This is a genomic window from Niallia sp. FSL W8-1348, from assembly GCF_038006745.1.
GTDB lineage: Bacteria > Bacillota > Bacilli > Bacillales > Cytobacillaceae > Niallia > Niallia alba.
Genome location: NZ_JBBOVV010000001.1, coordinates 1,817,501 through 1,875,171 on the forward strand (window position 1 = coordinate 1,817,501; position 57,671 = coordinate 1,875,171).

44 protein-coding genes, 4 rRNA genes and 2 riboswitches (2 of these 50 running past the window's edge) are annotated in these 57,671 nt (G+C 37.5%); of the genes, 16 read left to right on the plus strand and 32 right to left on the minus strand.

Annotated elements, in window-relative coordinates; translation table 11 throughout:
* Together NST60_RS08620 and NST60_RS08625 are read right to left on the minus strand one after the other, a co-directional pair.
* A 16S ribosomal RNA gene (locus NST60_RS08620) occupies positions 1–792 on the minus strand; it reaches 757 nt to the left of the window's first position.
* Between the two features lie 283 nt (positions 793–1,075).
* On the minus strand, positions 1,076–1,618 hold the full coding sequence (locus tag NST60_RS08625) for a 2'-5' RNA ligase family protein (protein ID WP_101728792.1): 543 nt from the start codon (positions 1,616–1,618) through the stop codon (positions 1,076–1,078).
* A gap of 211 nt (positions 1,619–1,829) precedes the next feature.
* On the opposite strand from NST60_RS08625, the gene sigY reads away from it, so the two are divergent.
* The 6 genes from sigY (at position 1,830) to NST60_RS08655 (ending at position 5,378) form a co-directional block, all read left to right on the plus strand.
* Positions 1,830–2,366, plus strand: coding sequence for an RNA polymerase sigma factor SigY (gene sigY / locus NST60_RS08630; RefSeq protein ID WP_341098662.1), 537 nt, complete (start codon positions 1,830–1,832; stop codon positions 2,364–2,366).
* Positions 2,356–2,691, plus strand: coding sequence for a YxlC family protein (locus tag NST60_RS08635; RefSeq protein WP_016205440.1), 336 nt, complete (start codon positions 2,356–2,358; stop codon positions 2,689–2,691). Before sigY ends, NST60_RS08635 begins: the two co-directional genes overlap by 11 nt.
* 201 nt (positions 2,692–2,892) lie before the next feature.
* Positions 2,893–3,093, plus strand: a complete 201-nt coding sequence (locus NST60_RS26760; protein WP_016205438.1) for a PLD nuclease N-terminal domain-containing protein — start codon at positions 2,893–2,895, stop codon at positions 3,091–3,093.
* 11 nt (positions 3,094–3,104) lie between these two features.
* Positions 3,105–3,995, plus strand: coding sequence for an ABC transporter ATP-binding protein (locus NST60_RS08645; RefSeq protein ID WP_341098665.1), 891 nt, complete (start codon positions 3,105–3,107; stop codon positions 3,993–3,995).
* A complete protein-coding gene (locus NST60_RS08650; RefSeq protein WP_016205436.1) occupies positions 3,992–4,768 on the plus strand; it encodes an ABC transporter permease in 777 nt (258 codons plus the stop codon). Before NST60_RS08645 ends, NST60_RS08650 begins: the two co-directional genes overlap by 4 nt.
* Positions 4,769–4,787: 19 nt before the next feature.
* Positions 4,788–5,378, plus strand: a complete 591-nt coding sequence (locus NST60_RS08655; protein ID WP_341098666.1) for a serine hydrolase domain-containing protein — start codon at positions 4,788–4,790, stop codon at positions 5,376–5,378.
* A 55-nt stretch (positions 5,379–5,433) separates the two neighbouring features.
* Here NST60_RS08655 and rrf read toward each other — a convergent pair.
* The 7 genes from rrf to ppdK form a co-directional block, all read right to left on the minus strand.
* Positions 5,434–5,550 (minus strand): 5S ribosomal RNA (gene rrf, locus NST60_RS08660).
* 90 nt (positions 5,551–5,640) lie between these two features.
* Positions 5,641–8,579 (minus strand): 23S ribosomal RNA (locus NST60_RS08665).
* A 478-nt stretch (positions 8,580–9,057) separates the two neighbouring features.
* A 16S ribosomal RNA gene (locus NST60_RS08670) occupies positions 9,058–10,606 on the minus strand.
* Together the 16S, 23S and 5S rRNA genes form the textbook arrangement of a ribosomal RNA operon.
* 493 nt (positions 10,607–11,099) lie before the next feature.
* Positions 11,100–13,163, minus strand: a complete 2,064-nt coding sequence (gene ptsG / locus NST60_RS08675; protein WP_016203979.1) for a glucose-specific PTS transporter subunit IIBC — start codon at positions 13,161–13,163, stop codon at positions 11,100–11,102.
* Between the two features lie 189 nt (positions 13,164–13,352).
* Positions 13,353–14,195, minus strand: coding sequence for a glucose PTS transporter transcription antiterminator GlcT (gene glcT, locus NST60_RS08680; protein ID WP_016203980.1), 843 nt, complete (start codon positions 14,193–14,195; stop codon positions 13,353–13,355).
* Between the two features lie 148 nt (positions 14,196–14,343).
* Complete coding sequence (locus NST60_RS08685; protein WP_101728860.1) at positions 14,344–15,672, minus strand: NCS2 family permease; 1,329 nt, start codon at positions 15,670–15,672, stop codon at positions 14,344–14,346.
* Positions 15,673–15,815: 143 nt separating this feature from the next.
* Positions 15,816–15,918, minus strand: a riboswitch (purine riboswitch).
* Between the two features lie 95 nt (positions 15,919–16,013).
* Positions 16,014–18,623 (minus strand): pyruvate, phosphate dikinase, encoded by a 2,610-nt coding sequence (ppdK, locus tag NST60_RS08690; protein WP_169187768.1) that lies wholly within the window; start codon positions 18,621–18,623, stop codon positions 16,014–16,016.
* Between the two features lie 189 nt (positions 18,624–18,812).
* On the opposite strand from ppdK, the gene NST60_RS08695 reads away from it, so the two are divergent.
* Positions 18,813–19,442 carry a CBS domain-containing protein gene (locus NST60_RS08695; protein ID WP_016203982.1) on the plus strand — a complete coding sequence of 210 codons (630 nt, stop codon included), beginning with the start codon at positions 18,813–18,815 and terminating at the stop codon, positions 19,440–19,442.
* 12 nt (positions 19,443–19,454) lie between these two features.
* On the plus strand, positions 19,455–20,267 hold the full coding sequence (locus NST60_RS08700; RefSeq protein ID WP_101728857.1) for a pyruvate, phosphate dikinase/phosphoenolpyruvate synthase regulator: 813 nt from the start codon (positions 19,455–19,457) through the stop codon (positions 20,265–20,267).
* Positions 20,268–20,543: 276 nt separating this feature from the next.
* Here NST60_RS08700 and guaA read toward each other — a convergent pair whose 3' ends face one another.
* The 5 genes from guaA to NST60_RS08725 all read right to left on the minus strand — a co-directional run bounded on the left by guaA (position 20,544) and on the right by NST60_RS08725 (position 28,329).
* Positions 20,544–22,094, minus strand: a complete 1,551-nt coding sequence (gene guaA / locus NST60_RS08705) for a glutamine-hydrolyzing GMP synthase (RefSeq protein WP_169187765.1) — start codon at positions 22,092–22,094, stop codon at positions 20,544–20,546.
* 181 nt (positions 22,095–22,275) lie between these two features.
* A riboswitch (purine riboswitch) is annotated at positions 22,276–22,377 on the minus strand.
* A 29-nt stretch (positions 22,378–22,406) separates the two neighbouring features.
* A complete protein-coding gene (locus tag NST60_RS08710) occupies positions 22,407–24,641 on the minus strand; it encodes a DUF4129 domain-containing transglutaminase family protein (RefSeq protein ID WP_169187764.1) in 2,235 nt (744 codons plus the stop codon).
* The gene (locus tag NST60_RS08715) at positions 24,642–25,847 is read right to left on the minus strand and encodes a DUF58 domain-containing protein (RefSeq protein ID WP_016203986.1); all 1,206 of its coding nucleotides are present in this window, start codon (positions 25,845–25,847) and stop codon (positions 24,642–24,644) included. It lies immediately after the preceding gene.
* Complete coding sequence (locus NST60_RS08720; protein ID WP_101728855.1) at positions 25,847–26,800, minus strand: AAA family ATPase; 954 nt, start codon at positions 26,798–26,800, stop codon at positions 25,847–25,849. Before NST60_RS08720 ends, NST60_RS08715 begins: the two co-directional genes overlap by 1 nt.
* A 125-nt stretch (positions 26,801–26,925) precedes the next feature.
* On the minus strand, positions 26,926–28,329 hold the full coding sequence (locus NST60_RS08725; RefSeq protein WP_016203987.1) for a TerD family protein: 1,404 nt from the start codon (positions 28,327–28,329) through the stop codon (positions 26,926–26,928).
* Between the two features lie 338 nt (positions 28,330–28,667).
* On the opposite strand from NST60_RS08725, the gene NST60_RS08730 reads away from it, so the two are divergent.
* The gene (locus tag NST60_RS08730; protein ID WP_169187763.1) at positions 28,668–28,844 is read left to right on the plus strand and encodes a hypothetical protein; all 177 of its coding nucleotides are present in this window, start codon (positions 28,668–28,670) and stop codon (positions 28,842–28,844) included.
* A gap of 386 nt (positions 28,845–29,230) precedes the next feature.
* On the opposite strand, the gene licT is transcribed toward NST60_RS08730, so the two are convergent.
* From licT to NST60_RS08765, 7 genes are all read right to left on the minus strand, one after another.
* Positions 29,231–30,061 (minus strand): BglG family transcription antiterminator LicT, encoded by an 831-nt coding sequence (licT, locus tag NST60_RS08735; protein ID WP_101728854.1) that lies wholly within the window; start codon positions 30,059–30,061, stop codon positions 29,231–29,233.
* Positions 30,062–30,178: 117 nt separating this feature from the next.
* Positions 30,179–31,600: a 6-phospho-beta-glucosidase gene (locus NST60_RS08740; protein WP_016203989.1), complete on the minus strand. Its 1,422-nt coding sequence runs from the start codon at positions 31,598–31,600 to the stop codon at positions 30,179–30,181.
* Between the two features lie 27 nt (positions 31,601–31,627).
* The gene (locus NST60_RS08745) at positions 31,628–33,538 is read right to left on the minus strand and encodes a beta-glucoside-specific PTS transporter subunit IIABC (protein WP_341098670.1); all 1,911 of its coding nucleotides are present in this window, start codon (positions 33,536–33,538) and stop codon (positions 31,628–31,630) included.
* A gap of 790 nt (positions 33,539–34,328) precedes the next feature.
* Complete coding sequence (uxaC, locus tag NST60_RS08750; RefSeq protein ID WP_341098671.1) at positions 34,329–35,747, minus strand: glucuronate isomerase; 1,419 nt, start codon at positions 35,745–35,747, stop codon at positions 34,329–34,331.
* Between the two features lie 15 nt (positions 35,748–35,762).
* The gene (locus tag NST60_RS08755) at positions 35,763–37,289 is read right to left on the minus strand and encodes an MFS transporter (protein WP_224427861.1); all 1,527 of its coding nucleotides are present in this window, start codon (positions 37,287–37,289) and stop codon (positions 35,763–35,765) included.
* A 123-nt stretch (positions 37,290–37,412) separates the two neighbouring features.
* The gene (uxuA, locus tag NST60_RS08760) at positions 37,413–38,498 is read right to left on the minus strand and encodes a mannonate dehydratase (RefSeq protein WP_341098673.1); all 1,086 of its coding nucleotides are present in this window, start codon (positions 38,496–38,498) and stop codon (positions 37,413–37,415) included.
* Positions 38,499–38,552: 54 nt separating this feature from the next.
* Entirely contained in the window at positions 38,553–39,239 is a 687-nt protein-coding gene (locus NST60_RS08765; RefSeq protein WP_016203995.1) for a GntR family transcriptional regulator, read from the minus strand.
* Between the two features lie 326 nt (positions 39,240–39,565).
* Between NST60_RS08765 and NST60_RS08770 the strand changes: the two genes are divergently transcribed.
* Positions 39,566–39,808, plus strand: coding sequence for a DUF2812 domain-containing protein (locus NST60_RS08770; protein ID WP_016203996.1), 243 nt, complete (start codon positions 39,566–39,568; stop codon positions 39,806–39,808).
* Positions 39,809–40,454: 646 nt separating this feature from the next.
* Here the strand turns inward: NST60_RS08770 and NST60_RS08775 are convergent.
* Positions 40,455–41,099: an SDR family oxidoreductase gene (locus NST60_RS08775; RefSeq protein WP_016203997.1), complete on the minus strand. Its 645-nt coding sequence runs from the start codon at positions 41,097–41,099 to the stop codon at positions 40,455–40,457.
* Between the two features lie 210 nt (positions 41,100–41,309).
* Here NST60_RS08775 and NST60_RS08780 point away from each other — a divergent pair, with 210 nt between their 5' ends.
* Positions 41,310–42,494, plus strand: coding sequence for a DUF4317 domain-containing protein (locus tag NST60_RS08780; RefSeq protein WP_016203998.1), 1,185 nt, complete (start codon positions 41,310–41,312; stop codon positions 42,492–42,494).
* Between the two features lie 359 nt (positions 42,495–42,853).
* Here the strand turns inward: NST60_RS08780 and NST60_RS08785 are convergent, their stop codons facing one another.
* Entirely contained in the window at positions 42,854–44,110 is a 1,257-nt protein-coding gene (locus tag NST60_RS08785) for an MDR family MFS transporter (RefSeq protein ID WP_016203999.1), read from the minus strand.
* A gap of 97 nt (positions 44,111–44,207) precedes the next feature.
* On the opposite strand from NST60_RS08785, the gene NST60_RS08790 reads away from it, so the two are divergent.
* From NST60_RS08790 to uvsE (NST60_RS08800), 3 genes are all read left to right on the plus strand, one after another.
* Positions 44,208–45,854: an ABC transporter substrate-binding protein gene (locus NST60_RS08790; RefSeq protein ID WP_016204000.1), complete on the plus strand. Its 1,647-nt coding sequence runs from the start codon at positions 44,208–44,210 to the stop codon at positions 45,852–45,854.
* Positions 45,855–45,992: 138 nt separating this feature from the next.
* Positions 45,993–46,946: a UV DNA damage repair endonuclease UvsE gene (gene uvsE / locus NST60_RS08795; RefSeq protein ID WP_341098675.1), complete on the plus strand. Its 954-nt coding sequence runs from the start codon at positions 45,993–45,995 to the stop codon at positions 46,944–46,946.
* A gap of 41 nt (positions 46,947–46,987) precedes the next feature.
* A complete protein-coding gene (gene uvsE, locus NST60_RS08800) occupies positions 46,988–47,953 on the plus strand; it encodes a UV DNA damage repair endonuclease UvsE (RefSeq protein WP_169187759.1) in 966 nt (321 codons plus the stop codon).
* 26 nt (positions 47,954–47,979) lie between these two features.
* Here the strand turns inward: uvsE (NST60_RS08800) and NST60_RS08805 are convergent, their stop codons facing one another.
* Complete coding sequence (locus tag NST60_RS08805) at positions 47,980–48,408, minus strand: pyridoxamine 5'-phosphate oxidase family protein (RefSeq protein WP_341098676.1); 429 nt, start codon at positions 48,406–48,408, stop codon at positions 47,980–47,982.
* A gap of 40 nt (positions 48,409–48,448) precedes the next feature.
* Complete coding sequence (locus tag NST60_RS08810) at positions 48,449–48,814, minus strand: carboxymuconolactone decarboxylase family protein (protein ID WP_061801109.1); 366 nt, start codon at positions 48,812–48,814, stop codon at positions 48,449–48,451.
* A 163-nt stretch (positions 48,815–48,977) separates the two neighbouring features.
* Between NST60_RS08810 and NST60_RS08815 the strand changes: the two genes are divergently transcribed.
* Entirely contained in the window at positions 48,978–49,241 is a 264-nt protein-coding gene (locus NST60_RS08815; protein ID WP_016204006.1) for a transcriptional regulator SplA, read from the plus strand.
* Positions 49,238–50,266, plus strand: coding sequence for a spore photoproduct lyase (splB, locus tag NST60_RS08820; RefSeq protein WP_341098678.1), 1,029 nt, complete (start codon positions 49,238–49,240; stop codon positions 50,264–50,266). Before NST60_RS08815 ends, splB begins: the two co-directional genes overlap by 4 nt.
* A gap of 417 nt (positions 50,267–50,683) precedes the next feature.
* Here the strand turns inward: splB and NST60_RS08825 are convergent, their stop codons facing one another.
* The 7 genes from NST60_RS08825 to NST60_RS08855 form a co-directional block, all read right to left on the minus strand.
* On the minus strand, positions 50,684–51,505 hold the full coding sequence (locus NST60_RS08825; protein ID WP_016204008.1) for a PHP domain-containing protein: 822 nt from the start codon (positions 51,503–51,505) through the stop codon (positions 50,684–50,686).
* Between the two features lie 15 nt (positions 51,506–51,520).
* On the minus strand, positions 51,521–52,597 hold the full coding sequence (locus NST60_RS08830; protein WP_016204009.1) for an ABC transporter ATP-binding protein: 1,077 nt from the start codon (positions 52,595–52,597) through the stop codon (positions 51,521–51,523).
* The gene (locus NST60_RS08835) at positions 52,590–54,314 is read right to left on the minus strand and encodes an ABC transporter permease (RefSeq protein ID WP_224428422.1); all 1,725 of its coding nucleotides are present in this window, start codon (positions 54,312–54,314) and stop codon (positions 52,590–52,592) included. The genes NST60_RS08830 and NST60_RS08835 overlap by 8 nt, the downstream gene beginning before the upstream one ends.
* 27 nt (positions 54,315–54,341) lie before the next feature.
* The gene (locus tag NST60_RS08840; protein WP_169187754.1) at positions 54,342–55,376 is read right to left on the minus strand and encodes an ABC transporter substrate-binding protein; all 1,035 of its coding nucleotides are present in this window, start codon (positions 55,374–55,376) and stop codon (positions 54,342–54,344) included.
* On the minus strand, positions 55,369–56,178 hold the full coding sequence (gene surE, locus NST60_RS08845; protein ID WP_016204012.1) for a 5'/3'-nucleotidase SurE: 810 nt from the start codon (positions 56,176–56,178) through the stop codon (positions 55,369–55,371). The genes NST60_RS08840 and surE overlap by 8 nt, the downstream gene beginning before the upstream one ends.
* The gene (locus NST60_RS08850; protein ID WP_341098680.1) at positions 56,175–56,957 is read right to left on the minus strand and encodes a sugar phosphate isomerase/epimerase family protein; all 783 of its coding nucleotides are present in this window, start codon (positions 56,955–56,957) and stop codon (positions 56,175–56,177) included. Before NST60_RS08850 ends, surE begins: the two co-directional genes overlap by 4 nt.
* Before the next feature lie 406 nt (positions 56,958–57,363).
* Positions 57,364–57,671, minus strand: the final stretch of a protein-coding gene (locus NST60_RS08855; RefSeq protein WP_224428421.1) for a pyridoxal phosphate-dependent decarboxylase family protein. 1,333 nt of this gene lie beyond the right edge of the window; the window shows 308 of its 1,641 coding nt (coding positions 1,334–1,641); the start codon falls outside the window, past its right edge — the gene reads right to left on this strand; its stop codon occupies positions 57,364–57,366.

The window sequence follows — 57,671 nt, forward strand, 5'->3', positions numbered from 1 at the left end:
TCCTGTTTGCTCCCCACGCTTTCGCGCCTCAGCGTCAGTTACAGACCAAAGAGTCGCCTTCGCCACTGGTGTTCCTCCACATCTCTACGCATTTCACCGCTACACGTGGAATTCCACTCTTCTCTTCTGCACTCAAGTCCCCCAGTTTCCAATGACCCTCCACGGTTGAGCCGTGGGCTTTCACATCAGACTTAAAGGACCGCCTGCGCGCGCTTTACGCCCAATAATTCCGGACAACGCTTGCCACCTACGTATTACCGCGGCTGCTGGCACGTAGTTAGCCGTGGCTTTCTGGTTAGGTACCGTCAAGGTACAAGCAGTTACTCTTGTACTTGTTCTTCCCTAACAACAGAGCTTTACGATCCGAAAACCTTCATCACTCACGCGGCGTTGCTCCGTCAGACTTTCGTCCATTGCGGAAGATTCCCTACTGCTGCCTCCCGTAGGAGTCTGGGCCGTGTCTCAGTCCCAGTGTGGCCGATCACCCTCTCAGGTCGGCTACGCATCGTTGCCTTGGTGAGCCGTTACCTCACCAACTAGCTAATGCGCCGCGGGCCCATCTGTAAGTGACAGCGAGATGCCGTCTTTCAGCTTTCCACCATGTGGTGGAAAGAATTATCCGGTATTAGCTCCGGTTTCCCGAAGTTATCCCAGTCTTACAGGCAGGTTGCCCACGTGTTACTCACCCGTCCGCCGCTAACTTTAAAAGCAAGCTTTTAAAGTCCGCTCGACTTGCATGTATTAGGCACGCCGCCAGCGTTCGTCCTGAGCCAGGATCAAACTCTCCAATAAAGAGTTGATTAGCTCATTGCTAAACTCTAGCTTTTTTGTTACTTGTTTTTGTTCTATAACGTTCGTTATAAAACGATTATTGTTGACGTTTGTTTGTTCAGTTTTCAAAGAGCAATTTGTTTGTTGCTTATCAGAGGCAACTTTTATATAATATCACAATATTCATTTGAAAGTCAATAACTTTTTTCAGAAAAAATTCAACTGTCAAATTATCATACTGGCGTCGCTTTTAGAAGCAACTTTTGTATAATAGCAATTATTGACTAAATCGTCAACTACTTTTTTATCGTTCTATTAAACTTTGGGAATAAATAACCGGAGCGCACTTGGATCCATCAATTTTTATTAATCCTATTCGATTTATTTTCCCCTCTATCTTTTCATTTATCTCTAAACAATAACTATATGCCTCCTGTAGCTTTTCTTGAGAAAGTCTATTAGCTAAAGTGCAATGCGGAACCCATTTTCCAGGAAGGTATAACGAGTCTTCCTCTTTATTATAAGAAGCAAAATATTGATGATGATTAGAATGAAAATCTATTAGCCCTTTTGTTACAGTCGGGGAATAAAAGAGTGTTCGTGTACTCACAAAAGATCCTATTGTTTGAAAATCAAGTTGGACTTGTCTCTTATTTTTATAAAATATTTCTATCTCATTTATAAAATTCTTTACAGGGATTTCCTTATAGCTAGCTATAGTAATATGTGGTACTCTATCTTCCACCTCTTGCGCATAATAGGAGATTTTATTACTCTCTAATCCTTCCCACATCTTTTTTATCTTTTGTTCTAACGTAGCATCAAATAAAGCAATTACAGCATACATTACGAAATCACTCTTCCTTATTAGTAAATAGCTCTTAGCTAATTTTATTAGAAGTTTATCATACAACAATTGAAAATGCTCTACACTATCTCATAATTTAATAAAGAGAGATTATTAAATTAAATTCAGCAAAAAATAATTTAATTAATGAACGATTTGCTGAAGTTAACCGTCTTATGATTTGAAAAGGAAAGGGGGCATCAAACTAATTTTGGAGAACGAGAAGAAACTTATCATACTTGCAAAGAAAGGAAATGAAGATGCCTTCGTAAATTTATTTCAATTACACTACTCCTTTCTATATAAATATTTGCTAAAACTGACTTTAAATGAAGAAACCAGTTCAGATTTAGCACAGGAAACGATGTTGAAATGTTACGAAAAACTCCACTCTTTTAATGGAGACAGTAAGTTTTCGACCTGGTTGATTGCCATTGCTTCAAGACTCTATATCGATCAACTTCGAAAGCAAAAAAGGGAAACAAATTGGATCAACCAAACAAAAGTTGCTTTATCTAGACAGTTAACATGGAAAGCAAAATCTCAGGGGATAGAATGGAGTGACACTTTTACTGATTTCAATAATTTAGAAGCAGAATTCCGTATTCCCATTCTTCTTCGCCACTATTATGGCTACACCTATGAGGAAATCGGGGAATTGCTTCAAATTAGACCAGGAACAGTAAAGTCTCGGGTTCATAACGGCATAAAGAAACTAAGAAAGGAGTGGACATTCCATGATGAATGATAATAATCAATCAGAAAAAATTATAAAAAACTTACAAGAAGATTGGAATCAACTCGAAAAACTTTCTACTAGCGAAGAACCATCTGCACTTTTCTTGAAGGATAATCTGCAACACTATCAATCCCGAAAGAAAAAAGCGTTCTATAGAGAATTAAAGTTGTTTATTATAACAGCTATCTTTTTGCTTAGTTGTTTGTCTATCCTAGCATTCCAAACCCTTTATATTATAGCCATTATAGAAGTTGCATCTATCATAGTTGCTCCTATTGTTTACTTTATGCTAACGCGAAAACAAGAAGGGAAGATATTCGATGACAGAAATTAACCCTTATTTATTATTTCTACTTATTCTCGCCCTCTTAGCACAAGGAACCTTTCTTTTTATTCACGCAAAAAAAAATAGGAGCTTCGCATGGTTTTGGGGGATATGGGGATTAATTTCTCTTCCACTCCCTTCTATTATCTACTTACTATTTATTATCTTGCCGCAAAAGCAAAAAAGAAAAGCGCGAAAGGAGAAATAACATTGGAAGAATTATTACATGTAAACTGGTCACTTATAGCTCCCATTCTTATTCTTCAATTTATATTAACAATTACAGCACTTATTAGCTGTATCAAACAGGGAGATACAAATGGACCAAAATGGTTATGGATTCTACTTATCCTATTTATTAGTTTATTTGGTCCCATTTTATATTTTGTAGTTGGTAGAAAAAATAACTAGGAGGCATAAAGATGTTCGTACAAGTAAATCAATTACAAAAAGTATTTAAAGGGCATACAGCAATTAAAGGAATTACCTTTAATATAAAAGAAGGAAGTTGCACTGCATTACTAGGACCAAACGGAGCTGGTAAAACAACAACACTTCATATGCTGTCAGGTTTATTATCCCCGACAAAGGGCACTATTACTTACAGCGAAGAAAGGGATTATCGCAGTCATATCGGTTTTATGCCTCAGCATCCTACTTTTTTTAATTGGATGACTCCCATTGAGTTTCTGCAATTCGCAGGTAAACTATCAGCAGTTCCAAAACATCTGTTAAAAGAACAAGTAAACAATACTCTCTCTTTCGTAGGACTAACAGAGGCAAAGAACAGGAAGATTGGTGGTTTTTCTGGCGGAATGAAACAACGACTAGGATTAGCCCAAGCAATTTTACATCAGCCAGAGCTATTAATCCTAGATGAACCAGTTTCTGCTTTAGACCCTACTGGAAGAAGAGAAGTTCTTACACTTATGGAGAAATTAAAAGAAAGAATGACTATCCTTTTTTCCACACATGTGCTTCACGACGCAGAACAAGTTTGCGATGAAGTTCTTATGTTAAAAGATGGAGAAATAAAATGGGATGGTTCCTTAACCTCCCTAAAAAGAACCTTTTCGCACACAGCTATCCATATCGAAACGGTAGAACCTATAAAAAACGCTTTTGATAATCTAATAAAGCCACATACTATTCACTTTACCACTGAAAATAATGCGACTATTTTAGAAATAACACCTTCTTTGCATACAAACGATTTATTAACTACTCTAATAAGTAAAGGATACACAATTCAACGCTTTGAAGTAACAGAGGATTCTCTAGAGGATGTCTATATGACGGTGGTTGAGATATGAAAAATTTTATCACTTTATTTCAAAAAGAAATGCTAGAAAGTAAAAGAAACGGAAAATGGATTTGGCTTCCAGTAGTTATAATGATTTTAGGAATTTCCCAACCAATTACAACTTACTATATGCCACAAATTATTGAGAAGGCCGGAAATCTACCCGAAGGCGCGAAGATTGAATTTCCAGTCCCTACAGGAGCAGAAGTATTAGCAGCTACTTTATCTCAATACGGAACAATTGGTACACTTTTATTTGTCCTAGCCACAATGGGAGTTATCTCCCAAGAACGTCAAAATAATGTACTTACCCTTATTATGGCACGCCCTGTTACTGCCTTCCAATACATAGCCAGTAAATGGTCAAGTCAGGTTATCATTGCATTAACCTCCTTGTTTTCAAGCTATGTTCTGACATGGTATTATACAAATTTATTATTTTCACCTGTTCGATGGATAGATGTACTTATTAGCTTCCTAATATATAGCCTATGGATAATTTTTATTCTCACTTTCACCATTTGGTTAGGAACATTCTTAAGAAATAGTGGCGGTATTGCTGGCGTAAGCATAACATTACTAGCTGCCCTTTCCTTACTCACCGGACTTGCAACCAAATATATGAAATGGAGTCCTGCTACATTAAGGGATCAAGCAACTAGCATCTTAATAGACCAAAAAAATCTCGATACATTCTTTCTACCTGTTTTTTCAACAATCATACTATCAATTATTCTTTTTGCACTAGCAGTAAACACTTTAAAACGATTTGAGCACTTTTGATAGGGATTAGGACAAAACAATGGAATCAAAGGTAGGAGAGAAGTTTCAATATAACAATGCAGGATATATCTTGCTGGGATTAATCGTGGAGCAAATCAGCGGATTTTCTTTTACTGATTATATCGAGGAATATATCTTTAAAAAAGCAGGTATGAAAAATTCTGGTTATTATGAATTCGATGCACTTCCCAAAGACACTGCATTAGGTTATATTGATTTACCTAATGGTAGATGGAAAACGAATATTTACTCATTGCCTGTAAAAGGTGGTTCTGACGGAGGAGCATTTGTCACCGCAGATGATATGGTAAGTTTATGGGACGCACTTCTAAACAACCTATTACTAAGCCAAGAATATACTCGCAAGTTACTTACACCATTTACTCAAACAAAAAAGTTAACCGGATTTTATGGTTATGGGATATGGATTGAGAAAAGGAATAATAGTGTTGTTAAATATCATATTATGGGATATGACCCTGGAGTTAGCTTTCACTCTGCTTTTTACCCTAATTCACTAATTACAACTGTTATTTGCTCAAATAAATCTGATGGTGCCTATAACATCGCGAGAGAGATTGAAGATGAATTATTGTTAATAACAGAATAAATACACATTCCTACAAAAAGACCTAAAAGCAATAAGCTTTTAGGTCTTTTTAATTGCCTGGCGACGTCCTACTCTCACAGGGGGAGAACCCCCAACTACCATTGGCGCTGAGAAGCTTAACTTCCGTGTTCGGTATGGGAACGGGTGTGACCTTTTCGCTATCGCCACCAGACTATTTTATTTTGAGGTTATTCCCTCAAAACTAGATTATGAAGTAAAAGAAAGAAATAAGTAATCTTTCTTAGCTTACGCTAAGAGTTTTTTAGTTAAGTCCTCGATCTATTAGTATCAGTCAACTCCACATGTCGCCACGCTTCCATCTCTGACCTATCAACCTGATCATCTTTCAGGGATCTTACTAGCTTACGCTATGGGAAATCTCATCTTGAGGGGGGCTTCATGCTTAGATGCTTTCAGCACTTATCCCTTCCGCACATAGCTACCCAGCGATGCCTTTGGCAAGACAACTGGTACACCAGCGGTGCGTCCATCCCGGTCCTCTCGTACTAAGGACAGCTCCTCTCAAATTTCCTACGCCCACGACGGATAGGGACCGAACTGTCTCACGACGTTCTGAACCCAGCTCGCGTACCGCTTTAATGGGCGAACAGCCCAACCCTTGGGACCGACTACAGCCCCAGGATGCGATGAGCCGACATCGAGGTGCCAAACCTCCCCGTCGATGTGGACTCTTGGGGGAGATAAGCCTGTTATCCCCGGGGTAGCTTTTATCCGTTGAGCGATGGCCCTTCCATGCGGAACCACCGGATCACTAAGCCCGACTTTCGTCCCTGCTCGACTTGTAGGTCTCGCAGTCAAGCTCCCTTGTGCCTTTACACTCTACGAATGATTTCCAACCATTCTGAGGGAACCTTTGGGCGCCTCCGTTACTTTTTAGGAGGCGACCGCCCCAGTCAAACTGCCCACCTGACACTGTCTCCCACCCCGATCAGGGGTGCGGGTTAGAATGTCAATACAGCCAGGGTAGTATCCCACCAATGCCTCCACCGAAGCTGGCGCTCCGGCTTCCAAGGCTCCTACCTATCCTGTACAAGCTGTACCAAAATTCAATATCAGGCTGCAGTAAAGCTCCACGGGGTCTTTCCGTCCTGTCGCGGGTAACCTGCATCTTCACAGGTACTATAATTTCACCGAGTCTCTCGTTGAGACAGTGCCCAGATCGTTACACCTTTCGTGCGGGTCGGAACTTACCCGACAAGGAATTTCGCTACCTTAGGACCGTTATAGTTACGGCCGCCGTTTACTGGGGCTTCAATTCAGAGCTTCGCACTACACGTGCTAACCCCTCCTCTTAACCTTCCAGCACCGGGCAGGTGTCAGCCCCTATACTTCGCCTTGCGGCTTCGCAGAGACCTGTGTTTTTGCTAAACAGTCGCCTGGGCCTATTCACTGCGGCTCTCTCGGGCTTTAACACCCAAAAGAGCACCCCTTCTCCCGAAGTTACGGGGTCATTTTGCCGAGTTCCTTAACGAGAGTTCTCTCGCTCACCTTAGGATTCTCTCCTCGCCTACCTGTGTCGGTTTGCGGTACGGGCACCATAAATCTCGCTAGAGGCTTTTCTTGGCAGTGTGGAATCAGGAACTTCGGTACTATATTTCCCTCGCCGTCACAGCTCAGCTGACATGGTAATGGGATTTGCCTCATTACCGGCCTAACTGCTTGGACGTGCTAATCCAACAGCACGCTTACCCTATCCTCCTGCGTCCCCCCATTGCTCAAATGATTTAAAGGTGGTACAGGAATATCAACCTGTTGTCCATCGCCTACGCTTTTCAGCCTCGGCTTAGGTCCCGACTAACCCTGAGCGGACGAGCCTTCCTCAGGAAACCTTAGGCATTCGGTGGATGAGATTCTCACTCATCTTTCGCTACTCATACCGGCATTCTCACTTCTAAGCGCTCCACCAGTCCTTACGGTCTAGCTTCAACGCCCTTAGAACGCTCTCCTACCACTGACATCATAGATGTCAATCCACAGCTTCGGTGATACGTTTAGCCCCGGTACATTTTCGGCGCAGAGTCACTCGACCAGTGAGCTATTACGCACTCTTTAAATGGTGGCTGCTTCTAAGCCAACATCCTGGTTGTCTAAGCAACTCCACATCCTTTTCCACTTAACGTATACTTTGGGACCTTAGCTGGTGGTCTGGGCTGTTTCCCTCTTGACCACGGATCTTATCACTCGTAGTCTGACTCCCAAGAATAAGTATTTGGCATTCGGAGTTTGTCTGAATTCGGTAACCCGATGGGGGCCCCTAGTCCAAACAGTGCTCTACCTCCAATACTCTCAATCTTGAGGCTAGCCCTAAAGCTATTTCGGAGAGAACCAGCTATCTCCAAGTTCGATTGGAATTTCTCCGCTACCCACACCTCATCCCCGCACTTTTCAACGTGCGTGGGTTCGGGCCTCCATCCAGTGTTACCTGGACTTCACCCTGGACATGGGTAGATCACCTGGTTTCGGGTCTACAACCACATACTATTTCGCCCTATTCAGACTCGCTTTCGCTGCGGCTCCGTCTTTTCAACTTAACCTCGCATGTAATCGTAACTCGCCGGTTCATTCTACAAAAGGCACGCTATCACCCATAAAAGGGCTCTAACTACTTGTAGGCACACGGTTTCAGGATCTATTTCACTCCCCTTCCGGGGTGCTTTTCACCTTTCCCTCACGGTACTGGTTCACTATCGGTCACTAGGGAGTATTTAGCCTTGGGAGATGGTCCTCCCTGCTTCCGACGGGATTTCTCGTGTCCCGCCGTACTCAGGATACACTCAAGAGGGAACGAAGTTTCGACTACAGGGTTTTTACCTTCTACGACTGACCTTTCCAGATCGATTCGTCTACCCCGTTCCTTTGTAACTCCATATAGAGTGTCCTACAACCCCAAGAGGCAAGCCTCTTGGTTTGGGCTAATCCCGTTTCGCTCGCCGCTACTCAGGGAATCGCGTTTGCTTTCTCTTCCTCCGGGTACTTAGATGTTTCAGTTCCCCGGGTCTGCCTTCAGTACCCTATGTATTCAGGTAAAGATTCTATCCCATTACGGATAGAGGGTTCCCCCATTCGGAAATCTCTGGATCAAAGCTTACTTACAGCTCCCCAAAGCATATCGGTGTTAATCCCGTCCTTCATCGGCTCCTAGTGCCAAGGCATCCACCGTGCGCCCTTTCTAACTTAACTTAGTTGTCGGCTAAAGATAAACTTCACATCTCTTCGTCAGCTTCTTCACTCTGCTCCTCACGTACTGTCGTACGCTCCGGTGCTCGCTCCGTCGCTTCCTTGACCTGCTCGTTTCTCTTTACCCTCCATTCTTTGAATAGGTATTCGTTTAATACGATTACTTTTCAAAGAAATAATTCTCTAACATAGAGAATCTAAGATGGCGATTACTCGGTTTCTTTCTTGTTTTTACTATTCATAATCTAGTTTTCAAGGAACAATTTCGGCTAAAGATAAACTTCGCATCTCTTCGTCAGCTTCTTTGCTCTGCTCCTCACGTACTGTCGTACGCTCCGGTGCTCACTCAGGCGCTTCCTTGATCTACTCGTTTCTCTTTACCCTCAAACTTCTTACTGTTTTGAGGAATTAATTGCTCCCTCAAAACTGAACAACAAATCGTCAACAATCTATGATGGAATGTAAATTCCATTTTCCTTAGAAAGGAGGTGATCCAGCCGCACCTTCCGATACGGCTACCTTGTTACGACTTCACCCCAATCATCTATCCCACCTTAGGCGGCTGGCTCCAAAAGGTTACCCCACCGACTTCGGGTGTTACAAACTCTCGTGGTGTGACGGGCGGTGTGTACAAGGCCCGGGAACGTATTCACCGCGGCATGCTGATCCGCGATTACTAGCGATTCCAGCTTCATGTAGGCGAGTTGCAGCCTACAATCCGAACTGAGAATGGTTTTATGGGATTTGCTCGACCTCGCGGTTTTGCTGCCCTTTGTACCATCCATTGTAGCACGTGTGTAGCCCAGGTCATAAGGGGCATGATGATTTGACGTCATCCCCACCTTCCTCCGGTTTGTCACCGGCAGTCACCTTAGAGTGCCCAACTTAATGCTGGCAACTAAGATCAAGGGTTGCGCTCGTTGCGGGACTTAACCCAACATCTCACGACACGAGCTGACGACAACCATGCACCACCTGTCACTCTGTCCCCCGAAGGGGAACGTCCTATCTCTAGGAGTGTCAGAGGATGTCAAGACCTGGTAAGGTTCTTCGCGTTGCTTCGAATTAAACCACATGCTCCACCGCTTGTGCGGGCCCCCGTCAATTCCTTTGAGTTTCAGCCTTGCGGCCGTACTCCCCAGGCGGAGTGCTTAATGCGTTTGCTGCAGCACTAAAGGGCGGAAACCCTCTAACACTTAGCACTCATCGTTTACGGCGTGGACTACCAGGGTATCTAATCCTGTTTGCTCCCCACGCTTTCGCGCCTCAGCGTCAGTTACAGACCAAAGAGTCGCCTTCGCCACTGGTGTTCCTCCACATCTCTACGCATTTCACCGCTACACGTGGAATTCCACTCTTCTCTTCTGCACTCAAGTCCCCCAGTTTCCAATGACCCTCCACGGTTGAGCCGTGGGCTTTCACATCAGACTTAAAGGACCGCCTGCGCGCGCTTTACGCCCAATAATTCCGGACAACGCTTGCCACCTACGTATTACCGCGGCTGCTGGCACGTAGTTAGCCGTGGCTTTCTGGTTAGGTACCGTCAAGGTACAAGCAGTTACTCTTGTACTTGTTCTTCCCTAACAACAGAGCTTTACGATCCGAAAACCTTCATCACTCACGCGGCGTTGCTCCGTCAGACTTTCGTCCATTGCGGAAGATTCCCTACTGCTGCCTCCCGTAGGAGTCTGGGCCGTGTCTCAGTCCCAGTGTGGCCGATCACCCTCTCAGGTCGGCTACGCATCGTTGCCTTGGTGAGCCGTTACCTCACCAACTAGCTAATGCGCCGCGGGCCCATCTGTAAGTGACAGCGAGATGCCGTCTTTCAGCTTTCCACCATGTGGTGGAAAGAATTATCCGGTATTAGCTCCGGTTTCCCGAAGTTATCCCAGTCTTACAGGCAGGTTGCCCACGTGTTACTCACCCGTCCGCCGCTAACTTTAAAAGCAAGCTTTTAAAGTCCGCTCGACTTGCATGTATTAGGCACGCCGCCAGCGTTCGTCCTGAGCCAGGATCAAACTCTCCAATAAAGAGTTGATTAGCTCATTGCTAAACTCTAGCTTTTGTATTACTTGTTTTCATTCTATAACTCTCGTTACAGAACGATTATTGTTGACGTTTGTTTGTTCAGTTTTCAAAGAGCAATTTGTTTGTTGCTTATCAGAGGCAACTTTTATATCATACCAGCCTATATTAAATAAGTCAATTACTTTTTTAATATAATTTTTCTTTCACTATTAATCAAATGAATCAATAGGTTCTTGTAAGGCTATTTTTATATAATAACAGCTATCAGTACTTTCGTCAATAATAATTAAACAAAAAAATAGAAATCAAGAGCAACCTGTTGATATGACTATTTACTTCTGGTTTATTCTTACTCCTATATATTATTCCAATAAAGTGACCTATACGGATCATTAGTTAAAGCAACGTCTTGAACACCATCATCTAAACTTTTCATTTCTACTTATAACATAGAAAAAACTCGATCATGAGACCGAGTTCTTTCTATATATTCTATTACTTAGTAATCGTTATTACATCTTCCTCTTTAAGTTCAACTTTACCAAGTTTATTGATTTGTACAGCTTCACCTTCAGCTAAGTTCGTAAACACAACTGGTGTAATAGTTGCTGTTGCATTTTCTTTAATATAGTCAAGATTCACTTTCAACAGAGGTTGTCCTTGTTTAACTTGATCATTTTCTGAAACAAGTGTTTCGAAACCTTCCCCTTTTAATTTAACTGTATCAATACCAAAGTGAATTAGAATTTCACGACCGTTTTCAGCCAAAATTCCAAGAGCATGTTTTGTTGGGAATAAGTTAACAATTTTCCCATCAACCGGAGATACTACTGTTCCGTCTGAAGGAATAATTGCAAAACCGTCTCCCATCATTTTACCTGCAAATACAGCGTCAGGTACATCTGTAATAGCTACTAATTCCCCTTTGATTGGAGCAACAAAAGAATCTTCGCCAGTTACATTACTTTGTAAAGCACTTGGATTTACATCTTCAATTTGTTCTTGTACTTCTTTCTCCATAGAAGGCTGAGCAGCAGGACGTGGTCTTTTCCCACTCATAATATCTCTCATTTGACCTTTGATCGTCTCTGAACGAGGACCGAAGATAGCTTGAATATTATTACCAACTTCAAGCACTCCAGCAGCACCTAGTTTTTTCAATCGATTCTTATCAACGGATTTAATATCATTAACAGATACACGAAGACGAGTAATACAAGCATCTAAATGCGCAATATTATCTTGTCCACCCATTGCTTCTAATACTTCGTATGGAAGATCACTAGTTGTTCCTGCTACACCACTTTCACTTTCTTCTGTTTCATCTTCTCTACCTGGTGTTTTCAGGTTAAATTTACGAATTGCAAAACGGAAACCGAAATAGTAGATAACAGCAAACACTAAACCTACAGGAATAATAATCCATGCATTTGTCTGTGGATTAATTAAACCGAATAACACATAGTCGATTAAACCACCTGAGAATGTCATACCTACTTTTACATTTAATAACTGCATTGTCATAAAAGATAAACCTGCAAATACAGCGTGAATTCCAAACAATACTGGAGCCACAAATAAGAATGAGAATTCTAACGGCTCAGTAATACCTGTTAAGAAAGAAGTTAATGCCGCTGATGCCATTAACCCACCAACGATTACTTTTTTCTCAGGACGAGCTTCATGATATATAGCAAGAGCTGCCGCAGGTAATCCAAACATCATGAATGGGAATTTACCAGTCATAAATGTACCTGCAGTTAATTCTGCTCCATCTTTAATTTGTTCCATAAAAATACGTTGATCTCCACGAATAGTGTCACCAGCCGCATTTACATATGAACCAAATTCATACCAGAATGGTGAGTAGAAAATGTGATGTAATCCAAACGGAATTAAAGAACGTTCAATTACTCCAAAAATAAACGCAGAAAGCGTTAAGTTTGCATGCACCATATTTTGTGAAAATGCATTTAAAGCATTTTGAATTGGTGGCCAAACAATAATCATTACTAATCCTAAAATCACAGCAGTTGCCGCTGTAATAATTGGTACAAATCGTTTACCAGCAAAGAAACCTAAATAAGATGGCAATTCAATTTCAAAGAATTTATTATACATTCCAGCAGCTATTAGACCTACGATAATACCACCGAAAACTCCAGTAGCAAGCGTAGGAACTCCTAAGATGCTAGCATAATTTAATCCATTAACGTCTTCAGCTGTTAATCCTAAAGCAGTACCCATCGTTACATTCATAATTAGGTACCCGATGATAGCGGCTAGACCAGCAACACCTTCACCGCCAGCTAATCCAACAGCTACCCCAACCGCAAACAATACTGGTAAGTTTGCGAAAACAATATCTCCAGCATTTTGCATAATCGATGCTACCATTGCTACTCCACTATTATCTAGAAATGGAGCTAAATCTAATAGCGCAGGGTTTTTAAGCGCTGCACCTAGTGCAAGAAGTATCCCCGCTGCAGGTAAAAGCGCAACTGGCAACATAAGTGCTTTACCAACTTTTTGTAAAACACCAAAAATCTTTTTAAACATTTTGTCAGCCTCCTAAGTTATTTTTTTCGGCTCAAAAAGTGTTCTCAATCAAGGATAAAAAACAAAAAGGCATGAGTAAATAGAGATTGAAATAAACCTTCAAGGGTAGGTTACCCTAAAACTTTTAAATCAATCATCTTTTTAACTCATGCCTGATCGGATCAGTAACACGTTTATTAATAATTGCTATTATTTAACTTTTTTCTGAAGTCTTTGCAGATGCATCGTCAGATATACTGCTTCTGCTTGAAAGACTGGCTTTTTAAGTACTTGTTGCATTACTTTTATGAGCTTCCAAGCAAGATTATAGCATAGGGGATATTCATTCTTCAATAGCAAAGTTATTTTTTCTGGTTCTTCTACTTTTTCTCCTGTATTGACACGTTCAATCGCGAAACGCAAATGTCTAACAAGGCGCATATAATCGATACTATCTTTATTAATTTTTATTTCTAGTTGTTCTTCTATTAAATTCACAAGATGTGTAACTAACTGTGAATGCTGATTGACTTCTGACAAACTTTTGTTCATCATTGCACTATGAATATGCAAAGCGATGAAACCGATTTCACCTACTGGTAATTGAAGCCCTGTTTGTTCTCCGATTAAATTCACAACCTCTTCTGCGATTGTGTATTCAAACGGGTACAACGCCTTTGTTTCAATCAGAAACGGATTATTTAATACAAGCCCGTTCGTAATGCGGGATGCAGCGAACACAATATGATCCGTTAACGCTATATGGATATGCTCATTCAGCTTTGCATTCGTCTTGTTTTTAATCAGTTCTATAGATGAAACTATTACATCTAGCAACTCATTATCCACTTGAGGAAGAAGCTTCAGGTAATTAGATTGCTCTTTTTCATCCTTTAAGACAAATAGCTTCTCCACAATATTCATATCAATATAATCTCCGCTTTTCTGATTAAAGCCTATTCCTTTTCCTATAAGCACTACTTCTCCATAGGATGGATGGTCTCCAATGAGTACATTATTATTCAGCGCTTTCTTTATTAGTAAATTAGGCATACTTATTTCCCCACTTCAACAGACTTCTCGGTAACTCAATGTTATTAAAGTCTTTATAGTAAGTCAACGAAAAAATAAGAAAAAGGACATCCAAAAATGGATATCCCTTTCCTTTTTAAAAGATATTGATCCGATTTAACAAGAATGTCTATTGTAAGAAAATAAAGTACAGAGCAAAAATAACAAAGAATACGTACATAATTGGATTAATATCCTTAATACGTCCTTTTACAATCATCACAATCGGATAGAAGATAAATCCTACAGCGATCCCTGTTGCAATACTGTATGTTAAAGGCATTGCTATAATTGTCAAGAACGCTGGAACCGCTACTTCAAACTTAGTCCAATCGATTTTTCCAAGGGATGAAACCATCAATATACCTACTACAACTAAAGCCGGCGTTGTAACAGCAGACGTTACAACTTCCAATAACGGGAAGAAGAACAACGATAGTAAGAAAAATCCTGCTGTAACCACTGCCGCGAAGCCAGTACGAGCTCCTGCCGCAACCCCTGCGGATGATTCAATATAAGAAGTTGTTGTAGATGTACCGAATATAGAACCTACCATAGATGCAATTGAATCTGCGAATAATGCTTTTCCTGCTCTTGGTAGTTTATTATCTTTCATAAGACCAGCCTGATTTGCCACAGCCACCAATGTACCTGCATTATCAAAGAAATCAACAAATAAGAACGTTAAAATAACTACTAACATGCTTTGTGTATAAAATCCTGGATCACCAAGCGCTGAGAATAACGCACCAAATGTTGGCTCAATACTTGGTACAGCTGAAACGACTTTAGATGGAGTATCGATTACACCGAAGATCATTCCAACTACTGCTGTGATGATCATTCCATAGAATACACCACCATGAATTCCTCTAACCATTAAAATAATCGTAATAAAAATACCGAAAATCGCTAGCAATGTGCTTGGATTGGTTAAATCACCAATATGTACAAGCGTCGCTGGATTATCAACAATGATTTGAGAGTTTTGCAATCCGATAAATGTGATAAATAACCCAATACCTGCGCCTACCGCAAGTTTTAATTCAACTGGAATAGCATTAATTAATTTTTCGCGAAGTCCAGAGATTGTTAATAGTAAGAAAAACACACTGGAAATAAATACTGCTGCTAACGCATATTGCCATGGATGTCCTTGTGTTAATACAACGGTATAAGCAAAATAGGCATTCAGACCTAAACCTGGAGCTAATGCGATTGGATAGTTAGCGAAAATACCCATAATAAGAGATCCTACTGCTGCAGCAAGTGCTGTCGCTACAAACACTGCTCCATAATCCATACGCAACGCATCAGGAAGATCTGCAACGTCCCCTAATGTTAATGTAAATGGATTTACTGCTAAAATATAAGCCATCGCAAGGAATGTAGTGAAACCACCTAAAAATTCTCTGCGGTAATTTGTGCCTAGTTCTTCAAACTTGAAAAACTTCTTCATTGATCTTTCCCCTCTCATGCATGTTTTAATAATCTACTAAAACAAAAAAACACTCCTACGATTAAGGAGCGTTGACTAAGGGTTTGTGCTATATAGGAAGGGAAAATTACTTAATAAAATATAAATGATTTCATAAATATTCCCTATATACACACTTACCTCGTAGTCAAGCTATTTACGGTAGCTCGGTAGAAACTTTCGGGCCGTATTCCCCAATATTATACGAGTTAAATCTATTTCAGTTGTAAATCTAGTTTAACAGTTTGACGAATGCTCGTCAACACAAAAAAGCGAACAATTGTAATAAAAAACATGAAATCGTTCGCTTTTCGACACAGAATTTATTTAATTATACTTGCTTGGGCAACAGCTAAACGAGCGGCAGGAATACGATAAGGTGAACATGATACATAGTCAATGCCAATTTTCCGGAAGAAAGCTATCGATTTAGGATCTCCACCGACTTCTCCACAAATACCAATCATCATGTTCTCTTTTGTTTGACGTGCTTTCGTTACAGCAAATTTAATTAATTCCCCTACACCATTCTGATCAAGAGTTTGGAAAGGATCTTGCGTCATAATACTTCTCTCTTTGTAAGAATTAATAAATTTTCCAATATCATCCCTTGAAAAACCATATGTCATTTGCGTAAGATCATTTGTCCCAAAACTAAAAAAATCAGCATCTTGAGCAAGTTGATCGGCAATTATACAGGCACGTGGTAATTCAATCATTGTTCCTATTTCATATGGAAATGGCTCCATTTGATGCTTTTTAAAGATATTTTCAATCGTATCCATTAAAAATCCTTTAACATAAGCTAGTTCCTCTTTTTCAGCAACGAGAGGAATCATAATTTCAGGAAAGACAGTATTACCTTCTTTTGTTAACTGAATCGCACTATTGAATATAGCCTCTACTTGCATTTGATAAATTTGTGGTTCGGTAATTCCCAAGCGGCAACCACGATGTCCTAACATCGGATTAGTTTCCTGAAGCCGTTTCATTTGTTCTTCAACCATTGATGGATATTTGTCTAACTTCGCCGCTAATTGTTTGATCTCCTTGAAGTCATGAGGCAGAAATTCATGCATAGGTGGATCTAATAAGCGAATGACCATCGGCTTATCTTTAACGACTTGAAACATCTGGTAAAAATCTTCTTGTTGGAAAGTAAGTAATTTTTCTAACGCTAATTTGATTTCTTGTTTATTCTCCGCCAATATCAATCGTCGCATTTCGAGCACCCGTTCTTCACCAAAGAACATATGCTCCGTCCTTGCTAATCCTATACCGGTAGCCCCAAATTCGATCGCTTTCTTTAAATCTTGGACTGTCTCAGCATTCGCACGAACTTGTAATTCAGCATAATCATCAGCCCAAGAGAGAAGCAGCTGCAAATTTTGGTCATTTTCTACTACAACAGTCGGTACTTCACCAAGGTACAATCTACCAGCACTGCCATCGACAGAGAGAAGGTCACCTTCAGTTAAAATACGTTCTCTACAAGTAATTGTTTTCAATTCTTCATTGACAGTTAATGCTTCACATCCTGTTATACAGCAAGTTCCCATTCCTCGAGCAACAACTGCTGCATGCGAAGTCATTCCACCTCGACTTGTAACGATAGCCTCGCTGACAATCATTCCTTCAATATCTTCCGGTGAAGTTTCTTGACGTACAAGAATCACTTTCTTTCCAAGAGCACGATACTCTTTAGCTTTTTCCGATGTAAAAACGATTTCTCCTGTAGCTGCACCAGGACTAGCAGGTAATCCTTCTGCCAATAACTCGACGTTTTGGATAGCTTTCACATCAAAAATAGGATGAATGAGTTGATCAATTGTTTCAGGTGAAATACGTAAAACAGCCTCCTTTTTTGTAATCAAACCTTCATTAACTAAATCTAATGCAATTTTCAAAGTGGCTTTAGCCGTCCGCTTTCCGTTTCTTGTCTGAAGAATAAATAATTCCCCATTTTCAATAGTGAATTCAATATCCTGCATGTCTTTATAATGTTGTTCCAGTATATTTGCATACCTTTTAAAATCCGCATATGCTTCGGGAAGGATTTGCTGTAATGCCTCGATAGATTCTGGTGTACGAATACCCGCTACCACATCTTCCCCTTGAGCATTTAGCAAAAATTCGCCGAACAATTTGTTTTCACCTGTTGCAGGATTCCTTGTAAAAACTACACCTGTACCACTGTCATTCCCACTATTTCCAAAAACCATTGATTGAATGTTTACTGCGGTTCCTAAATGATGAGGAATTTCATGCATGTCGCGGTAAACTTTCGCTCGGTGATTATTCCATGATTTAAAAACGGCTTTGGTAGCTTCAAATAATTGATCTATAGGATCTTGAGGAAAAAAAGTATCATTTTCAATAAATAGCGCTTTAAAAGACTCAATTAATTGCAAATGTTCATTTTCTTGAAAATCTGCCATTGTTTTGCTAAATTGTTTTTCCATTTTTTGCAGGCGCACATTAAATTTATCTTTGTGGATGCCGTATACTACATCACCAAACATTTGTAATAATCTTCGATAACAGTCAAATGCAAAATCCATACTAGTTAATCTAGCTAAAGATTGAACTCTAAGATCGTTTAACCCTAAGTTAAGAATTGTATCCATCATCCCTGGCATTGAAAATGCTGCACCACTTCTTACGGAAACCAATAAAATCTTTTCATCGCCTGTAAAAGATTTTTTTGTCTCTACCTCTAAGTTTTTAATCGCTTTCAAAATGTCTTTTCTTAACGATCTTTCAAAAAAAGAAGGTTCTTCTAAATACTTCATACAGCTTTCAGTTGTAACTGTGAATCCTGGAGGCACTGGTAAACCTAAGCGAGTCATCTCAGCCAAATTTGCTCCCTTGCCACCTAAGAGTTCTTTGTCTTCACTACGTCCTTCTTTGAAAAAATAAATCAACTTTTCCATTAGCCGCCTCCTTATATATGTATCACATTAATCTCTTTTTCACTTTAATATGACACATATATAATTGTCAATACAAAAATAATACACATATTAAAGTTGAATAATTAATTTATATATGTATAATAGAACGCATAATGATAATACTCATATTTTTGTAGTCTAATTAATCTATATTTTTAGGAGATAATAATGAAACTAAGCGAAAGACAAGAACAAATTATTAAAATTGTTAAAGAATATCAACCGGTGAGTGGAGAAAAGGTTTCTGATTTATTGGATGTCTCAAGAGCCACCTTAAGATCGGATTTATCTTTTTTAACGCTTGTCGGAATCTTACAAGCTACCCCAAAAATTGGGTACACCTATTCGGGATCAGATTTAGAAAAATTTTTCTTTTTTAAAACTTTTAATACAAAAGTAAATGAGATAATGATGCCGCCGTTAATGATTAATCAAGATACTTCCATTAGAGATGCCATAACAACTTTATTTATGTATGACGTAGGCTCATTGTATGTCACTGGGGAAGAAAAACTTTTATTAGGTATTTTATCAAGAAAGGATTTATTGCGGGCATCATTAAATACAAATATTGATAATACACCTGTAGCTGTCTGCATGACTCGTGTACCTCACATTAAGTTTTGTAAAAAGAACATGGATATCTTAGAAGTGGCAAGTATTCTTCAAGATTTTGAAGTAGATTCATTACCTGTTGTTGATGATGACAATGAGAGGAAAGTGATTGGTAAAATCACTAAAACTAGAATACTAAATTTCATTATTCAACAAGCAAGAAATGCAGAATTAAATGGATAGAGGAGATTTTTTATGAAAAATGAAATCATTGTATATACAATTTCCGATTCAATAGGGGAAACTTCACAAAAACTATTAGCAGCCGTAACTGCTCAATATCCAGATTTGGTATTCAACAATAGCTACAGATTTTCATTTGTTAACAAAGAAGAAGAATTAATGGATATATTACGTGATGCGTTAAAGGACAAAGCCGTAGTGATTAGTACATTAGTCGACAACCATTTAGCTACTGTCGCTAATGACTTTAGTAGAGAAACAGACTTACATTACTTGGATTTAATGAATCCTTTTTTTGAAATTATTAAATCTAAAACAGGTTTTACCCCAATAGAAGAGCCTGGTATTGTTCATAAGTTAGATAAGGAATATTTTAATAAAATAGCAGCAATCGAATTTGCAGTAAAATATGATGATGGAAAGAACCCACAAGGATTTCTTCAGTCGGATGCAGTAATACTTGGTGTATCTCGTACTTCAAAGACACCTTTAAGTATGTATTTAGCAAATAAAGGTTATAAAGTTTCGAACTTACCACTTATCCCTGAAGTTCCTTTACCTCAAATTTTAGATAAAGTAGAAGGACAGAAAATAATTGGATTGGTTTGTAAACCGGAGAATTTATCAAGAATTAGAAGTAACCGCTTAGATTCTTTAGGGTTGAGTAACTCATCTAGTTATACAAATTTAGTAAGAATTTATGAAGAATTAGAGTATTCAAAGCTAGTATTTGAAAAGCACAATGCATATGTTATTGATGTAACAGATAAATCGATTGAAGAAACAGCTTATCTTATAGAAAAACATTTAAAGAATTTAAAATAAAACTGAATTTCATTTATTTTTTTTCTTGATTGATAGCGAGCAGTGGGCGACCTTCGGAACACCATATAGAATTACACTTACAACATTTATTAATTTACAACCTAGGGTGTTGTTAAAGCATTGTTAGCAGTACATCATATAGTAACGGCTTTATTCCAATAAAAAAAACCAATGACTTTGAAATAAATTACGTCAAAATCATTGGTTACTATAATTATGTTCCAATTATTGCTTTTTAAATCAATTCATAATGAGGAATAGTTCACTTATGAAAAATTACTCCCACTCAATCGTAGCAGGCGGCTTACTAGTAATGTCATACACAACGCGGTTAATATGCGCCACTTCATTAACGATTCTTGTGGAAATTACTTCTAGTACATCCCAAGGCAGTCTTGCCCAGTCAGAAGTCATTCCATCAATGGAAGTAACGGCGCGAATTCCGATTGTATAATCATACGTACGTGCATCCCCCATTACCCCGACACTGCGGATATCCGGAAGAACAGTAAAGTATTGCCATACATCACGATCTAAGCCAGCTTTTTTAATTTCTTCTCGTAAAATTGCGTCAGACTCACGAACAATTTCTAATTTCTCTTCTGAAATTGCACCCAATACGCGAATTCCTAAACCAGGACCAGGGAAAGGTTGTCTCCACACAATTTCATCAGCAATTCCTAATTCTGTTCCTAGAGCACGCACTTCATCTTTAAATAACGTATTTAAAGGTTCAATTAATTGGAACTGCATATCCTCAGGAAGTCCTCCTACATTATGATGGGACTTAATTGTTTGAGCAGTAGCTGTACCACTTTCAATAATATCTGTGTAAAGTGTACCTTGTGCTAAGAAATCAATTCCTTCTAATTTTGCTGCTTCATCATCAAATACATAGATGAATTCATTTCCGATAATTTTACGTTTTTTCTCTGGATCACTTACGCCTTCTAGTTTAGACATAAAGCGTTCTTTTGCATCCACTTTAATTACATTCATGTTAAAGCCTTCAGAGAAAGTTTTCATAACGCCTTCTGCTTCGTCTTTACGAAGAAGACCGTGGTCAACAAATATACATGTTAATTGATCACCAATTGCTTTGTGGATCAAAACAGCAACAACAGAAGAATCTACTCCACCACTAAGGGCACAAAGAACTTTTTTGTCGCCAACTGTTTGACGAATTTTTTCCATTTCGATTTCAATGAAGTTCTCCATGGACCAATCACCTTTGCATCCACAAACACCGAACACAAAGTTTTTCAATAATTCATTTCCATATACAGAGTGACGAACTTCTGGATGGAATTGAACTGCATATAATCCTTTTTCTTCATTACTCATAGAAGCGATAGGACATGATGCACTTGTTGCATCAATAGTAAACCCCGCTGGAGCTTCAACTACTAAATCACCATGGCTCATCCAAACGATTTGTTCTGTTGGAAGGTCAGCGAATAGTTTAGAGCTGTTTTCAATATTGATCGCTGCTTTTCCATATTCACGATGCTTTGCTTTTTCCACTTTTCCGGCAAAATGCTGGGTCATCAATTGCATCCCATAACAAATACCGAAAATAGGAAGTCCTAAATCGAATATTTTCTCATCTACGCCAAATGCATTTTCGTCGTATACACTATTAGGGCCACCTGAGAAAATTATTCCTGCAGGATTTAATGCCTTAATCTCTTCAGCAGTAATGGTATGTGGATGCAACTCACTATATACACCAAATTCTCTTATTCTTCTTGTAATCAATTGATTATATTGACTACCAAAGTCTAGGACAACAATCATTTCCTGACCTTCGATATGCGCTTTCCCCATTCCTATTCACCCCAATTAATCTATTTGAATTTCTCTTATTACTATTTCCAAACACCTTCATCATTCATGCTTCTTATCTCTAAATTCACAGTCTTTTTTTTAGAAAAAAAGACTAGAATCGGCCTCAAATAAAAACGAAGGCAGAATTCTAGTCTTTGGATTCCCACATAAAGCTAAACTGGAAAGACTTATCTGCCTTCATAGTCAGATCATTTAAGGCGACCCGGTAGAGACTCTCGAACCATATTATCGAGGATATATGAAGGAATAATATATAGATGAGAATATTGTAACAACATGTCGAATCGATGGTCAAGCTGTTGTTTTTTTAATTAAATTTTCCCACAATTCCCTTAACTCTTCCCAAGTCTCTTTTTGTATCTGACCTTTATACAGATATTCCTCATATTTAGCAGTCAATTGGCTCATTTCTTTACTGGAATAAATGTGATCTATTTGCTTCGCATACTCCCTCAAGGTAATTTCTTCCTTCTTTTGAAGTCCGGCTATCTCTAATAAATGCAGCAACACAATATACGCTTTTGGAAAATTACCTTCATCCTTTATGTCTTTAAACTTCCAAATATAATAATATGGCATCCATTTATAGCGAAATTTATAAACAGTAAATCCAACCACAACAATGATTACTAGAACTAGAGCAATCCACTGCCAATTTTCTTTTGCGGCAGTTGTGTAATTTCTCCATCCTTCTGTAGCTGGTGATGTAGGCTCCATTGTTTGTTCTGGATCTTCCGGTTTGTTTTCTGGAGTTTCCGGTTGTTGCTCCTGTCCCTCTGGCGTTTGTGTTTCAGTACTTTCCGTATTTCGATCGGTTTCCACGTCATTCAGATACGTATTAGCATTTGAGAATCCTTGTGTTGGTTCAAAGGAAACCCAACCAACCTCTGGAAAATAGACCTCTACCCAGGAATGTGCATTGTTATTTGTTACTTCATAACGGCGAATCTCCCCATCTGTCTCTACAAATTCTCCTTCTGTAAAGCCTTTTACCCATCGAGATGGAATACCAATCGAACGCAGCAATGTAACCATTGAAGTGGAATAATTATCACAATAACCTAGCTTTGTTTCAAATAAGAATTGATCCACATAATCCTCATCCCCTTCTGGAATTGCAACATTACTTTGGCTGTAGACAAAACCATTAGCAGAGAAATAGGTTTCTATCGCCCTTACCTTCGCAAAGACATTTTCATCATTTTTTGTTATATCAGCAGCAAGATCTTGCACTCTTTGCGGCAGCGAATCAGGCAGCTGAAGATAGCGATTCGCCATATCTGGATTATCCCTCACAAAGGCCTCCATATCAGCTGTTGTTAAAGCATTTAAACTATATTCTGGTACATCATATTTAACAGAGTAGCTTTCTACATATCCGTTAAACACACCACGCTCATTTCCGCTTTCAATTTCCATATACGAATTAGTTGCGGATACTTCTTTTACACCTAACGGATAAAGTAGATAGGAAAAAGCATTGGCAAATTGCACCGTGCTTTCTGATTCCGTTCGCTTCACACTCTCCCCTTCCACAAAGGAAACAAATGGAATGTCGCCACCATGATCTAATACTTCAAAGTTATCTCGACTTAATTTTAAAGATTCCTCAGACTGTACCCACCCTTTACCTGTATACGTATCTTTCGTTTCCACTTTCCAATAATGCGGCTCCTCTACTTCCGAAACAAAGACTAAGGAAGAATCCCCAATAAAGTCTCCACCTAATCTGGAATCATCTACACTGTATCCAACTCGATGGACACCATTTCCTTGGCCTTCTCCTTCATCCTCTCCTCCTTTATTCCCCATTGTCTGAATAAACGGAACAGGATCTGGCCATATAGGATCTGCTTTTGGTGTTAAATAGCCAATCCCTGCACTCACGATTACACATAGAAACAATGGAATCATCCATCTCAAAATAGAGCCTCGCGTATTCCCAACGTTTTCTTTTTCATTTATTCGAAAGAATGTTAACATTCCCATTGCTGTAAACCCAATGATAACTGTACGAATAATAGCATTATTAGCACTGTAAATCGTAAAAGTATCTAACACTGTAATAAAAATAATGGTCAGTAAAAAGAAAGTAAAAATCTTTCTTCTCTTAATTAGCCAGTAATCAATTAAATATGCCATTAGCCATAACAAAATAAAGCACAGACAGCTTTTAAACATGTTCGTCATTTCCGGCCAACTAGTATTAAATACCAATGCTAAATTATCAATAAACTCCGTAACAAAAGGCTGAATCCACTGGAAAGTTAAGAACGAGCCTTCATAATATAGATATTGAAGAATAAATATTATATATATCGTCTTAATTGTTCCACTTAACAAGCTCGGAACTCGCAAAAAGGCTAACAATAAAGAGAGTGCAAGAAATAGATTAAAAACAATCACATTGTCTGTATTTGTTAATTCCTCCAATGGCCTGAGCCATTCCCATATTAAAAAAAATCCTAAAATGTATAATAGAAAATTGGCTATTGTGATGTCTTTTTTGTTAAATGATGTACTCATTTAAGCCACCACCTCCCCAAACGCCTCTTTAAACCTGCCTTCTGAAACAGGGATAACTCGAATGCCTCTTTTTGCAGCGAAAGCACTTAATGTTTTTTCTCCACTAGATAGACCTTCCTTTTTACCTGCAATGACAAACACAGCGATATTATATCTTTTGCTAGCTAGCCATCCAGCTTTATCGACTAGTTCTCTCGTCAATTGAGACGTGATTAACATAATGGTAGCCTGTGGCTGTAATTGACTACTTTCATTATCTAGCACCTCAGATAGTGTTATATTCTTTGCGGTACGAACTTTCGCTAAATGGTAGAGTAATAGCTGTTGCTGGCTTTCTCCTCCTCTTATTGGAAAAATCGTCCGATCAGAATCAACTGATAGTAAGCCAACTTGGGCACCTTTTTTTAAAATGGCACGGATGATAGAAGCAGTAAAAGAGACTACCGTTTCGAATCTTTTATTCTCCTGACAATCCATTACAATCATAATGTCATGAGACTGTTTTTGTTCAAATTCTTTCGTCATCATGGTATTACGCCTTGCACTTGCTTTCCAGTTAATCCAAGAAAAACGGTCACCTGGCTGATATTCTCTTATGCCCACAGCCATCGTCGTATCTCGTTGAACTCTCTCTTTTGAAGAGGTCATTCCCTGTTCATAGTGATTTTCCAGCGGTTTGTATACCATTTCTTCAACAGGAGGATACACAAGAATTCGATCGACTTGGATATAGGCCTTTTCTTTCTCAATAAGGCCAAGTGGATCACCCATTTGTAAAAAAATCTGATCAAATACATGCTCTCCCCTTGGCAACTCTTTTACCGTATATTTAAAAGTGAGTCTACGCTTAAAACCAGGCATCAACATTTTCTTTCCCATTATTTTTTCTCCGATAGTGGAGCTAAAAGAATCTCTCACCACAATATAGAAAACTGGGAAAAATGTATTCCTCGTTAATTCAATTTCCACATGCATTTCTTCTTTAGCACTATATTCATACTTTAAAATCTTTCGTTTTACTTGCCAGTCTCTAATAGGATACGCCGCAACGAATAAACCGTATAAAGCAAATGGTAAAAAGCTATAAAATAAAAACCAGCTTACAAACCCACCTTGGAACATGGCATAAGAAAATACCATCGCTATTAGTAAAAATAGCAAGATTAATTTCCAAATCCGATTTAGCTTTTGCAAAAATCTTTTCATTACTTCACTAACCTTTGCACTGGCACAGGCACTCGCCCAAGGATTCGATCGATAATCTCTTCAGCTGTAATTCCATCAAATTTTGTTTCTGATTTCAGGATAATTCGATGAGCAAAAACAGCTTTCACTAAAAATTGTACATCATCTGGAATAATATAATCTCTTCCTTGAATAAAGGCATAGCTTTGTGCTGCTCTCATTAGAGCAATAGAACCCCTAGGACTAACTCCCAAATAGATACTTGCATGATCTCTTGTTGCAGTCGCAAGTTCTACTATGTATTTTTTTATCGTATCGTCCACATACACTTGCCTTACTTCATATTGAAGAGTCAGCAGCTCATCCAAGCTCACAACAGACTCTAATTTTTCAATTGGCGCTGCTACTTGGACTCTAGTTAGCACTTCCATTTCTTCTTCTACAGTTGGATATCCCATATGCATTTTCAATAAGAAGCGATCAAGTTGTGCTTCTGGAAGAGGATAGGTTCCTTCATATTCAATTGGATTCTGGGTCGCCATCACAAAGAATGGTTTTTGTAAATGATGGGTAATTCCATCAATCGTAACACTACTCTCTTCCATTGCTTCCAAAAGGGCGGATTGTGTTTTCGGAGAAGTTCGATTGATCTCATCTGCTAAAATAATATTCCCCATGATTGGCCCCGGAACAAATTGAAATTCCAGCTCTTTCGGATTATAAATGGAGACTCCTGTTACATCAGAGGGTAGTAGGTCTGGGGTGAATTGAATTCTACGAAAATTAGCACCAACTGATTTTGCTAAAGCTCTCACCATCATTGTTTTCCCAACACCTGGCACGTCTTCTAATAAAACATGTCCTTGAGCAAGTAAAGCAATTAAGCTCAATTCTGCAACGTCCCTTTTTCCAATCATCACCTTTTCGATATTACCGATTATTCTGTCAATTATCAAACTATGATTTCCTGCCATGCTTCTCCTCCTGTTGTATTTTCGATTAATTTATCATTCTTCTCTATTTAACTACAGAATATTTTTTATTTGCTAACAAACTATCAATTCTGTAACTCCATCTTCTATTCTATCATTGCCCATTTTCAGGCTAAAAATTCCTGTGGATTTAATCCTAATTCTCGACATATTTCCACTACTACTTGTTTTTCTCTTTGATCAAAATGTCCATCTGCATACCCTATTGCAATACAATATCTAGCTACAAGTCTTGCAACCTCAGGCTTGGAACGAACCTTCCCTAATGCGCGAAAACATTCAGCTCGACCAATAATTTGGTCATATTCGATTTTTTGAACAAACTGATTAAATTGCTGAATTACTTTATTTGTATCAAAAACACGCAATTCTTCGCTTTGATGGATAAACTCCTTCATTTTTTGTTCTTCGGAAGGATCTAATCTTCCATCCGCCATACCAACTAATGCACATGCAGCAACTACAGCGTCTAGTACTTCTGGGTTTTTATAGCGCATAAAGAGATCTTTTGCTCGTTGTTTCTGTTGTCTTCCCCATTCCGCATAATCTGTCTGAGATGGTGACCAACTAAAACCACAACTATTGCAGGTTATTTTAAGCTGTCCTTTTCCGATAAAGCCACCTAGTAAACCGACTGGTCCTAAAATCAGTCCTCCTATAGCTGCTTTCCCGATTCCAAATCCTTTTTCACCAGTACGGACATTTGTACTGCGACATCTCATACATTGCAATTGATCACTAGAATAACGATCATAGGAGGACGCTTGTCCAGAAGCTTGTGTGTTATTTGCATATGCGGATTGTCTTATAGGTTCATAGCTGCCTCTTTCTTGTGAGCCATAACTTTGTGCTTCAAAAGGCTGAAAAGAAGGGGGAGTTGGTTCTTGATAGATTTGTTGTATAGATGTATTAGAATGAACAACTGCTGCATGCTCATCATCTACAGTCACGCCAAAATTATGACATAAAGCAGCGAGCCCACCTTGAAAACCACTGCCAACTGCGTTAAATTTCCATTCGCCTTGATGACGATAAATATCTGCTGCAACAATCGCTGTTTCAATTGTAAAGTCTCTTCCAAGATGAAAACGAAGAAGTTCTACTTGTTCGCTCTCATTATATACTCTGACATAGGCATTAGATATTTGTCCAAAATTTTGCCTTTTTTCATAAGCGTCATGGATTGTAATAGTGAAGGCGATGCGTTGAATAGTGGTTGGTACTTTAGCCAAATCTACTCTAATTTGTTCATCATCCAACCTACCTTGACCTGTCCGATTATCTCCACTATATATTACCGATCCATTAGCGCCAGTTGGATTATTGTAAAAAATAAAATCATTATCACTCCATACTTTATTATTACTACCTAATAAAAAAGCGGAAGCATCTAAATCATAATGGACCTCATGATGATTGATGTCCCATCCTAAACCTATTACAACATTGCTTAATCCAGGATGTGCTTTTGTCAAATCTACCTTTTGACCTTTACTTAGTATAACCCCCACAAAGAATCTCTCCTTTTTACAATCGTCTTCTTCCAACTATCGATTAACTATTATTTTACAGTATTATCTAGGTAAATGTACGTATATTCATTTACATTTGTATTACAACTATTCCTTTTACGATCCAATCCATGAAAAAGTTTCTAAACTTACCACTTTCCGTTACATCTTTTCTTTCTCCAACTATTTTTTATAGTAAATGTAATGTTTTTGGGGAGTTTGTCATAAAAAAGATAAAGAAGACATGCTTGCAATAAACTTGGTAGGTTCGTAACGGTTATTTAACCGAATATAATTCGCTCGTACGGTAGAATGGAAAAGGTAAAGGAGTGTTACGTATGTTATTTGGTTCCCTTATTTGTAAGATAAGAAAATATCATAAATATAATTATTATTACAGTGGTATATGCATCACTTGTGGAGAAGTGAGAAAAGAATACGAGAAGATTTACGAAGCTTCCAAAGAGGAACAGGCAGAAGAAAAAGATACTACAGACCAATCGATTACACAGTAATTATCTATATAGAAATAATTTCCTGTTTTCTCATTTTTAAGGCTTTGTTAAATAAAATGTTTTTTATCATGTAATATAGAAGAATGCTATCCATCTATTATTGCTCAGTTGCCTTTAAAACAACATTTTACTTGGCTGTTTTCTAAAGGATTGTTGTTTTTTCAATCGAAAAAAAGAATTAGTTGGAAAAATGGAGCAGCCGGAATACACGAAGACGCCACAGGGATTAGCGAGACAGTCTGAGACCCCGGAGGCGAAGTGAGGAGGCTTAAGCTTAGCCCCACGGAAAGCGACGTGTATTCCGGCTGGGTAATCACAACAAACTTTACGAAAACAGCCTTTTATTTTAACAAAGCCTAAAGAAAGAAAATGATCCCCGCAAACTACTAACGATTAACTACCCTTTGTATATGAATTGCTAAATATAACTTTTCATTATCTGTTAAAGAATAATTGAATTGATTTTCAATGTATTCATTTATTTTTTCCGTACATTTAAATGCTTCCTGATGTTTATGTTTAACCATTTCATAGAGGTATGGGTCATCATCATCCATGTATGTCTTGCTGTATAGTCTTTGCGCAAAAAATTTCAAATGGGTAAGAAACCGAAAGTAATTTAAAGATTCCTCGTCAAATTCCATTTTATAATGATATTTAACAATATTTAGTATATTTTGCATTACCTTTGTTATGTTTGCGATATTAGGCATTTCTTGATTTAAATCTGAATTGACTAGATGCATAGCAATAAATCCCGCCTCATCTTCTGGTAGTTCAACACCTAACTTATCCTTAATTAGATGAACCGTCTCCATTCCAATAGCAAACTCTTCCTTATAAAATCGTTTTATTTCCCATAATAATGCATTCTTAATTTCATATCCTTTTTCTATTCTTTGCACAGCAAAATGGAGATGATCGGTTAGAGAAATATAAAAACTATCATTTAACTTCCTCCCAAGCCTGCTGCTAGCAATCTTTATAACTTCTTCCGTTATGACGATATATTCAACCGGCACTTCATATAGGAGTGTTTTAAACTTTTCCGACATATCATTATTTTTTAAAGCAAATATTTTCTCGATTTTTGTTTCATCAACTAAATCACCAGGTTTCTTCTGAAAAGCAATCCCTCTGCCCATTACTACTAATTCTTCTTTTTTATTATTAAATGTACCGATTACGTTATTGTTATATACTTTTTCTATTTTCATTAGACCACCTGTAGTTTAATATGGCTTTTTTTCATTATAATAGATAAGTGATCGTGATAGTATTGTTTAAAAAATGGGAAAGAAGGAAAGTTGATAACCAACTTCCCAATTTCCTTTTTATACCTTTTCTCCATTGGATACAATGACTTCTTTATACCAATCGAAACTCTTTTTCTTTGATCGATTTAATGTCCCATTCCCTTCGTTATCTTTATCTACATAAATATAGCCATAGCGTTTTTTCATTTCACCTGTTGAAGCACTTACTATATCAATTGGCCCCCAGCTGGTATAGCCAATTATTTCTACACCATCCTCTATCGCCTCAGACATTTCTAAAACGTGTTTACGTAGATAATCGATACGATAATCATCCTTTATCTCTCCATCTTCTTCTGGTATATCGATAGCCCCTAAACCATTCTCTACTACAAATAACGGCTTTTGATAGCGATCATACAATTGATTTGCTGTGATACGGAAACCTTTCGGATCGATTGTCCAACCCCACTCTGATTTTTCTAAATATGGATTTTCAATAGAACCGAATACATTCCCAGAAGTTTGCTTATTAATTTCTGGATTTGTACTTGTAGTTCTGCTCGCATAGTAGCTAAAACCAATATAATCAACTGTATATTCCGCTAATAATGCTTCATCCTGCTCTTCCATTTTAATTGATATATTTTTATCCTTGAAAAATCGCTTGGCATAGCCAGGATATTTTCCTCGAGATTGAACATCTATGAAGAAGAATGAATCTCTATCTTTTTCCATTGCATCAAAGACGTCATCTGGATTACAGGAATATGGATATGTTTGGCCTGCTGCCAGCATACAACCAATTTTCATATTAGGATTGATTTCATGCCCTGCTTTTACAGCCAAGCTGCTTGCAATCAATTGATGATGTGCTGCTTGATATTTCACTTCAAGCTTATCTTCTCCTTCTTCAAACACCAATCCTGCACCAACAAATGGCAAATGTAAAAGCATGTTGATCTCATTAAAAGTCATCCAATATTTCACTTTATCCTTATAACGCTCAAACAAGGTAGTTGCATATTTTTCAAAGAAATCAACTAGTTTACGATTTTTCCAGCTCCCATAGTTCTTTACTAGATTAATAGGTACATCAAAATGAGCAATAGTTACTACTGGTTCGATTCCATACTTTAATAGCTCATCAAAAATATCATCATAAAACTGTAGCCCAGCTTCATTTGGTGTAGAATCATCACCGTTCGGATAGATTCTTGCCCATGAAATCGATAAACGCAGTGATTTAAATCCCATTTCTGCAAAAAGGGCAATATCCTCTTTATATCGATGATAGAAGTCAATTGCTTCATGTGAAGGATAGAATTCTCCTTCAAGCGGCTCGTAAGACGGAAGGTTTCCCATCATAATCTCAAACCTTTTATCCCCTGTTGGCAATAAATCAACAGTTGTTAAGCCCTTGCCATCTTCTAAATAAGCTCCTTCTGCTTGATTGGCAGCAATTGCTCCACCCCATAAAAATCCTTTTGGAAACGCCATACTATCTATCATTCCTTTCTCTATAACTTATCCCTTCGTTTCTAGGCGAAATAATAAATCTCCTTGGTGTATCTGTTTTTTATCTGTAACTTCTAAATGAAACTCTCTATAGTTTGTAATAACGATCGGCGTCGTTAAAGGCTTCCCAGCTTTCGTTATTTCATCCATATCGAATTCGATAAGTAATTGCCCTTTTCTTACAATTTCACCTTGTGTAGTGTGTACAGTAAAATGCTTCCCTTCCAATTGAACGGTATCCATTCCGATATGAATTAAAATATCTACACCAGTGTCAGTTGTGATACCAATTGCATGCTTCGTTGGAAATAAAGCAGAGACAGTCCCATCTGCAGGAGCATATAATTTTCCTTCACTCGGTTCAATTGCGATACCATGGCCAAGTGCACCGGATGCAAATGCCTCATCTTTTACTTTTGATAAAGCTTTTACTTCTCCATTCAAAGGGCTTTTTACTTCCTCTTTTTCTAGTTTTGTTGCTGCTACTTGGTTTGATGCTGTAGTTTTTCCAGTTGAATCTTGACTTTTGTTAATGCCTCCAAAGAATAGTGTTAACAAGAATGCAACTATAAAGCCAACAATGATTGATATTAGTGCTCCCCATAAGTTCATATTGATTCCAGTAGGACTAATATATGAAGGAATACCAAAAATACCAAGACCTCCAATGATGTAACCCTTTACATCTGTAAGACCTGCAATAGCACCACCAATCCCTGCAGCGATACAGCTAATAATAAATGGTTTCTTTAATGGTAAGGTAACCCCATAAATTGCTGGCTCTGTTACACCAAAAATACCGGAAATAAAGGCTGGGTAACTCAATGTTTTTAGCTTTTGATTTTTCGTTTTAATTAAAATAGCAAGGACTGCACCAATTTGCGCAAAGGACGCTGCAAATACAGGAGATAAAATCGTATCATAGCCAAGTGTTGCTACATTGTTAATAGCAATTGGTACTAGACCCCAATGAAGACCGAAGATAACCAGTACTTGCCAGAACCCGCCTATTAATAATCCTGCAATGACTGGGCTTAAGTTATATAAGAATAAAGAACCTTGACCAATTAATGTACTTGCCCATGTTGCAATTGGACCAATAACGAGAAATGTAACAGGAACGACAATCAATAACGTAAATAACGGAACAATAAATGCTTTCACTACATCTGGTATAACAGTTCTTAACCATTTCTCTACTTTAGAAGCAAAGAATGCTGAAAGAATAATCGGAATAACGGAAGAAGAATAACTCATTAAAATTACTGGTATTCCTAAAAAAGTAATATGGATTGGCGATTCAAATAATGTACCTCCAAATATGGTATATAAAGGATCACCTGTTGTTAAAGTAGATAAGGTTGGATAAACTAATGCAGCCCCTATCGCCATTCCAATAAACGGTGTTCCTCCAAATTTCTTAATTGCTGTATACCCTAAGAAGATTGGTAAGAAGTAAAATAGTGCATCTCCTGTTGCATTTAAAATTTGATAAGTGCCAGAAGAATCTGTTAGCCATCCTATTGATAAAAATAGTGCATTAAACCCTTTGATCATCCCTGATGCTGCTAGAACTCCAAGAACGGGAGTAAAAATACTCGAAATCATATCAATAAATCGATTGAAAAGAGATCCTTTAGAACCTTCCTCCTCCTCTACAGGCTGTTGGCTTTGAAAGCCGCCTACTGAAACAACTGCTTTGTATACGTCTGGAACATGGTTACCGATAACCACTTGATATTGACCACCGCTTTTCATAACAGTTACAACATCATCCATATTTTTTAGTATTTCTGTATTTGCTTTACTTTCATCTCTAAGCTTAAAGCGGAGACGCGTAATACAATGAACAACACTGGAAACGTTTTCTTTTCCACCCACATTGGCAATAATATCTTTTGCTAATTGCTCATATTTCATTTTTGACCCTTCCTTCACTATGGAATTTGGTTTTAACAAATAAAAAAACCTGACCCGACTAAAATACACGCAAGACAATAGCATGTTTTCTAGTCAGTTCAGGTTATGCCCACTTAAGGTAACATTCCTTCACGGAACCTTTAAGTTTTATATTTGTTACCTGTAATTTATCATGACTTAAAATAAGTGTCAACGCTTTCTTTTAGAAAATTGAATTCTTTTGTCGATTTATTAAACCATCCTATAATTGGTTTAATAATGTTATTGCGATAAATGGGCAAGCATTATAATTCTCAAGTAAATCGATAATTATTTAAAGCCTTTTTGGGGTAACTCTTCTTAATAGCTGAAGAGTGGTTTTGTTAAAGATTATCCCTTTTTTATTTTCCTTCAAAATAAATGTAAATTTTTATATGGTAAGATAAAAAGAGGAATGCCAAATAGCAATCAAACAAAAAAATGAGGATTGGTTAGAGCATTTATATTATGCATGTGAAAGCTTAGGGTATTCACAAAACGACTTTGATGATAAAAATGCTTTTATATGTATGCAAAAAATTGCTAAAGAGCTTTTATAATTAAAAGTAAGAAGAAGATACTTAAAGTATTTTTCAGCTTACAGATTTTCTAACTCAAATAATTTCTTCCTACCATAGAAAGAAGAAGACTCCATTTGACTCCTTCTTTCTATCTATCAACCTGGCGCCATGAAGAGTCACCACCATATGCAGCAATACTTTCCGCCACACTTGCAATAACAACTTTCTTCGCCTTCTTTATTTTCACACAATTAATAATTCATTTTTAACGGAAAATCAAAATAGCGCTGAGCGTTAAAATAGGATATATCTTGGATAATTTGTCCGAGCCATTCTGTATCATTTGGATACTCCCCATTTTCCACCCAGTTCCCTATAAGATTACATAAAATTCTTCTAAAATAATCATGTCGGCTATAGGATAAAAAACTACGGGAATCTGTTAACATTCCAATAAATCTCGATAATAATCCTTGGTTTCCAAGTGTTTTCATTTGTGCTATCATTCCATCAATATGATCATTAAACCACCAGCCAGAACCAAATTGGATTTTGGATGGAGTTCCTCCTTCTTGGAAATTCCCAGCCATTGTTGCTAAAACTTCATTATCATTTGGATTTAAACCATAAAGAATGGTCTTAGGGAGATTCCCATCTCGATCCAGCTCATCTAATAATTTTGCTAATGGAATAGCGACAGGACTATCTTGCATCGAATCACAGCCAATATTTGCACCAAGTGATTGAAACAAACGAGAGTTCGCACTTCTTAATGCTCCAATATGATATTGCATAACCCATCCTCTTTGGCTGTATGCCTTTCCAAGATTGACTAGTAAATTTGTTAAAAATTGATTACTTTCTTTCATTGAAATAGTATCGCCGTTCAAGGCTTTTACCACAATAGCATCTAGCTCTTCGATGGTGGAGGGTTCATACACCACGATTTCTAAACTATGGTCAGACAATTTACAACCAATCTCATGAAAATAATCGATTCTATGATCTATCGCTTCCAAAAGAGTACTATAACTGGTAATTTCCACTTCTGTAAGATTTCCTAGTTTTTCAACATACTCCGCCCAATACTTGTTTTGAATAGCCATAAGGTGGTCTGGACGGAAAGCTGGTAAGACAGTTGTAGAAAAATTTTCGTCTTCTTGTAATAACTTATGGAATCGCAGATCATCAATTGGATCATCTGTTGTACCAATAAGTGCTACGTTAGACATTTCAATTAAACTTCTTGCTGAAAAATCCGGGTTCTGTATTTTCCGATTACATACTTCCCATATTTCTTTTGCTGTACTTCTTTTTAAAATATCGTCTACGCCAAAGTATAGTTTTAACTCTAAATGTGTCCAATGATAGAGTGGATTTCCAATTAACTTCTCGACAGTTTCAGCCCATTTTTCAAATTTGCTATAGTCATCGGCTTCACCAGTTATATAATATTCGTCTATCCCATTAGCACGCATAGCACGCCATTTATAATGGTCACCTTCTAGCCACAGCTCTGTAATATTTTTATATCGGCGATTTTCATAGATTTCCTTAGGATCTAAATGACAATGATAGTCATAGATTGGCATTTTTGCAGCATAATCGTGAAATAATATTTTCGCTGTTTCCGTTTGAAGTAAAAAATCTTTATCCATAAAAGTCTTCACTTTGTTCTCCTCCTCTTAATTAATCTTTGTTTGCGTTAGTTCTTCATCTTCCTTTCCACCCCAAAGCCTTTCATAGGAATAACCAGTCAAGGACTCAACGACTTTCTTCGTTTGTGGATCTACATCCTTTTTTAAACCGTTGTTCTTTAAACGTTCAATTTCATCTACGAGTACTCCATGCGTTTCTTTATTTAATTTAAACGTGAAGGCGGCAATTAATGATATAAGCAGCAGTAGGCCAACCCCAAAAATCATGATATACATAATAGTGTGAACAGCACTCTGTGGCTGTGTTGCTGAACCTTGTACAAATCCCCCAGCCTCTAAAATGGCGCCAACTAAAAAAGTCGCAAGAGCAACAGAAGACTTTCTAAAGAACGTCATTACTGAAGCAAAGATCCCTTCTCTTCTCTTCGTCGTAATCATTTCATCTACATCTGGTATAAACGGAAAGACATTCCAAGGAATGAACTCCAGCATACTTCTTCCGATTTGGTACAGGAATGAAATAATACCTAATGTCAGGATTAAATTACTCGGATGATATAAATAAACCGCACCATATCCTAATAAACAGAGAATCATCGTGGAATACGATATTTTAAATAAATTAGATGGACCAATTTTGATCATTAAATACCCATAAAGAATGGCACCGGGAAGCCCAATAATACTAAATGAAAGTAGATTCGCAGCTACGGTAGAAGTACTATTTAAAGCGTATACACAGAAGAATACAAATACTGCGTTAAAAGCATCTTTCGCTGTCATTGAACAAATATAAATTAATAAATGCTTACGAAAGCTTTTCACCTTAAACGTGGAGGCAAAATCCACGAATGTTTGTATTACAACCTTTAAACTATTTTTGTGTTCTTTCTTCTGAGTCATAAGCTGTTGCAATTCCTCCGGTGTTACTTCTCGCTCCCATGTAGAACGGAAAGAAATAAATACACAAACCGCAAAAACGACTGCGAAGAAGGCACCATTAATGAAGAAAGCAAGAGAATTATCTTGCCCTAAAATACTAAATAATTGTCCAGGTATAAAGGTTGCCAAAAAGGTTCCAAGACCAGAGAAAAACATTCTAGCTGTTGATAGTTTTGTTCTTTTGTTAAAGTCTGTTGTCATTTCTGAAGGGAGTGTTTCCCATGGTATCAAAACCATTGCGGCAATAATTTCAAATGCTAAATAAGTAAGGAGATAGTATAAATAATTCATTCCCGACGTCCACAGCAATACATAAATAAGCATCAATGGTGAACCAATCAATAAGAAAAATCTTCGCCGTCCAAATTTTCTTCCTAATTTAAACTTTAAAAAGTTATCTGAAAAGCTTCCCATAAATAAACTTACGATTGCATCTACTATACGGGCAATGGCAATAATGGAAGCACCTTGAACTGGCGTCAAACCAGCATAACTCGTATAAAAGAACAAAAGCCATGCTCCTATAATGGTAAAAGCCCCTCCGCCCATCATATCTGTTAAGCCGTATCCAATACTCCTTTTAAGTGTAACGTCTTTCTGCTTATTTCCCATTTGTAACGCCTCCTATTTATAATCAACATGGACATAGGTAAAACGTTTTCATTTAATTGAAAATTTCATTAGAAAAAGATAAGTTTAAAGGGCCTCTCCCTTTTCCATATTCGCTTAAACAATTTATAATTTTTGCAGGACTTCTTTTGTTAAAATTTTATTTGTATCCCATGCTCCTAATAAGTACATTACACCTAATGCACGGTCATATAAGCCATAACCCGGTCTACATACCTCATCCCAAATATGTCTTCCATGATCTGGTCGAATATAACCACCGAAATCGTTTTCATATAAACCATTAACGATTTCTGTTATAGGTACAGACCCATCCTCCACACGATGAGAAGTTTCTATAAAACTACCATCTTCGAAGTGTTTTACGTTTCTGATATGAGCAAAGGGAATTCTATTAGTGAATGTTTTCACAATATCAACTAAATCATTACTTGGATTTGCCCCTAGTGAGCCAGAACAGAAGGTTAAACCATTAGCTGGGCTGTCTACACTACTTAAAATCCGTTGGATATCTTCTTTATTTTTTACAATACGCGGTAAACCAAAAATCGAAAATGGTGGATCATCTGGATGGATAGCCATTTTAATTCCACATTGTTCTGCAACTGGAGTAATTTCTTCTAAGAAATATACCAAATTATCTAACAAAGCTACTTCTGATACATCTTTATATAAAGTAAATAAACGCTTTAAATCTTTTAGTCGCTCTGGTTCCCATCCAGGCAGCGTTAAATCTTTTGTATTTTCTTCCATGTTTTTGACTACTTGCTCAGGTGTAAGAGAAAGTACTTTCTGAGCATCGAAATACAATGCAGTACTGCCATCTTCTGTTTCTTTAAATAAATCTGTACGCAGCCAATCAAAGACAGGCATAAAGTTATAACATACTACTTTCACGCCGAATTGACTAAGATTCTTTAACGTTTCTTTATATGCTTCTATATATGGCTGTCTTGAATCCAATCCTAATTTTATATCTTCATGAATATTAACGCTTTCAACAACTTCGGTATTTAATCCGTATTCTTTTACTTGGTTTACTACTTCTGCAATACGCTCTACAGGCCATACTTCTCCTGCAGGCACATCATGTAGTGCCCAGACAATCCCTTTGACTCCTGGAATTTGGCGTATTTGTTTTAAAGTAATTGTGTCATTGCCTTCCCCATACCACCGAAATGTCATTTGCATATTTCATTTTCCTCCTCTTTTCGAATCTTGCTGTCTCTCGAAAAAACTGGTTATCTATTGTTGCGGATAAAAATATTCAGGGAATTCTTGCAGTAAAACTCCTTTTTCGGAAAGCATCAATCTCATATGCTCAGACATTAATTGTTCAGCCTTTGTTCTGTTCTTATCTAAAATTGCTTCGTAAATTTCTTTATGATGACTGATTAATATCTCCCAATCTAAATCCTTTATATCTTTTAGTCTTAGTAATCTAAACCGATTTAAATGCCCCGCCATATCTTGAATCATTCTCCAAGTGCGCTCTTTTCCACAGCAAATAAAAAGTTCCTTATGAAAACCTTCATCTAAATCTAAAAATTTTTCTTTTTCTTGTTTTCCCACTTCATTGCTAGCCAGCATTTCTTGCATCTTTAAGTTCATTTCTAGCTTAAAGGCAATTTCATCTGTCATGTTCTCACAGCATAAACCGATGATATTGGTTTCAATTATCTCTCGGACAAAGCGTGCTTCTTCAGCAAGACTTAGGTTAATTAGAGAGACAAACGTACCACTTTGTGGAACGATTGTTAATAATTCCTCTTGTGCTAATTTTAAAAAAGCTTCTCTTATAGGTGTTCTACTAACTTGTAATAAATCCGACATAATTTTTTCACTAATCTTTGTACCAGGTATAAGCTTTAATTTTAAAATCTCTTCTTTCAATTGGTTATAAGCAAATACTTTCGCACTATTATTTGACATGATAGATCCTCTTCTCCTTTTTATATTTGTTTAGTATATAAAAAGGGAGGATTAAATGTCATTCATTTTCATTGATTTTAAAAATCTCCCCCCTTAAAACATATTAATATACTAATATGGTAGTTATGAGTACATTATAACTTCATTTCTTTTGGAATACAATTCAAAAATAGTACTAAAATGTGACAATTGCATTAACAGCTTTTGCAATTTATTTACACTTTTATTAGAATTAATGAATTATTATGGGAATACTTAATAATTATTGATGCTTTTAAGGAGGAATGAAATGCTAATACAGAAGAGGAGAGCGTGAAACCAATACGATGAAAAAAGTGAAAAGAAGTATTTATAAAAATTCCTTTATTAATATTGAAAAAGAAGAAGCGTGGTTAAATAAAATGTGTAAAAAAGAGTATGCGCTTAAAGAAATTTCCAAAGGATTTTATTTATTTGAAGACTGCACACCTGGTAATTTTATTTACAGAATCGCATTTCTAAAAAAGAGTACGCCAAAAAATAATAATCTAGCATTAAATGTGGAACATATCGCATCAGCCAACAGATAGCACTATTTTCGAAAAGATACTGCCTTAGGAAAGTTCGTTATATATTCAGATATTGATTCCCAAATGGAACATTATCAAAGAATTAACTTTATCTGGTATATTCTAGCAATAATTTTTCTTTATTCCGGCCTCCAAGACATTTTTCTAAGAGACAAACCAGTATTTAATATCCTATTAAATACTGGTTTAATTGTCATAGGAATTCTCTTCCATATTATTGGATTTCCTCTTACTAAAAAAATTTATATTCTAAAAAGGAACAAGAAATTACCGCTTTAATTAGAAATAACCTATTTTATATGTTATTGCGTCTATTTTACCTGCCTTTGTTGGCCTTTTGGGTATGAGTACTCCGAGCTAACTTTTGGTTTTCCAGCTAAAACTGGCAGGTTTCCAATGCCAAATTAATGCTTTTCAGCGAAACTTCTGATTTATCAGCCAAAAACTCACTCTTTTCAGCCAAACTTCCGATTTATCAGCCAAAACTTCACTCTTTTCAGCCAAGCTTCCGATTTATCAGCCAAAAACTCACTCTTTTCAGCCAAACTTCCGATTTATCAGCCAAAACTTCACTCTTTTCAGCCAAGCTTCCGATTTATCAGCCAAACCCACAAGCTGCATAGAACGCTGCTTCACTAATTACTCTTTATAAATTCTTCACCGCTTTCTCCATTTCCGTTTCACCAGAGACTAAATCAAATAATTTATTAAACACATTTTTTTCTTTTATAGAAGCCATTATTGTCGCTGCTACATCTTCTCTTGGGATCACTCCTTTTTCTAGATTCTCAGCAGCTGCAACCAAACCAGTACCAGCATCATTTGTTAATCTGCCCGGACGAATAATGGTATAGGTTAATCCACTTTCCATAAGAATGCGATCAGCATAGTGTTTTGCTACATAATATGGCTTAATTTGTTCATTCCAGTTTTCTCGACGATGCGCCTGCAACGCACTAACCATTACAAACCGTTCTACCCCTGCATTCTTTGTTGCCTCCATCATTTTCACAGCACCATCAAGATCAATCAATAATGTTTTATCATATCCCGTTTTCCCACCTGAACCTGCTGTGAATACGACGGCATCACAACCTTTCACTGCAGACTCTAGCTGTTCCACCGTTTCTTCCAAATTACCTAATGCAGTTTCTATTCCGACTTTGTCAAAAGCTTTCTGCTGATCTGACGTTCTTACCAATGCTCTAACAGAAAACTCATTACTTTCGTGTAATAATGTCACAAGCTGTTTACCTATTTGCCCGTTTGCTCCAACAACTAATACTTTCACAGCACTGACTCCTTTCTAATCCATTTTCTACTATTATTTCATCCAATTGTTTCTTTTTCAAATAATACAAAAGAACATGTTGATTCTTATAATAGGGAAACCAAATATGATAGAATGGATAAATGACTAAAATGAGTGTGAACACAGAGCTCTAAGGCTAATCAAACATCCATCATTTACTTTCAAAGTAACTTAGGAGTGTAACTTAAAATGAATAAAAAAGATATCGCAAACATCCGAAAACAATTCAAAATGAATAATGATCTACTTAGAATAACAGATATGTTTAATGTTTATGTCATGAAAGAATCAAGTGATATATTCCATTATCAAAGTCAGCCCTTTGGCATGCTTGATCAAGATCAACAAGAGTTATTTTTACATAACTTCAAGAAATTACTTGCCGGTAATTTGGATGAAAAGCTGTTTGAATTAAGGTTTCATAGAGAGGCAGAAAATAATAGCCAACTTATCCTACATAAAGGATTACTTAGCTCAGAAGTAGAGGATTGGAAAGAGCAAATGCTTCAGATTGTGGACAAGTTGCTTAATAGCAGACAATATGAAAAAGACATTGTCATCACATTCATTCGCGGAGAATATTTAAAGCCGAAGAAACGGCGCAGTGAAGAATCCGAAGAAAGCGAACGAGATACGGTTTTCTCCCATCCTTTCATTTTATGCAGCATCAATAATACACAAGAGCCTAAGAAAGAATTACTTTTTGACTATGTAGAGAAAGAGTTTAAATACAATATTGTTGTTGATCCCATTATAAATCTTAATGCGCCAATGGGCGGATTTCTTTTCCCTAGCTTCACAGATAATGCAGCAGATGTTAACCATATTCTCTATGCTGCCGGCAAAATCCATGAGCCAGATTACCAATTTATCGAGGAAGTTCTCAACGGCGAGGAAATGATGACTGCTCAAGATGATAAAATTGTGTTTGAGGAAATCATTAAAGATGTGACTGGAGATCAATTGAGCACTTCTACTCTTTCGAATGTATACGAGGAAATTAACCGAATGATTGTCGAAAATGAAGAAGAAGAGGTTCCAAAATTAGACTCCAAAGACGTGGAACAAGTCTTAAAGATGAGCGGAGTAGAGGACATTAGTCCAGAAAAAGTCGAGTTTGCTTTCAAAAAAATTATTGATGATGATAAATATGAATTAAAAGCAAGTAATATCTTGCCAAAATTCACATCAAAATCGATTAAGATCAGCACCAAGATTGCTAACATTGCCATCAGCCCTCCTGACTTAAGATATGTGAAGCAAATCGAATTTAGCGGCAAACGCTACTTGATGATTGAAGTCGAAGAAGACACCGTAATCGAAGGATTTACAATGATTCCCGAAGCCTTCGGCGGAAGTCCAGAAGAAGACTAAAATTCAAAGAGAGAGTGGGACATAAATATTTCAACCAAATCTAACCCCCGAACAATAAAAAAATTCGTATAATTGTTTGGGTTTTTTATTTATTTTAAGAACGAAGGATTGTGGTAATCACCCGCAGCCTGAATACACTTCGCTTTCCATGGGGCGAGCGCCAAGCCTCCTCGTTCCTGCGGGGTCTTGGACTTTCTCGCAGCTCCCATAGGAGTCTACGTGTATTCAGTCTGCTCCATTTAGTTTCTTTTGAAAAAAATACTGGAACGATTTGGATTCACCACTAAATTAGAGATTGTTCGTCTTTATCCATTATTTATTTTGTTTTGTCCCACCCTCGATAAATCTAACTTACTGCTCTAGTCGCCACTAACGCCTTTATTGACTAAGTTGTTTACTTTTATGGTTTTCGCGAATAATCCTGTATAAATAAGAATAGTCCCCATCATTACAATGAAGCCAATGTAGACAGACATCATTGTTGGAATTAAGAATGCCCCGATAATAATACTAGCTCTTGCAATTAAATCTGCTCCACTAAATGATAGGTTGGAAAAAGCAGAGTATGATCCACGTTTATCGCTTGGAATCATATTTGCCTGCTCTGCATTTCGAATCGGTGAATAAATTAATTCGCCCATCGTTGCTATCAAATTAAATAAAACGAGCATATACCACGTATTCGCCGAAGTAACAGTCACATATCCAATTCCATATATAATAAGACCTGTTATTAAAGCATTCTTTTTATTCATCTTATCTGTGAACCGATTAATAATGAAAGTAAAGCAGACTACGAGCAGCATATTTTCTATATTTAATATACTTAGCATTCGTACCCCAACAATTTCAAAACTCCCAATCCGAACTGCTTCAAAAGTTTCAGCAAGGCGAATCCCAATATAACTATTTAATGAAAATTCAGCTGCAAAAATAAAGGTGGAGCCTGTAACCACTTTTACAAAGGCTGTATCTTTAAATGCCACTTTATAATTGCTGATTAAGTCAACCAAGACATTCTTGTGCTTTTTCTGTAACTGATCTGTGAACTTGTCCTGCAGCCAAACCCCGTAGGCAATTGGAATCAATGTAGATGTGCAAGTCAGCATGATGAATAATTCTTTCTGATGATTCAAATATAAAAGTCCTCCAAGTGCTGCCCCAATAGCCATCGATAAATTAATCAGCCAGTAATCGAGCGCATAAATAGCTTTTCGATTTTCTGGTGTTGTGGAATCAATAATAATCGCATGCATTGCTGGTCGCCCTAGACTGCTTGTGATAATAAATCCAACGTATGCCAAAGCAAACAATACAATTATTTTATTGGTCGGAAATAGACTGATCGTCATGATTAAAAAGAAGAATGCATTCAGCCAGGATGTTATCATTAAAACCTTTTTTCTCGGAAAGCGATCAGAAATATATCCTCCAACTAAATTGATCAAAAATCCGATAACCACAGTAGTGATCAAAAATAAGCCCGCCCAAATTTTGTTTAATTCCTGTGCAAAGAATAAAGCCATAAATGGCATAACTGCTGATGATACCGCCCGATTAAAGAAAGAGGTAATCATCCTAACTTTGATATTTCGCGGTAATTCCTTCCATTTCATGTTGTCTCCCCCTTGTTATTACTGTATATTAAACTAGACGAATAATTCTAAAAATAGACAATTAACAAAACAATGTCCCCTTTTAGGAGGAAAAAGAATGGATAACAAATTACTTACACTTTGGAGATATTATCCTTCTGGCAGTATTCGAATGGAGGAAATTTCTGAAACCTTGCAATTGAGCTCGAAACAAACAACACGTTATTTAAAAAAATGGATGGAGGAAGGCTGGCTATCATTTACACCCGGACGAGGACGCGGAAACATCTCAACTTTGTTATGGAAAAAAGAGGTAGAAACTTCTTACGAGGAAGAAGTTTTAAAGCGATTTGATCTGGAACCAGTAGAACAAACAAGCAAATACTTAATGTATGATTGGTCCACAAACAGTAAAATGAGATTAATGAATAAATTTCACACAAAACTTGGCTTTGTCCAAGAGTCAAATGATAAATTAATCGTACCAAAAAGATATCCTTTCCATTCCGTCCATCCGCTTGAGGCTGGAGATGTCTTCAGTGCGCATTTAGTGGCAAATGTGTTTAATCGGCTTGTCACTCATACAGAAGATGGGAAAGTATTACCTGAAATTGCCCATAGTTGGGATAGCACCCCTTCTAAATTAAGACTCTATCTAAAAAAAGACATTAAATTTCATGACGGTTCTGTTCTGACAGCAAATGATGTGGCCGAATGTCTTGACAAGCTTCGGGCACATGCTTATTACAAAGATTTATGGACACCTGTCGAAAGAATTGAAGTAAAGTCTCCACTTATACTCGATATTCTCCATCCCAATGGATGCAGCTATATCCTTCCTATGCTTAGTATGATGTGTGCAAGCATCTATAGAGAGACGAATGAAAAACTATTGGGCACTGGTTACTTCATCCTGCAACAAAACAGTGATAAGCAGACAACTTTAACTGCTTTTCAAGATCATTTTCGAGAAAGACCATTAATTGATGTAGTAGAATTCATTCAAGTGCCTGAGGATTTTAAAGGAATCTATCATTCTCCTATGGAGGAGAATACCTCTTCCTCCTTCGAAGTAGAAAGCGACTCGGGGTTTGGTATTATCGTAATGAACTCCTGTAGAGATTTTGCTATTAGACAGAAGAAAGTAAGAGATTACCTTCATTGGATTATCGCTAAAAACCGTCATACTATTGGTAACCTAAGTCCAAGACTAATACCGAATGATAAGAGTATAATAGTCGGCCAAAATCAACAGCTGACTATTTCTGAAGTAGAACGGCCAGTATTTTCTAAACCAATTGTGATAAGAGGTGCCAGACATACTGCTAATACTACACAATGGCTTGCAGAAATATTCGCAAAAGAAAATATCCCTACAGATATCCAATGGTTTTCCTTTGCTGATATATTAACAAAGCATCCTGAGACATTAAACGTAGATCTTTTCGTACATGGAGAAGTTTTTGAATTCAATCAAGATTTTTCATTTTACCACTTTTTAATGAATGGGTTTTCCCCACTTTCCCAAATGATAGCAAATAATGAAACACTTACAAACTTAATGGGTAAATATAAGGAAACACCATTTGAACAATGGACAGCTTTAAATCTAGAAATCGAAAAAGAATTGATTAATCAATCGATTATGATTCCCCTTTATTATCAAAAGCGGTATATTCCATTTTCAACCGATATAAGCAATATTAAAATTAGCCATTTTGGCTATGTAGATTTTTCAAAAGTGTGGGTTCGTCCGAAGGAATGAGTGGTATAGGAAAGAGACATTCTCAGGATTTTTTTATGCATCGTTTTATTAACTAAGCAAAAACAGCACATAGAGTTCCAGGAGATAAGGCAATATAAAAAGAGAAACTACTGGACTCTATGGAAAGGAACTAAACAGATGAAGATTCGCTTTGGCTATGTGGCTAATGCACTAGGATTATGGGATGCAAGTCCTTCAAAGGCTTTAACCTTCTTTCGATATTCAGCACTCCCTAAACAGGAAGCCACAGAAAAGTTACTAGCTGTTACAGCTCAAAATTTAAAAAATACAAAAAGAATTCTCTACTATAATGCTGCCAATGAAATTCCATTGTACCGCTTATCCAGTTCGTTAGTGCCCTTAGCAACGCATCCAGATGTAGACTGGGATTTCATAACTCCTTTTCAAGAACAGTGGAGAGAACTTGGCCAATTAGTTAAACAATTTAAGCTGCGGGTTAGCTTTCACCCCAACCAATTTACGCTTTTTACTAGCCCTAGGGAAGAAGTAACCATAAATGCAATAAAAGATATGACCTTCCATTATAAAATGCTAGAAGCTATGGACGCCCTTGATACCAGTCTTATTAATATTCATATTGGCGGAGCCTATGGTGATAAAGATACTTCTTTGCAGAGATTCCAGCAAAACATCCAGCAACTTCCTTTGGCAATTAAGAACCAGATGACCCTTGAAAATGATGATAAAACATATAATGTGAGAGAAACACTGATAACCTGTGAGCAGGAAAACATTCCCATGATTCTTGATTATCATCACCATATAGCCAATAAAGAAGATATTGACTTAGCTCTTTATTTGGAGCGCATTTTTAAAACGTGGAAAAATCGTAGAATGGTTCCTAAAGTTCATATTTCCTCCCCGAAATCCACTCTGGCCTTCCGTTCTCATGCTGACTTTGTCTCATTTGATTTTGTACTTCCCTTTTTAAAAATGGCTAAAAATCTTAATCAAGATTTCGACGTTATGATAGAAGCAAAACAAAAAAATCTGGCTATGTTTAAGCTTATCGAGGACATTGCCTCTATTAGAGGAGTAAAGAGGGTTTCTGGTGGAACAATAGAATGGTAAGTGTTTCTCTACATTTTAATACGAACGAGGAGGTGTAATGGATGACGATTGTTCGACTTGGATATGTCGCAATGAGCATGATAGTAAAAAATGCATCTCCTTCAAAGACGATGACATTTAAACAGTTTCAAAAAATAGATGACCGGGATGCAGGCCTTCGTAAGCTGGAACGGATCGCCTTGCAAAATCTCCATAATACGCTTCGGCTCCTAAAACATACTGCTGCTTCCGATATCCATTTTTACCGCCTTACCTCCAGGCTAATTCCATTAGCCAATCACGAAGAGCTGCTAGATTGGGATTATATGAAACCTTTAAATGAGCCTTTAAAAGAAATAGGTGAATTTGCCAGAAAGCATCAGATTAGGCTTGATTTTCATCCTGATCACTTCGTTCTCCTTAATTCCAATCAAAAACATATATGGAAAAACTCAATTAAAACTTTAAGATTACACTATTTATTATTAAAGGGAATGGGGATTGATACAACTCATCGTTGTGTTATGCATGTGGGAGGGAATTATAAGGATACCGAAAAATCATTAGAAAGATTTATTGATAATTGGATGCTAGTCCCAAACTCTATTCAAGACATGATCATGCTTGAAAATGATGATACCTCTTTCACATTGGAAGATACTCTTTACTTATGCGAGAAACTAGGGATTCCACTTGTGTTTGATTATCATCATCATCTCGCCCATCATCATAATCCCAATTGGGAAGATAACTGGAGTCGTATTCTTCAAACATGGAGTACATCTCCATTACCAATTAAAATGCATATTTCCAGTCCCAAGGATGAAAAGCACTTCCGTCATCATGCCGATTATATTGATATAGATATGTTTTTCAATTTCCTAAACCTAATAAAAGGAAGCATTCCTGTTATCGATTGCATGATAGAAGCTAAAAAGAAGGATGAGGCCCTTTTTAAGTTAATAGAAGAAGTGAGCATTAGAAACGATGTAGAAATGATTGATGGCTCTTCTTTCCGTCTTAAGTAAAGGAAAGAAGAGCCTAAAATAATTCATTATTTTCCTAGTGTTAACTCTTGTGCAGGTTCGCCATTCCTATTTAAAATTCGAATAACGTCAGGCTGCACTTGAAGAAATGCATAATTGGGATCCATTGGACCTTCAAACCATTGTTGAAACGACTCATCCCAAAACTGCTTTTTCAATGTTTCAGAATTATTTATAGAGCAAGTTCCAGCTATTTCAACATAAGAATCGCTTTGTCCTTTTTCTTCATAGCCTAACAATACAGAAACATGAGGGTTTTTTTCTATCTCATCCATCTTTTCTGTATCCATTTGAGTGGGCGAGTACAAAGTTAAATCTTCATGGTAGAATGTCATATACCGGGAATGGGGTTTATTATTTTCAACTGATGAAAGTACTCCCGTTCGATGACCTGAAATAATGTTAATAACTTGTTTCTTTAAATTTTGATTTGCCATATTCTGTTTTGCTCCTATAATTACTGTTATTTTTCAGCTATTAATGTTCTAAACGATTCAATTCCTGAATGCATTCTTGTACAAGGGTAACTCCTTGGCTCATGGTCGCTCCCCCGCCAAATGCAGCAGTTACGCCTACTGCTTCTAGAATTTCCTGTTCGGAACACCCTTGATCTAAGCAGCCCTTTGTATGATAGATAATACAATACTCATCCTGAGCATGAAGGCTAATTCCTAAAGCAATTAATTGCTTTTGCCTTTGAGTTAATGCACCTTCTTCAAAGCAGGCTTCTGTAAAAGCATTATATCTACTTGCAAACTCAGGCATTTTTTGTGTAAAATCACCTATTCCCTTTTTAAACGACAACAAGGTAGATTCTATTGAATTGCTAGCTTCCATTTCCAAACACTCCTTTTTTTGATTAAGCTGTACATCAAACTTATTATAAGTAAACTTCAAACGAATTAATTATCCCTTATTCATTTCCCATAACTTCCATAAAAAGTGATACATAACTGGTGATTGGGAAGGGAAAAATGGCATTATATTCAATGTAGAAAGTGAGTGAATGGAACTGTATAATGAAAATCATGCCTATCAAGCTGGAGACATCGTCTATGTTTTTTACCGAAACCCGCATACCCAAGATGTAGCGAATATCCAAGCAGCCGCTGTTGTAAAAAATCCAGACGATTCTAATGAATTATCTTTATTTCTATACGAAAATTACTACCCTCTCTCAAACGAAGTTGCTGTATATGCTACAGAAGCAGAAGCTCAAGAAGCCTACTATTATTACTATGGAGATGTTTCAGAAGGGAGATTGGAATGATTAAACCCTTCACTCCAAAGCTTGTCTATTTTGAACCGGAAGCATTAGAGTATCCATTAGGGAAAGAACTGCTGGAGAAATTCAAGAAGATGGATATAGAGATTCGCTATACCACTTCCCATAATCAAGTTAGAAATCTTCCTGGCGACAATGATTTTCAACGTTACCGAGTGGCAAAGTCAACGCTTGTTGTCGGCATTCGCAAAACACTCAAATTTGATACATCTAAGCCCTCTGCCGAATATGCCATACCTTTTGCTACCGGCTGTATGGGACATTGTCATTATTGCTATTTGCAAACTACAATGGGAAGCAAGCCATACATCCGCACCTATGTAAATGTCGAGGAAATTTTAGAAGCTGCCGATAACTATATGAAAGAACGCGCTCCAGAATTTACCCGATTTGAAGCATCCTGTACATCTGATATTGTCGGTATTGATCATTTAACCCATACCCTTAAACGTGCGATTGAGCATTTTGGACAATCAGAGTACGGAAAACTAAGGTTTGTAACAAAGTTTCATCATGTTGATCACTTACTTGATGCCAAACATAATGGAAAAACCCGCTTTCGTTTTAGTGTAAATGCTGATTACGTCATCAAACATTTTGAGCCTGGGACTTCTCCTCTAGCCAAAAGAATTGAGGCTGCTGGAAAAGTCGCAAGAGCTGGATATCCCCTTGGATTTATTGTGGCACCAATTTATCTTCATGAAGGCTGGGAAGAAGGATACTTTCATATGTTCGAACGACTAGACGCTGAATTGCCTGCCGAAGCAAAAAAAGATTTAACATTCGAGTTTATCCAGCACCGTTTTACTAAGCCAGCCAAAAGAGTCATTCAAAAAAATTATCCGATGACAAAATTAGAGCTGGATGAAGAAAAACGAAGGTATAAATGGGGAAAATATGGGATTGGAAAATATATTTATCAAAAAGAGGAAGAAGAAGATATTAAAGATCATCTTCATTCCTATATGAAAAAATTCTTTCCTGATGCTAAACTAGAATATTTCACGTGAACAAAAAAGAAAAGAGGCTGGGACATAAGTATTCCAGCCAAGGATAATTCCGAACAATTATACGAAGATGCTAATGAATGTTCCGTATAATTGTTCGGGCTTTTATTTGTTTTTCAAAGGATGTTTCCATGAAGTTTGGTGCGATTCCCCGCAGCCGGAATACACTTCGCTTTCCATGGGGCTCGCGCTGAGCCGCTTCGGCCTGTGGCCTGCAGGGTCTCAGACTGTCTCGCTAATCCCATAGGAGTCTTCGTGTATTCCGGCTGCTCTGTTTTTCCAACTAATTATATTTCCTCTTGTAAAAAGTATGCGAAAGCAGCCGCTATTTACTAGCTATATTAGAAATTGTTCGTCTTTACAGAGTATCTATTTAGTTATGTCCCATCCTCTTTTTCTCTTTTCTATTTCTTGTTTCCATCAAGGTTTTAACACTGCAAATTCATTACACCATGCTAATTCTTGAGTGTATGCCATCTCCACACTTCCAATCGGAAAAGGATTTCGAGATTGTGGTCCATGAAAATCACTTCCTCCAGAAATAAAGAGATTATAATCTTTTGCTATTCTGCACCAATCGTTTTGTTCCTCCTCGGAATGTTTGGAGTGATATACTTCAATACCGTCCAAGCCTGAAACGATTAGCTGCTTCAGATTAACATCCTGCTTATAAATTCCAGGATGAGCTAGAAACGCTAGACCACCAGCTTCATGGATTAGCTTAATCGCATCCTCTGCCGAAAAGCTACCTCTTTCTTCAAAGCCTGGCTTTCCCTTTTTCAATAATTCTTCATATGCCTGTTTACTACTTTGAAAATAACCTGCTGCAACTAGTTCATCTGCAATATGTGTGCGAACAAGTACACCTTTCCCTACACGGTCAAGGCAATTGTTAAAAGAAATGTTAAACCCAAGTATATTCAATTTGGCTGCAATTCTTTTCCCCCATTGTATACGATCCTCTACTCTCCAAGAGATATGTTCTCTTAATTTTGGATGCTGGGGGTCAAATCGGTAACCTAAAATATGCAATTCTCCTAATGGGCCATCCGTATTAAGTTCAATACCTGAAATAATTTTCAAATCACTTTCGCAATAGGCTACAGCTTCTTCATATCCTGCCAACACATCATGATCTGTAATCGAAATAATTTTTAGCCCCTTTTTCATGCTATCTTCTACTATTTCTCTGGGAGACCAACTACCATCAGAATATTCAGAGTGAATATGCAAATCAATCATTCTTTTCCCCCTTTTTTATCTGCTGCTGGCTAACAGAACTCTTTCCTCTACACCGGTATAGATTTTTAATGAAACAGTGTCTCCTGGTAAGAATCGTTTTTCAAAAACAGAAGCATAAACATTAATCGTCTCTTCGCCCGACTGAATACTATAATGAATTTCATTTCCTTGGAACTGGGCAAATTGAACAATTCCCGTCATTTGATTCTGTTCTGCCTCACCGAGTTTCCATTGTTCCGGACGGACAGGGTATAGATTTTGAGCTTTTATTTCTTTTGATATTCCAATGTCTTGCCAAGACACAGAAGGAAAATTCGCTGGAATAAATCGGTTCTCTCCAACCCACTCCCCTTTTATCAGATTACTTTTCCCTACAAAGGTGGACACAAATACTGACTGCGGAGCGTTATAAATACTTTCTGGAGTACCAATCTGCTCTATTTTTCCGTCATTCATCACGACAATTCTATCAGCCATCGCCAAGGCTTCTCCTTGATCATGAGTAACATAAATAATGGTAGTCCCTAGTTTCCGGTGAATCGTCCCTATCTCTCTTCTCATCTCCATGCGAAGCTCTGCATCAAGCGCACTTAATGGTTCATCCATCAAAAGTAGCGATGGCTTCGAGACGATAGCACGAGCAAGGGCAACACGTTGTTTTTGACCTCCAGAAAGTTCAGCAGGATAACGGTCTTTTAAATGAGAAAGCCCCACCATTTCCAATGCTTCCACAACTTTTATTGCTTGTTCTTCCTTACCCTTTGTTTTGCCAAATCGATGATGTTTTAGAGGGAACCGAATATGTTCTTCCACCGTCATATGCGGCCATAATGCAAAGGACTGAAATACCATACTAATATTCCTTTTTTCAGGTGGAACAAGTTTATTAGAGCTTGCTGCCAGTTCATTATCTATGGTAATCGTTCCTTCTGTCGGTTTCATAAACCCTGCCAAAAGCCGTAACAATGTCGTCTTCCCACATCCAGAAGGACCAAGAATAGCAATAAATTCTCCATTCAGAAGTTCTAAATTAATATTATCCAAGGCTGTAAAGTCCCCATAGTTCTTTTTTAACCCATCGATACTAATCACTCTTTATCACCTTCTGCTTCCATATTTTTTCTAATAGAACAAACATAATTCCCATTATCAGTACAGCTCCGACGATTAAGGTTGAAAATGCGGTGGAGTAAGTGGTGTATCCTGCTTGCTCAAAGCTAAAGATAACTACACCAATCGTTTCAGAACCACTCGACCATAGAAGACTGGAAACAGTAAGCTCTGTCAAGGCAGTCAAAAACACAAGAGCTGCCCCGCTTAATACACCAGGCATTAGCAGTGGAAAAAGGATACTTCTCCATTTAGCCACAGCTCTTGCACCTGAAATTCTTGCTGCTTCCTCCATGGTAGGATCAATTTGTGAAAAGGCAGTCAGGCTTCCTCGCATTTGCAATACAGTAAAGCGAGTTATATAAGCAATAAGTAAAATCCATATCGTTCCATAAATACCTGGTTGTACTCCCGGTAAAGGCTGAAGCCACATTAATATAATAGCCAAAGCAAAAACAGTTCCTGGCAAAGCATACGGAATCGTTACGATAATCTCCGAAGCTTTCACAAACAACGATGGCTTTTTAAAGCGAAGATAGGCAATAGCTGTTCCAATTACCATACAAATTAACATCGTTGTCAAAGCAAGGGTTATACTATTTCCTATTGCGGCTCCAGTTTTAGCATCCTCGAATAATAGATACATATAGTTTTTTAAAGAAAGATTTTCCCATGATAGAGATAATCCATATGCTTTAATAAAGGATGTCGACGCCATAACAATCAAAGGCACAAGCGTTGTAAGCAATAGAAAAATCCATAGTACCAACTCCGCTAAATTCCGCCAGCCTCTTGAAAGGAAATACCTTGGCTCCATATCTCTTGCCGCGGTTTCACTGACATTGCTTTTTCTAATTATCGCCCATTGGACTAATGTACCAATAAGAGCAATTACGCCCAAAATAACGGAAAGCACGGCAGCCCTCGAAAAGGCAGACGGACCATATCCAATGATCTGTTCATAAATATAAGTGCTTAAAACACGAATATTGGCTGGAATACCAAGGAAAGCTGGAATACCGAAGTTATCAATATTAGATAAAAAAGCAAGAATACCACCACTTGCAATTCCTGGGAGCGCCATCGGAAAAATAACTTTTCGAAAAACAACTCTCCCAGATGCTCCAGAAGTGCTGGCAGCATCTTTCAATTCTCTAGGTATCCGGCGGAGTACCTCTACACTCATCAAATAAACAAGTGGATAATGGGAAAGTCCAAGAACAAAAATGATTCCTCCCGTGCTGTACAAATTGATAGATTTATTAAAAAGAAACTGAATTGGACCATTTCCACCAAAAAATTGCACCCAAGCAAGTGTTGCTACATACGACGGGATTAAAAAGGGTAAAAAGATGAGCAATTGCAGCCACTTTTTTGCCCTAATATTTAAATAGGCCATTACAAATGCAAGCCCTACTCCTAATACTAAGGCGAGTAATGTACTTGAAATAGTAATAACAATCGTATTCTGTATTGTTTTCCACGTTGCCTTTTCTAACAGTACTTCCTGATAAAGCTGAAGACCAACGCCCTCACTAGAGGACAAACTCAGCCAGACGAGCCGACAAACCGGAAGCAAAAATACAAATATTAGTAATAGAAAACCTGGAACTCCCCACCAATTTCGGGAAAAATGAGAAAAGGAGAACGGCAATAAAGCTTCCGTCTTCCTTTCTGAACGCTGAAGATGTGAGTTCATTATGTCCACTCCTTCTTAAAAAGTGTTCTATTCACTGATTACTGTTTCAAATTCCTTCTTATCCGCCTCTCTAGCCTTGAATAACGCTTGAACATCTGCAGAAATAACCTTCATTTCATCAATTGTTTTAAGTCCTTCTGGAGCTTCCACTCCTTTACGAATTGGTGTATAACCAAGCTCAGAAGCAAGCTTTTGTCCTTCCTCAGAAAGAACGAAATCTACGAAAGCTTTAGCTGCATTCATATGTTCCGCATCCTTCATAATTCCAATCGGTTCCGTAATAACTGGTACACCTTCTTCAGGATAAACCAACTCTACTGGAGATCCTTCTGCCTTAGCTCGTGTCACGAGATAGTCAACAATCATACCGTAGTCTTTTTCCCCACCAGCTACTCCTTTAAGTACATCACCATTCCCTTTTGTAACTGTTACATCATTTGTAGCAATATTTTTGTAGAAATCCCAACCAAAGTTATCTTGGCGAGTGAACACACCTAAATTATAAGCAGCAGCCCCGGAATATAATGGACTTGGCATGATAATTTTTCCTTTTGTATCTTTAGAAGCAAGCACATTCCAGCTTGTTGGCATTTCTTTTACATTTTGCGTGTTGACAACCAATCCAGTAGCCATTACTTTCGTTCCATAGTAAGTATGATCTGGATCGACCAATTCTGATGGAATTTCAGCAGCTTCTTCCGATTCATATGTTTGAAGCATATCTTCTTCTTTTAGACTTTCAAATGTTACCGCATCCGCTACTAGTAGTACATCTGCCTGAATCTTTCCAGCCATTTTTTCTGCTTTAATTTTTGAAATTACTTCTTCTGTTCCAGAACGGAACGTTTCCACCTTCACATCCGGATATTTAGCATGAAATGCTTCTACTAATTTAGCAGCATCTGCATCCGGCTGAGAGGTATAGAAATTAAGTGTTCCCTCTAGCTTTGACTCTGCCGAATCAGTATTTTCAGAAGCATTACTTGTTTCTTCCTTACTTCCACATCCTGCAGCAAATACCATCAATATTCCCATTATTAATACAAGCAACCATTTACGCATAATCAATTTCCTCCTCATCTGTACTGCCAAAATTTAAATGAGCAAACCATCGTTCAATTTGTTCTTTTTTTCTTCTATGAAATGTTCTAAACTCAATCGGTGATATTGTCACAAAGCCCTCTCTCAATAGATAGTAATCACTTTCTTTATCCAAATCCTTCATATTATGAAGCTGATCCTTCAGCCAGTAATAAACTTGTCCATGTGGATCATTTAAGCCAACATATGAATACCTTGCTACATTCATATCTAGAGGAACAATACGGACCCCCTTATAAACTTCTCTTGATAAATAAGGTAAGTTCACATTTAGGAAAACACCCTTTGGAAGCTTATTCTGTAACAGTACCTCCATAATGGGATAAAAAAGCTTTTTTACTTTTTCATAATTAATATCCATGTCAGAAAAGGCATTTAATGATACTGCTACAGCAGGAATTCCATAAAGCAAACCTTCCACTGCTCCAGCCATAGTGCCTGAGTAATAAAGATCGCGGCCTAGATTTGGTCCAAGATTTATTCCTGAGATAACAAAGTTTGGTGGTTCTTTCATGAGTACTTCGATTCCGAGCTTCACACAATCTGCTGGTGTTCCATTAACTGCCCAGCACCCTTTCGCACCAGGAAAAAGCGGCAGTGGCTTTGCCTTTAAGGGGACTCTTAAGGTAATGGAATGACTGACTGCACTTCTTTCCTGATCTGGACAAGCCACATAAACATCCGCAAAATGCTGCAATACTTCCACTAACGCCTGAAGGCCAGGAGCAAAAATACCATCGTCGTTCGTCACCAGAACTTTCATTGATGCACCCCCTTAATCATTTCCAGGCTTTTTAAATAGTGAAGATTATGATTCCACCAGTTCAAGCTTTCCGATGCATCAAAGCCCTCGACTACAACAGGGAGATGAGAGATAGATAGAAATTCTTCTAATACATAGCTGTCTAGTATTCCTGTCCCAAGTGGAACATGTAGCTGGCTTACAGAATTATCACTTATATGAATTTTGTCCACGTTTAGTAATTGGGCAAACGCACGCCCAGGAATATCCTCCGAAATATGAGCGACGTCAAAAGTTGTTTTTAATTCCGGTAAAAAATCCGCAATCAATCGGTTCATCGTATCAGGATTTGTCACAAATTCCTTTGGCTTTACCTCCATTAATTCCATACTAAGGCTTTTCTTGTATTGCTTTGCTGTTTCCATTAAGGTAAAAATAGATTCCTTCATTAGCGTTTCGTATATTTCTTGTTTAATCTGTGGTAGCGTCAACCTCCCGGGGTGAAATGTTATCGAGTCTGCACCTATCTCATCTGCTAACTCAATGGAATGCTGGATTTGTCTTACCGAGCTTTCTCTTATTTCTTTTTCTAAAGAACAAATATTTAAATCCCAGCTAGCCGCATGTACAGTCAGGTTGAGAGAGCCATCCTGATTTGCTTCATGGATTTTTTTTGGATTTGTTCCATGAAACCAAACATGTTCTGCCCAAACTTCCAATCCTAATAATTCGCTCTGCTTGGCAAGCTGGACCACTTTGTCTACTGGATACGCCCAAGCTAACGTGGAAGCAAAATGCATAAAAGTACTTCACTCCTTTTGATAGAATTTAATTTATATAGGTTATTTTCTCTACTAATTAAATTTTAGAAAAGAAATATAAAGCTACTTTGGGGGCGAATGTAAAGATATTATGAAGAAAATTCAGATAACTCGCGAAGAGATAATTGTTTTTGCAATGAAAGTACGACTTTTTGTAAAAGTAGAGTAAATTATTTACACTTTGTTAAAATACATTGCTGTTTAAGGGGAAAATTTGTCTGAGGCTGAAATCCTTTTATAAATAATGCCTATTTTCGCAAAGACAAAAATAAATTCCCCTTCTATTTTGAAGAGAAATTTATTTATCAAATATAATACTCAGGATGTATGGACTTCTAAAAACCGTCACGATATAAGTAATTTTCTCCTTTGAAATTTTGAGATTTTACTTCAATGGAACGGCGTTTTTTGTTTTCAGAAAAAATACTATATGCTCTCTTAGAAATTCAACATAACGGTCAACCTCTTCTACCGTTGAATACGGTGAGATCGTGAAAAATTTATGTGCATATACAGGGATTCGCTTGCTTGAATTTGCTGATTCTACGAGACGCTGCTTTTTTGTATTTCCATAGAAGACCGTATCTCGTTCAGCACCAATTACTTCTGCAAACTCATCATTAAATTGATTGATTTCTATCATTTCTTCAGCAGTTAAAAGTCCATTCCATTCATCTTTCCATTTCGGCTCTT

Coding starts and splice junctions, on each gene's coding strand:
- NST60_RS08625 (WP_101728792.1), bottom strand. CDS start 1,618: ATGTATGCTGTAATTGCTTTATTTGATGCTACGTTAGAACAAAAGATA.
- NST60_RS08635 (WP_016205440.1), top strand. CDS start 2,356: ATGATGAATGATAATAATCAATCAGAAAAAATTATAAAAAACTTACAA.
- NST60_RS08645 (WP_341098665.1), top strand. CDS start 3,105: ATGTTCGTACAAGTAAATCAATTACAAAAAGTATTTAAAGGGCATACA.
- NST60_RS08650 (WP_016205436.1), top strand. CDS start 3,992: ATGAAAAATTTTATCACTTTATTTCAAAAAGAAATGCTAGAAAGTAAA.
- NST60_RS08655 (WP_341098666.1), top strand. CDS start 4,788: ATGGAATCAAAGGTAGGAGAGAAGTTTCAATATAACAATGCAGGATAT.
- ptsG (WP_016203979.1), bottom strand. CDS start 13,163: ATGTTTAAAAAGATTTTTGGTGTTTTACAAAAAGTTGGTAAAGCACTT.
- glcT (WP_016203980.1), bottom strand. CDS start 14,195: ATGCCTAATTTACTAATAAAGAAAGCGCTGAATAATAATGTACTCATT.
- NST60_RS08685 (WP_101728860.1), bottom strand. CDS start 15,672: ATGAAGAAGTTTTTCAAGTTTGAAGAACTAGGCACAAATTACCGCAGA.
- ppdK (WP_169187768.1), bottom strand. CDS start 18,623: ATGGAAAAGTTGATTTATTTTTTCAAAGAAGGACGTAGTGAAGACAAA.
- NST60_RS08695 (WP_016203982.1), top strand. CDS start 18,813: ATGAAACTAAGCGAAAGACAAGAACAAATTATTAAAATTGTTAAAGAA.
- NST60_RS08700 (WP_101728857.1), top strand. CDS start 19,455: ATGAAAAATGAAATCATTGTATATACAATTTCCGATTCAATAGGGGAA.
- guaA (WP_169187765.1), bottom strand. CDS start 22,094: ATGGGGAAAGCGCATATCGAAGGTCAGGAAATGATTGTTGTCCTAGAC.
- NST60_RS08710 (WP_169187764.1), bottom strand. CDS start 24,641: ATGAGTACATCATTTAACAAAAAAGACATCACAATAGCCAATTTTCTA.
- NST60_RS08715 (WP_016203986.1), bottom strand. CDS start 25,847: ATGAAAAGATTTTTGCAAAAGCTAAATCGGATTTGGAAATTAATCTTG.
- NST60_RS08720 (WP_101728855.1), bottom strand. CDS start 26,800: ATGGCAGGAAATCATAGTTTGATAATTGACAGAATAATCGGTAATATC.
- NST60_RS08730 (WP_169187763.1), top strand. CDS start 28,668: ATGTTATTTGGTTCCCTTATTTGTAAGATAAGAAAATATCATAAATAT.
- licT (WP_101728854.1), bottom strand. CDS start 30,061: ATGAAAATAGAAAAAGTATATAACAATAACGTAATCGGTACATTTAAT.
- NST60_RS08740 (WP_016203989.1), bottom strand. CDS start 31,600: ATGGCGTTTCCAAAAGGATTTTTATGGGGTGGAGCAATTGCTGCCAAT.
- NST60_RS08745 (WP_341098670.1), bottom strand. CDS start 33,538: ATGAAATATGAGCAATTAGCAAAAGATATTATTGCCAATGTGGGTGGA.
- NST60_RS08755 (WP_224427861.1), bottom strand. CDS start 37,289: ATGGGAAATAAGCAGAAAGACGTTACACTTAAAAGGAGTATTGGATAC.
- uxuA (WP_341098673.1), bottom strand. CDS start 38,498: ATGCAAATGACATTTCGGTGGTATGGGGAAGGCAATGACACAATTACT.
- NST60_RS08765 (WP_016203995.1), bottom strand. CDS start 39,239: ATGTCAAATAATAGTGCGAAAGTATTTGCTTATAACCAATTGAAAGAA.
- NST60_RS08770 (WP_016203996.1), top strand. CDS start 39,566: ATGAAAAAAGTGAAAAGAAGTATTTATAAAAATTCCTTTATTAATATT.
- NST60_RS08780 (WP_016203998.1), top strand. CDS start 41,310: ATGAATAAAAAAGATATCGCAAACATCCGAAAACAATTCAAAATGAAT.
- NST60_RS08785 (WP_016203999.1), bottom strand. CDS start 44,110: ATGAAATGGAAGGAATTACCGCGAAATATCAAAGTTAGGATGATTACC.
- NST60_RS08790 (WP_016204000.1), top strand. CDS start 44,208: ATGGATAACAAATTACTTACACTTTGGAGATATTATCCTTCTGGCAGT.
- uvsE (WP_341098675.1), top strand. CDS start 45,993: ATGAAGATTCGCTTTGGCTATGTGGCTAATGCACTAGGATTATGGGAT.
- uvsE (WP_169187759.1), top strand. CDS start 46,988: ATGACGATTGTTCGACTTGGATATGTCGCAATGAGCATGATAGTAAAA.
- NST60_RS08805 (WP_341098676.1), bottom strand. CDS start 48,408: ATGGCAAATCAAAATTTAAAGAAACAAGTTATTAACATTATTTCAGGT.
- NST60_RS08815 (WP_016204006.1), top strand. CDS start 48,978: ATGGAACTGTATAATGAAAATCATGCCTATCAAGCTGGAGACATCGTC.
- splB (WP_341098678.1), top strand. CDS start 49,238: ATGATTAAACCCTTCACTCCAAAGCTTGTCTATTTTGAACCGGAAGCA.
- NST60_RS08825 (WP_016204008.1), bottom strand. CDS start 51,505: ATGATTGATTTGCATATTCACTCTGAATATTCTGATGGTAGTTGGTCT.
- NST60_RS08835 (WP_224428422.1), bottom strand. CDS start 54,314: ATGAACTCACATCTTCAGCGTTCAGAAAGGAAGACGGAAGCTTTATTG.
- NST60_RS08840 (WP_169187754.1), bottom strand. CDS start 55,376: ATGCGTAAATGGTTGCTTGTATTAATAATGGGAATATTGATGGTATTT.
- surE (WP_016204012.1), bottom strand. CDS start 56,178: ATGAAAGTTCTGGTGACGAACGACGATGGTATTTTTGCTCCTGGCCTT.
- NST60_RS08850 (WP_341098680.1), bottom strand. CDS start 56,957: ATGCATTTTGCTTCCACGTTAGCTTGGGCGTATCCAGTAGACAAAGTG.